We start from the raw sequence: 47349 nt of genomic DNA, 5'->3' as shown, positions 1-47349 counted from the left end.
AACCAATCACCCATGTCGGTCAAAGCCGCTGCTCATCATCGCGCGAAACAGCTGCTCACGATCGCCTGAAATCGCCGCTCACCATCGCCGAAATACGCAGGAGGCAGCCGTGATCCGGGCCATCAGTTCGTCAACGGCCGGAAATCTTACAGCGACATCAGGCGTCAACTGAACGAGGCGGGAATTGCCAATCACAACGGCCGGGCCTGGACCGACGGCATGATACCGACCATCCTCGCGAACGAGAATTACATCGGCAAGACCGTCTACAATCGCACGTCGCGGCGCTTGGGACAGAAGTTGGTCAAAAACCCGGATCACACCTGGTCCGGGGCGCTGCGGCGATCGAGCCTATCGTGGACCCCGGCATCTTCGTGCACGCCCAGAAGCTGCTTGCCGTGCGCCGCGTAGAAATTCCGGAAGATGAGATGCTGGTGCGCCTACGTCTCGCGCTCCGTCGGCGCGGTAAGCTCAATTCGCGCATCATCAACGAAACGCTGGGCCTCAATCATGTCTCCTCGTACGTGAAGCACTTCGGGTCGTTGCGAAAGGCCTACGCGCTGATCGGATACACGTCGCCGCGTAACCGCGACTGGATCGAGACCCGGGATTTTTGGGCTGCCGAACAGGCGAGGCATGCTGCCGAGCTCGCGGAGTTGCTGAGAACCGAGCTGGGCCTGCAGGCTGATTTTTTTCCTGATGGCATAGCTCTCCAAATCGGCGGCGAGCGCCTGGTCTCATTTCTCGTGGCGCGACGACTGGCGCATCGCGGAGAGGACCACGCCGCGCAGTGCAAGGCTTACCGAAGGCAGATCTCATCTGGCCTGCTTGCCGTGATGCGGCTGGATGCGGCGAATCGGGCGATCGAGGACTATGTGCTGTTGCCTGCCCCGCTGAGGGCGGGCCGGTACGTCTGGCTTTCCTCCGAGTCCCTTCGTCGACATCGGGGCGCGGTCTACAAGGAAAAGGGGGCATTGTTCGGCGCGGTCAAGGCAATGCTGGCAAAAACCACCCATGCCGCCCCAACCAGCTCAGCACTGCCGAAAAAGCGATCGAGATCAGGCCAGCCCAAAGCCAAGGGCTTCGGCGGGCGGCGCTCACGGTGCGGAGGTACAAAATCGCACCGATGAGAGTGCCGTAATTCCTTCGGAAGTCACCGTTCAGTTTCGCGATCTTGGACAATTCCGAGGAGGTGTCCACGTCATTCGCCATCGGGCTGGCTCCTTCGTGTCGCTAGGACCAGCGCCTTATGAACCACTGTTTTGCCCGACGGAGCAAGACAAATTTCGTCTTATCGGAATTTTCCGGAGCCGTTTCCAAGTCACCCATTGGCTCGAACCGCTAGGCGGCTTCGCCGATGTATCTCTCCTCACTCCGCTTCTGGTTGATGAGATTCAACAACTGGGCGGAGGCCCGCGCGTCGCATAGGGCGCGGTGGTGATTGTCGAGCGATATGCCGTAGATCTCGCAGAGCTTCCCTAGTCCGTAGGATTTGTGTCCCGGAAAGCGCCGCCGCATTCCGACACATGTGCAGAGCTTCGGAAATCTGAAGCGTCGCCCGATCCGCTCGAATTCGTAGGTGATGAAACCGTAGTCGAAGCTGACGTTATGGGCGACGAAGATGCCGTCGGCCATGAACTGCATGAAGGAATCCGCGACTTCGGCGAACAAAGGCGCGTCCCGAACCATTTCGTTCGTGATGCCGGTCAGCTGGACGATCTTTGCCGGAATGGAACGCTGCGGGTTGAGGAGAGAGTGCCACTCGTCGACGACCCGGTGGTTGCGGATCTTCACAGCGCCGATCTCGGTGATGCGGTCGCCGTTCGACCATGAGCCGGTGGTCTCGATGTCGAGCACGACGTAATCCTGCTCGGGGTCGAAGCGGTAGTCGACCCGACCGATCTCGGCCACAATGCCAACGTCGCCGAGCTGACGGAGGCGGGTCAGTTGGTTGCGGCGGATCACATCGCCTTCCGCCTTGACCTCCATGAAGGACGCCTTGCCGTCCTGGACCAACATGAGGTCGGGGAAGCCGTCTCGCATCCCGCGGAAATCGTCGCACATGCCGCGGACGATGCTGGCTATGCCGGCCGTATCGGATCCTTCGAGCAGGGCGCGCAGCGCCTCCACTTGCACGTGATCCCAGCTGAAGATCCCGTTCGGGCGCCCCCATCTCGCTGCGACGGTGCGGAGGATCAACGGTAGGGCGTATCCGGACGCGATGGCCGCCAGCTTCTCGTCGATTATCGCGGCGAAGAGCCGGCGGAAGCTGCGGTCCTTCAGGCAATGAGGCAGCCAATCGAACCCGCTGGGCATGCGGGTGCTCTCGAACAGCTCGTCCCAGAAGAGCAGGCCGAACAGGGTGTGCCACAGCACGTTCTCAGTGAAGAAGACCTTCGTACCATCGCGCCGCAGCACGCCGGCGACGCCCGCCTCGGGATTGCCGCGATGGGTGTCATCGACGGTGATCGTGCGGCCGGACCGCAAAAGTTCGGTGTGGAGACCTGCGCGCCGTCCGCCGAACTTGCGGGCGTAGAAGTCGGTGGCGAAGAGGTGTTCCTCATCGCTGGCGGGATCATCGATCATCCGCTGAAGCAGTGCTTCGGCCTCTGTCTTGTCGCCGGCATTGTAGAGCAGTCGGACTAGACGCTCGTTGCAGTCCGGCGAAGACCCCGCGCGGTAGAGCTGACGGGCTAGATCGCTCTCGCCCGCTTTTTCGAAGAAAAGTCCCGTCCGATGCGCGGCGCGGCTGCGGAGATCGCCGGCGTACTGGGACGTGTAGGCTGGGCCGGTGAGCACGTCGACGGCGGCCCGTCTATGGACAGGCTCCGATCCGGCCTCCAGGCTGTCGAGGATCTGGCTGTAGTGGAACGAGGCGAGCGCCTCCTCGGCATCGGTGAAGCGCGCGCTGAACGAGGTCTCTCGGTTGGTGCGTAGGATCCCCAAATCGCGCAGCGCGAAGTTTTTTAGGTTCACCTCGGTCTTGCCGAAGTAGAGGTAGAGCAGGAACTCGATCGGCTGCGTCCCCTCGAGCGCGATGAAATTACGGGCGCCACAGTGCTGCGCTGCGACCGAAAAGGGGATGCTCTGTAGATAATAGTCGACGAACTTCGGCTTCGACCAGGATTTGCGGACGTCTCCTCGCCCGGCCGCCTGCGCTCCGGTGACGAGGACGTCCTTCGGCAAGGACAAGACGAAGGCCGCATAGTCCGCCTCGCCGAGCGCGCGGGCCTGACCGGCCGCGGTCAGATCGGCGGCCGCCCGCTCGACGTCATCGATCTCGGGGTAGTTGAACAGGGATCGGTTGAAGATGGCACCGCGCCTGTTGATCATGCGGACCAGGAGGCATCGCGCATCTCTCGATAGGCGCCCGAACCGAGCCATGAAGGCACGATGCTCCGGACCAAGCACGGGGGCATACGTCCGCTCCACGAACCCCAACATTTCGGCGAAGTGGTCGAGATAATAGTAGACGGGCAGTTGCGGCAATTTGGCCAAGCGGACCTTCGGGGCAAGAATCGTTTGTTCTATTTTTGTTCGAGTGCCGTCCTCAAAGTCAAGCCGCTCGACGAGCTACGGGTGACCAGAGCCGCGGACTTCGGCAGCCGCCGGCGCGGCGTCTTCCTTCACGCCCCGTGCCACGATCCGGAGCGTACCGTCCGGAAGGGGGCGCTGCAGCTTCAAGGCCTCTTCGGTAGGCGCGGTCATCCAGGTCTCGACCTCGTCGGCCGTCGTGAGGATCACCGGCATCGCCTTCGGATGAATCGCTCCGACCTCGGCGTTCGGCTCGGTTGTGAGAAATGCGTAGAGGTCGTTGGTGGTCTCGCCTTCCTTGACCTTCCGGACCGATGTCCAGTTGGTCCAGATGCCGGCGAAGCAGAGCAGCGGGCGGGTCTCGTCGAGTGCAAACCAGATGTCGCCGCCCTCGGCCTTGTTGAACTCGCTGAACGAGTTGAACGGCACCACGCATCTATTCTCGACGCCGAGCCAGCGCGTCCAGTGCTTCGACTTCACGTTCCGGATGTTTGTGGTGCCGCTGTCCGGCTCCATCCGCAGCAGCTCCTTGAAGTCAACCGTCTTGCCCTTGGCCTGCAGTTTCTCGGCCCGCTTCTTCGTAGCGTCCATGAGCGCCTTCGACGACGACGGCATACCCCATCGGGCGGTGGCGAGCTCCCGACCAGCAGCGCCATTGCGGACGATCGGCGCCGTGTAGTCGGGAAAGACGCCTGGCATCGGCGCGAGATTGCCGACGTAGCGGTTGACGACGCGGAACAGCGCGCTGATGGCGGCCTGGTTGGTGGTGATGCTGTAGAGGTTGCACAAGTTTTCAGGTCTCCGGATCCGGATGCCGAGCCCTCTGGGCCAGCTGCAGCAGGGCGGCAGGCGGGCGCTTACCGGCCTTCGCGCACTTCCGGCACCGCAGGCGGCTGGCGAGATCATGCACGTAGGTGGTCGAAGGGTGCGTCAGCGCCGCCAGATCGACGTCGCGCGCGGCCTTGCACCGCGAGCATTCGATCTGCAACCAGCTATAGCCTCCGTTGATGGCCTGGTCGATTGTCGGCGACGGGTCGATCGGGCCGCCATCAGCCCACATGCGCTCGTTCCAGGACTCGGACAGGAGCCGGTCGGCTTGCTCGATAAGCGCTTCACCCTTGGTCCGCGCCTCAGCCGACTGGGCGGCGAGAATCGTCATCATCGCGCGGGCCTTGCCGAGTTCCTTGACGAGCGCCTTGCGGTCGCCCCCGGAGAGCGGGGTCCCGTGGTGTTTTGGCGCCATGGACAGCAGCCGTCAGTCGTACGACGGCCAGCAGCCGTCTTCCTCATGGCGCCCGGTCCGCTGGCTGCAGGTGTTATCGAGCAAGCGCTGGCCAACGTCCCGCCAAACCGCCTCCGGACCGTAGAGCCGGATCGCATCGGCCTTCTGGATCTCGACGGTCCTCCCGCAGCGCCGGCAGCCGACCCGCAGAAGGTGCTTGGAAATCCGGTCCAGCCGGAGCTGGCGTCCGGACACAGCGGGCGCCGGGCCCCCGCCGGCGCCGGCGTCCGCCAGGAGCGACTGCCAGTATTCTGGCGGTAGGTCGTCGTCCGGAGCCAGCCCGCGCACCGGGGGGGCGTTCCTGCCGACGGCACGGGCCATGGCTTCCATCTGCTTCCGGGTGGGCATGCGCCAGCTGGCGGGGCGGTCGGTCATGCCGAATTAGAACATATCAAGAACACAAGAGTCGAGTACGAGAAGATGTTTTTCAGAGGACTTCGTTGACGGGAACAGCGCTCTCGCCCATCTATGGTGCTGTAGAGCCAAGCGAAATTCAAAAAACACACAGGCCGAAGACCGGCGATTCCCGGATAAGTTGAGGTAAATGCTGGGTAATCGTCGATGGGGAGCTGTTTCGGGAATGCTTTTACTTCACGTATCGGACATTCATTTTCGTCATCCGATCTGCAACACGAACCGCGACCCAGACCGGCCTTTCCGCACGCGCTTAATCCAAGATGCGAGAGACCGGGTGAAGTCGCTCGGATCGGTCGATGCGATCCTCGTCGGCGGCGACATCGCTTTCGCCGGAAAACCGCAGGAATACGTAGCGGCCCTAAAATGGCTCTATGAATTGGCCGACGCTTGCGGGTGCGCCCGGAACCGCATCTTTGTCATCCCCGGGAACCACGACGTGGATCGTGACGTGATCCGCGCCGATCTGTCGGTTCAGAACGCACAGCGTGCCATCGTCAACGCCGCGAGCGCCGACGACAAGGAATGGCAGATTGAACGACAGCTGCAGCACGCCGAGACGGGACCGGCACTTCTGAGGCCCATTGCCGCCTACAACGACTTCGCCTTCAATTTTTCCGGCAATATCTTCGCCCCCGAACGGTTGTCTTGGAAGGCAGATCTTCCCTTTCGGGACGGGATCACGCTGCGGATTCACGGTCTCAACTCGACCATCCTGTCGGGTTGGCGCACTCCCGAAGGCCAGAATGACGTCGAACGGGATCTCTACGTCGAGCCGCAGCAGACCGCCCTCGATCCTGTCGACGATGTCGTCAACCTGGTTATGTGCCACCACCCCCCGGACTGGCTTACCGATGGTGATCGGGTCGCCGACGACGTGACCAGCAGATGCACGGTCCATCTCTTCGGCCACAAGCATCGCCAGCGCATCGTGCGCGACCCGAGGTACGTCACGTTCTATGCCGGCGCGGTGAATCCGGAACGGCAGGCGAAGGATTGGAGACCGGGATACAACATGATCGATCTCTCGCTGGGCCGGAATAAGACCGGGCAGCCGCAGCTCGAGGTCGCGGCCCATCTGCTCGAATGGCAGACCAGTCCCGAGGGATTCAAGGCGATTAAGGACGACGATTGCGAAATCCATCATGCCGAGGTCAGATTGAGAAACGTAAATCCGAGGCCATCGGCCGCGGTCGTCGGGCCGGCGTCGCCCGTCGCCGAGCCGCCGTCGGATGGCGTGGAGGCAGTCATGTCAGACGATCGCGCCCGTAGCATTGTGCTGCGTTTCTGGCAGTTGGACATGAGCGACCGCCGCGAGATTTCCCGCACGTTGAAGCTGAACGATCCGGCGGAGGCCGGGCTCCCGCCGTCCGAGCGGTTCGGCAGGGTGTTGATCCGGGCGGGACAGAAGAATCTGCTCGAAGAACTGGATCGCGAAATCGCGAAGAGGGAGAGGCGCTGATGGCAGAGGAAAGCGTTCCGCCGATGAGGGGGGAATTTCCGCGCTGGTATCGCACGGTGGACGTCAGCGAAAATCGGGCCAGGCTGGACAACAGGTGGAAGGGGGTCGCGTCGCTCGCAAAGGCGGCGGACTCCGCTGGCATCGAAACGATGCTGGCTCTACTGCTCAAATCGAAATCGCGCCCCGGCGACGCCGCGATGGCGGTCCTGCGCGAACATTTTAGGGCGGCGGACGACCTGTTCGACATGGCCGACAACGACCGGGAACTCGAGATCCTGTGCGGCGCAGCGCTCGCAACGATCCTCGACGGAGACGGCGACATCGCTGTCGAAGCGTCGTTGAAGACGTCGGGTGCGTTCTTCGTGGGCTCCCGGAAGGCGACCTTCCCGTTCGATCTAGCCGCCGCCGCGGAAGTCGCGATCGCGAGGATCGCCGACGGGCGGCGCACGCGTCCGACCATTGGTCGGGTTGCCGACGTAGGACGGACCGGCCTCGACCAGGCCACGCGCGACAAGATGACGAAGGAAGGATTTTCGATCGAGGTCGTGATGGCCGGTATCGACAATCTGACGAAGTACACGAACAGCGTGATGGCCGACGTCGTCAGAAAGACGAATGCGGCCCTCGCCGGCATCGATGATTTCGTCGCTGTTCAGGACGAGGAGCTTCAGATGCTGTGGTGGCTCTTCGGCGCACGCAGCAAGACCCTCGATCGCCCCTTCGTCGACGTCCCCGCCGATGCGCAGCCGATCATCTTCGCCGCCGAGCTCGCCGACGCGACGCGCAAGGCGCCCGGGCCGTCGTCGGTCAAGCCGATTCTTTCGAGAGCCGGCCTCAAGGAATGCAAGAAGACTGCGATCTCGACGGCGATCAACGCGTGCGACGTCAGCTTTCTGCGCACGCTCGTGGTCGATGGCGCGAAGCCGTCCGCGGTGACGCAGCCTATTCACTTCGCCATCCAGCGGAAGCTGGAAGTCGGAGACGACACGTCGTGGCCGGCCGCGTGGTCAGCCATCACCGGCATCGATTCGGACTTGGCCGTCGCGGGCATCGACCTTGGGAATCTGTTCTATCGCGAACGTCTCGGCATCTGGTTGGAGAGCTAGGTTGGCCGAGAGCGCCGAAATCCTGTGTTCGAACTCCGCCTGCAAGGTGCGCCAGGACGGCCGATGCGTCGAGGGATTGCCTCTCGACAAGTGCACGCATTACGGCAAGCCTCTCGTCGTCGAGCAGTCCGTCAAGGCTGCGGCGAACGGAAAGAGCGGGATAGTCCTACCGTCGGGAGACTTCTTGGACCCTGAAGAGGCATCCTCGATCCTGCGTCGGGGAAGCTCGCGCGTCATCGCCGTGGTGGCACCCAAGGAGGCGGGCAAGACCACCCTGATCTCTTCGGTCTTCGAACTTTTCCTCCGCGGGCCCGTCGGTCCCCTGCGATTCTGCGGCTCCCAATCGATGTACGCGTTCGAGCGTGCCTGCCATCCTTCGCGCGGCGTGTCAAAGAACGCCGTTCCGCAAACGGAGCGCACAATCCTGACGGAGGTGAGGTTTTACCACACTGCGATGCGACGGCCGGATTTGCCTAGAATCGATCTTTTGGTCGCCGATCGAGGCGGCGAGGATTACCGGGCGGCGGCTGACGACGCGAGCACGGTACAAGGTTTCGTCGAGGTGACACGCGCAGATACTATTACGTTTCTCGTCGACGGACGGCAGTTGGCCGATCCTGTGACGCGGATTTCCGTCGGATCGGAAATTCTGGCGATCGCGCAGGCGCTGGCGGATGGAGGTGCCATTCAGGGACGTCCGCGCGTGGCCCTCGTCCTCACGAAGTTGGACGACGTCTTCCGGTCGCAGGACCGCGAGCGCGTGGAGCGCGACTTCGAAAGATTCGACGAAAAGTTCCGGCAAATGCATGGCGGCAGCTTCGGAGAAATCAGATCGTTCAGGGTTGCGGCCTGTCCCTCGGACGATACGCTGCCGCTCGGACACGGGGTGGACGCGTTGCTTGCCTATTGGGAGGAGGCCGCCCCGATCGAGCTCGTCGAGCCGGCACCTTTCGTGCCGTCGCCGACGAGATACATGCATCGACTGCAGGGATCGAGCGAATGACGGATGCATCCGAAAGCTCTGTCGTGATCTGCGGACTGCCCGCATCCGGCAAGACGACGTTTCTTGCAGCGCTTTGGTACGTCGTGTTCGAGAAGCGCGACCCGGACGCGCTCCTCAAGTTCGACTCCTTGAGCGGTGTCGATTTCTCGCACCTCAACGCCATCATGCGTCGATGGCAGCATGCGAAGGAACAGATCCACACGGAGATCACCTCGGGAAAGACCGTCTCGATGAATCTGAAAGACGGCGCCGAACGTAGAATCCAGATGGCGTTTCCGGACCTCTCGGGCGAATCCTTCCAGCAGATGTGGGAGGATCGGGAATGCGATCCGAAACTCGCCGATCTTCTCCGCAATGGTGCCGGCATTCTTCTCTTCGTTCACGCCGACAAGATCAAACACCCGATGGGAGCGGCCGAAACGACCCGTCAGGCCGGCGGGCTCGACGCCTCCGGCGCCGGCGCCGGCACCGCTGTAGGCTGGCATCCGAAGGATGCTCCCACCGCGGTTCAACTCGTCGAGATGCTGCAGCTGATGCGCTGCCCGGCGCTGCAGGTGCCGGCACGCCGCTTGGCCGTGGTCTTGTCCGCCTGGGATAAAGTCATGGAGGAGGAGCCAGACATCAGGCCGGAGGCGTATCTCGCTCGCGAGCTGCCGTTGCTCGACCAATACCTCCGCTATGGAGACGGCGGTTGGACGGTCCGGACTTACGGACTCAGCGCGCAAGGCGGGGATTTCGAGCGGGAGGGAAAGCTCGACGACGAAGCCCGCAACGAAAGGGTCGCCGCCATCCGCAAGTTGGAGGATGCGTCGAGCCGCATAACCCTGATATCGTCCGAACCGTCGCACGATCTCACGGAGCCGATCGCATGGCTCACGAAGTAGGCGGGCGCGTACCGCTGCAGCAGACGCTGCACGGTTACTCGGAAGGCCATCGCCTGCTGGCGTCGTCCATCGACTTGCCGTCGCGGGATGCGAAGACGCTGCTTATGATGAGCGATGCCTCGGGACCTGCGGCGACCATGGGTGCGGATGGGTATCTCACCGGCTTTCCGCTGGTCGAGAGCGGACACTACGCGCTGGCCCGCACGTGGCCCGCGCCCGAGTTGCCGCGACCAGGCTGTGTGTGGACGCACACGATTCTCATCGATTTCAGCGACATCCCCTCGTTATCGAGCGCGGGAGGCCTGTTGGGCCTGTTCCGACGACCCAGGGGCGACGAGAATTCCTATCGAAGCCCGATCGATCATGCGTCGTCCGATTCGTCGGATCGTTTCGGCGTGCCCGACGATCTCGCGCGCCGAATACTCTCCGCTCTTTACGAAGAGCCGGCCAAGCCGATCGTTTCGATGGCCGCCGAAGTCGCGGTCCGCGACGGCCTCGTTCTGGCCATCTGGGGACAGCAATGGCCGCGCCTGAGGCGCTCCTTCCGGTTCTGTACGTTGTCTTTCGCCGACAGGTCGTCCGCGAACGCGACGTTCGATCTGCAATTCCTGCCGGCCGCCGGACGTGTGAGACCGACGCAATTCAAGGGAGCCGTCGATGCGGACCGTCGCGATTTCGTCTCGACGGCCTGGTTGGAGGACGCGGTGGCCGACCTTGGGCAGGGGTTCCAGGGGAGCTTGCGCAATTTCCTGCGCGCTGCGGGCAGCGATGTCGGCGGCCGCGAATCGTTTGAGCCTTTGGCTGCATTGCACGCGCTTTCGCTGCAGTTCGAATCCGACCCGGCCGCGGTCGAGCGCGCGATTGCGCTGCTGGAGCAAACGATGGCAACCGATCAGGGGCACGCGGCCCGTTCGTCGATCGTCCGCGCTGCGGCGGCTGCGGCCGACCGGATCGGGACCGAAGGACAGCAGTTCGTCCTGCGGAACTTCGCCCTGATCGACGCGAACGAGGCGCAGGCAGCCGCCGAACGCGTCGGCAGCGCGATCTGGCACCGCGATCCGAAAGCGTTGTTCAACGTCCGGTCTGACCCGGAGAAGGCCGCGATCGCCGACCGCGCGATCGCGGCCTTACCGCCGACGGCGCTGATCGAGGGCGTGTCTTCGATGCCGGATCATCTGTTCGAATTGCTGGAAGCGAGACCCGACCTTGCGACCGAACCGGCGTTCTGGTCGCTGCAGGGCGCCTCCGGATCAGACGTGCTCCGGCTCGTTGGAAGTTCTCCGGGCCGGGCCGACGATACGATCGAAGCGATGATCGCCTCGGGCGGGTCGCTGGCTCGCGCGGCTCAGACGGCTTTCGGAAGCGACCGGGTCCTGCGTAGGCTGCTTGCGCGCTCCGGCGACCTGGCAATTGACGGCGGGACCCGAGCGGAGTGGCTTTCGGCGATCGCTTCGGATTCGGACGCCGTCGCGCGCGTTCTTGTCGAGGAGTGGCTCGACGACGCGCAGACGCTCGAAGCGATCGCGCGCTCGGTGTCGCCGGACTCGATCCCGAACGCGTTCGGGGACGATCCGTGGCTCGTCGCCATCAGACGTCTGTCGGCGCCGCTGCAGAACGCATATCTGGCGTCCTTTCTGCTGATCCGGGGCCTCGGCAGGCGAACCTTGCAGAGCGTCGACCTGGTGCAAGCGACGTTCGACGTCGTCTACGATGCGGCCGAGAAGCGGATATTGCCGGACGACGCCTGGAGAATCCTCGATCGCAGACTGGATCGATCGTATTGGTGGGAGGATTGGGACAGGTGTGTCAGGATTCGGCATACCGTCGTCAGCATGTATCTCGATCGCGGGATCGACGCGCTGGCGTTCGTGAGGATCACGGAACGAGACGACTTCTTCGTCGCCCTGATCAGCGCGTTATCAGAAAAGTACGGAAGCCAGAGATACCTAAAGTGGATGCGCAACCGCATGGGAGATGCGGGCATCGACGGCGAACGCCTTCGGGTCGTCAAGCACGCGATCTGGTTCTGATACCGCCAACTACATCCAAGGAAGCGAGATGCGCGCCTCCGATTGCAGTTGTCGGTAGATATCGGGTGGCCGCCGAAAAGCGTCCGGCCCGCTTCTCGCTTGCAAGCCTGCCGACGCCCGGACAGCGGAGATCGAGTGGCGGGCCTCGTCCGATGTGTGATGGTCAGGCGCTGGCTCGGTCATCGGAAAGAATCCGTTACCTTAGGAATATCGGCTGTGTCGATTTCCCAAGGATTCATTCAGGAAGAGTCTAATCGTGTCCGTCGGGATAGCCGTGGGCGCTTCGGCTTAAAGTTCCGGGAGGAAAAGCGAGGCAGAACCGCCCTAACAAGGGTGGCGCTCAATGCCGGCACTGGCGGATGGAAAACTTGCGACTTTGGTAAGGCAGGTGATGCCGCCGAGAGCGCAGGAGTGGACTGTGCAAGTGGTCACGGATCACAAAGACGCTTGCGTGATGTTCAACCGAAACGTTTTGCGCGTTCACTGGACTTGGCCGACCGCCGTCCATGCCGCCGGCATGCACTCGATCTTGGATCACCATCCGTTGAGCCTAAAGAAGATACCGTCGCAAATTCTTAGAGGCTTGTCGTCCCGAACAGTCGTCGATGTCTGGCAGGCTTGCACGGTCAAGAAGGGCTACAAGGGACGCCTGTCCGAAAGGCGAGGATTTTTTGCCTGCACCGCAAGCGGACAGTTCGCATTCGCCAGCAACGCGGCGGCGGCGGAATTGGATGCGCTTCGCGCGGCCAGGCGGTCGATCTACGAACGATCTCGCCAGGTACGGGCTCGATCCAAGCGGGATGAAGATTATCAGGGCCTTCTGACCAAGCGTCTGTCGGGCCGAAAATATGATGGTGCGTACCGCGTCCCGCTTTCGAATTACGAACGGTGGCTGCCGAAGGACATGACGGAAGCGTTCAAACTCTATGGAGAAGAAGGCGTCCCGCTTTTAGCGATCGAGGGCGAAGCGTTCGATCTGGTCCCTTCACTGAACGACCACGATTTGGCGGACTTGGTCTATCAGTTGGACTGCGACGTGCAGCGTGCGCAGACCGAGACCGACGACCGGTTGATCGACCAGGCGCTGACGCGTCTGGCCGATCTTTAGCGTGACGGAAGCCATCCGGTTGCTTCGTCAGTATCTGGCTTCGGACGGATGCCGGATGCGCGATAGTCGATGATGATCGGCTTAATACGTTCCCAGACAACTTCGATGAGATCGAAGAAGAATTGGCGATAGTCTGCAGCTTGCTGTCGATTATCTGCGTGCAGGTTGCCGTCCACTTTGGCCAGATTGGAGACACGCTCCGGATAGGGTGGATGATGGGATCTCGGTGGGGGCTCGTCTCGGCCTGTTTCTAGCACCGCTCTTACGCGCCTGATAAGATCCAGCGCGCCGAGGATGACGACGGCACCAGCCCCCGACACTGCGTAGAAGTTTTCTTCGTCCTCCTTCGAACAGATGACGATGCAGCAATTGCGCCCGAACAGATCGGCGTCGAATTCGTCTTGAAACGGGTCGGTCGCAGATTCATCGGACGTCGTTACCCGACCATGTTTCATCGAGTGATGGCCATATTCATGCCCGAGCGCGAATACCTCGATCGCTCGAAGCAAAAGCGTCCGTATCACATTTTGCGGATCGTTCAGAGGCACCGTGGGGCTTTGCGCTTGCACGCCGGTGACCGCAAAAGACGTCAGCGCTTCGCTCCAGTCGTGAGCGAGGTCGATGTCGCGCTCCAGCATTTTACGGGCAAGATTTATGTCCCGCACTATCAGGACATGGTCTTCGCCCACTCGATCATGGGGGACGGTACGTCCGAGCAGCCTCGATATTTGGTTGATGAACGATAGGAAGTGGACGCTTACGTCGATGATGCTGGCTTCGGTTTCGAGGACGGGGAGTTGACCGATTCCGAGATCCAGCGCCGCGTCATTTCCATAGGCAACACCGGCGTGGGTCGAAACTCCGTGTTCTAGGCACGCGTCTTCGATTTCTCCCATCAAGCGGTCTAGCGTAGCGCGGAGATTGACGTCATCGAATTCCGAGCCTGCCGAAGCGCTCTTGATCGCCTGCCTGTAGGCTTCCAGGTGATCCTCGTCATCGGGTTTTGGAGGTTCCGCTCCTCTCATGAGTTTGAGAAGCGTTTCCTTGTTTTCGTCGATCCACTCGAGTTGCTCCGCCGGCGTCCGGGCCTTGTAGCCGGTGATCCTTGCCGACGCCGCCTGGCGTTGCCGGCGATAGTCGTCCGCAACTTCCTTGTCATCCATGCTCAATGACCGGCCTCCAATCGAATGCAACTTTCAGGCTGCGGTTTCAACCGTTGAGACAAGGTAGTCATCTTGGTGCTGGCTGCCAGTTCTGATGGCCCCGAATTCGTTGCCGTATGCGGTTTTCACCTCACGGCCGAATCTTTTTGGCGTTAATGTTGGGGTTCCCGGATTCTCGAAAGCCCAACAGCCACTTACAAAATCGAGTCGTTCTTACGGTCCGGAATTGAGTCGCTCTTATTGTCCAATCGAGTCGCTCTTAAAGTGGACGCACATTGATTGATCACGCTGGTGGGCCCGGCAGGACTCGAACCTGCAACCAGACCGTTATGAGCGGCCGGCTCTAACCGTTGAGCTACAGGCCCGTTCCCAATCGTCATGCTGACGCGGCAGGGAAGGGAGGCGATCGTCTAGTGAAACTAGCTCGCTTTGCGTTCGGGCGGATCACCGGCTTCTAGCAAGGGCGGCGCCAAACTGGGAATTTCAGGCATTGACTTGCCGGCTATCGCTTGGAGGTCGCCGACCATCCCGACGGTCGAATCTATCACAGATACAATCTGCGTTTCGCGTTTCGCCCATTGGCGACCCATAAACTTGCGTTCCTTGTCCAGGTCGTCTCTCATGTCATTGAATTTCTCGATGACCGCTTCGACACGTTGCCGGAATCTGGTGCCGGTCAGATAGTCATAGACCTGCTCCATCTTTGTCTGCTGGCCTTGTTGCACGAGCCGTGCGCCGCATACGTCGAGCAGCGCTTGACGCAGCGCTACCGCAACGGGGAGGGCGCACCGAGGATGAGCGACCCACACGCCATCCATCAGATCGAATTGTTCGATGTGTTTGGGTAGCGCGTGCGAGATGATGAGCGATACGTCGGCGCCCGACCGCCGTTGGTCATCCCTGAGCTTCGCCAGCCAACCGTCGCTCCACGATTTGGTACGTTTCGTCTCCCATAGGATTATGCCTGCCGGCTGCCCGACGGCGCCGTTGACCTGCTGGATGACGTCGGCGCCAAGCTCGCCTTTGCCGACCGGTTCTATGATATCCGTTGGGAAACGGCTGCGCAAAAGCTCCTCGAGTTCCAGTTCGAGGACTTCGCCTTGGGCCTGTTGCGAACCTTGCTCCGCCTTGCGCTTCAGTTCCTCGATCGTACGTGCCATCGACTCGATCGTTTGATCCTTTTCGGCAACGCGAAGCCTGGCAGCGTCGTCGGCTTCCTGCCTGGCCTTGGTCTGAACCGTTGCAACGGAGGCCTGAACGCGCTTTTCGATGGTCAAGTCCAACTCACGCTTCTCATCGTCCAGCGCGCGCTGCTTGCGAATAAGTTCAGCCTGAGCCTGCTGGGCTTCGGCAAGCTTGCCGTTATTCGCCTCCAGAAGCTGACGGAGCTCGGCAGCCTCATTAATTTTCGCTGATAGTTCCGCGGCAGAGGCTTCGCGCGCCTTCTTGGCTTCAGAAGCGACAATCCGCTCGCGTTCGGCCGTCAATCGTTTCGCGACCTGGTCTTCGACCGCCTCGCGGTCCTTGGTGAGCTGTTCGCGTTCCAGACGGAGCGCCTCAGTCTTGCGGGCGACTTCAGCATCTTTTCCCGCGAGCTGTTCCTGGAAGCGGCGGCGGGTTTGCTCGAGCAGCGGCGCGGCAAGCGATTCCGTCAGTCGAATTTCGTGATTGCAGTTCGGACAATGTAAGGTAGGCTCGTATGCGCCATTCGTGGCTGCCGCTTTGAAGCTCATCGCGTTGATCTCATTCGTCGCTGAGTCGCGATTGAACCGTATTGGTGTGTCGGCGCCAGAGCGGAATGTGCGTGTCCACATGGGATTTCCACCTGTGGGCTTCAAAATCTGAAATCCGAACGTGCGGATCCGTCGAAATATTCCATAATCTATGTTATGCGAATGGAAAAGGCCATTGAAATCAACTAGTTATACCTAGCGGCGACTTTTGCCCCTCTCAATATTCCTTGTTCCCGCGTCATCTTCGTTGCAGGCGACGAGAGCATGTGCCACCGGATCCGGTGTTGGAATTAGGTCGGTTTCTAGCGGACTTCGCCTAGGGCTTGGCGGCCGCTAACGTGAGCCCCGGCGCGACCGGCCGCGCCTACTGCGTGACAACGCGCACTGGTAACGAGCTGAGCGCACGCAATCCACTGCTGTCCCGGTAGAGCGGCTCGCCTGCTATCTCAATCGATGCGACACGCCCAGCCAAAGCTGCCAGTACGGCTTCGCCTTCGAGCCGTGCGACCATCTGACCGACGCAGCCGTGGATGCCGGTGCCGAACCCGATATGCCCGGCGACGCGCCGGGTGATGTCGAACTGATCGGCTCGCTCCCACCGCACGTCGTCGCGATTCGCCGATGCAGTCAGCAGCAACACCTTCTCGTGCTTGCCGATCGGCACGCCAGCGACTTCCGTTTCGTGCGGCGTGGTCCGGAATACATACGGCGCCGCCGAATCGTAGCGCAGGGTCTCGTCGAACGCCGCGCGCGCCAGCGACGGATTGGCGGCCAGGATGGCCCACTGCTGGGGATGACGGGCAAGGCTGTAGAGCGCCATGCCGATGGCACTGATGGTGGTATCCAGTCCGGCCGAGAGAAAGGATCGGACCAGCAGCGGTGCCTCTTCCTCTGTGATTTCGCCGGTATCCGCCGCCTCATAGACCTGCGCCCCGAAACTGCCGGGAGCCAACGCCTGCCGCAGGCATTTCGCAGCGACCCAGGGCAGCACCTTGGGCGCATGGGCCATCAGGCTTCGGAAGTAGTCGTTCTCCGGCCCCATGCCGGCAAACACCATCGCGCCATAGGTCAGGAAGTTTTCGCGGCCCTCATTGTCGATGCCGAGTGCGTCCGGGAACACGGTCAGCGGGAACACTTCTGCAAGATCGCGGATCGCATCGAACGCCCCCTTCTCGACGAGGTCATCGACCAGCGCGACGGCCTTGGCCTTGAACGCATCTTCCAACTTCCGCATAGCGCCAGGCGACATGATCCGCGCCAGCACTTTACGGGTGCGCGTATGCAGCGGCGGATCCGCCTCAAGGACGATGCTCGGCGGGCGCCAGGGCTTTTCCTTGAAGTAGTTGGCTAGTCCGGCACCGCCGGCATTACTGAAGTTCACATGATCGGCGAAGATTGCCTTGACCTCGGCGAACCTGGGTACGGCGAAGATGCCGTACTTCTCAAGACGGATGATCGGCCCCGCGGCGCGAAGCTCGACATAGGCCTGGTATGGATCGGCGCGGGTATCCGCGCCGAACGGATCGAAGTCACTGCAGGCATGATCGAGCGCCAACATCCCCACTGCTTCCTCCTACTCTCTGCGTTTCTAGTTAATTGACCATAGTCATTTATCTTAAGCGTGGCAAGCCGTGAATGAACGATCTTTCTTTGCTTGTGATTCCAGTGACGTAGCGGCAAGGAGAGACCGGCGGAGATTCGGAAAATGTCGATCAAGCGGTCAGGAAATCCCGAGAGCGCGCGGCGGTTTCAGCGCCGCGCGCGCCAGGAAGCCGACAAGCAGGCGTTACAGGTACGCATCCTTGAAACTGCGCGCAGGGAATTCGCGACGGGCACCCTCGAAACTGTGTCAATCCAGAAGATTGCTGACGCGCTTGGCTACTCGAAGGGCACGGTCCTCAAGTACTTCCCGACCAAGATACTTCTGTTGCTGGCGGTCAAAGAACGGAATCTTGAGGAAATGGCGGATCGGCTCGAGCGCGTCCGCGCGCGACATTCCAACAGCGAGGCCCGGCTGCGGCGTGTCATGGAGACCTATATCGACTACTGGGTCGACAACCCCGATCACTTCCGCTCGCTCTATTCGATGGCTGGGACGGTCGAGGACAGACGCTTTCCTGATGGCGTCTATTTCGGGCAGACCGACATTGCGCGGCGGGGATTTGGGATTTTTGTGACCTCGATCGGCGAGTATCTCTCCGAGCTGGGTGTGGAGACAACGCCGATGCTAACGCAACGACTGGCAACGGCCCTGCTCTGCGCGGCGCATGGAGTGATTTCACTGCCGCTCGGAACGCCAACTATGAAATGGCCGGATATCCGTGGCAACGGCCGATTGGTACTCGGCAATCTCATTGACGCTTGGTCGGCGAAGATCGAAGCCGCGCGGCGGACGGACGCCTGGCCGAAAATTTCAATCATCAATTTCCTTTAGATCGGCCGCACGGAGCCAACAACTCGGTTTGTGAGACTCAACTTTGGCCATGTCTGTTCTATGCCAACCGCGGTCGCCGGCTTGGCCCCTACTGTGTGCCCTACGGCGCTCACCATCGTCCTTCTTTATGTCCGCGTGACCTGCCTCGTCAGACGTCGACATCTCTCACGACCGTCTCCCTGAATCGGGCCGACCTGCAAAAGGTCAGCGCAGCGCACCGCTGGGCGCCGCCTCACAGCTTGGTCGCCATCGTCACCCGGACCGCCCCTGACGGAGCGATCACCGGCTCGCCTTCAGCGCCTGGGCAATCGACGAAATCATCGCCCTATCCGCTCCACGCCCGGCTCGGATCGTGATTCCGTCGACCTCAATCTCGATGATCCCGCTATCTGCCCGCGCGCCGCTTTGCGCTCCCGGTAAGCACTTGGGTCGGTACCCTGCGACCAGCACGGCCGGCACAACCTTTACTTGGGCAGCTTCGGAATGACCGGCTGCTGCTTCTCGCGACTGACGTCGCGAGCCAAACAACTGCTGCGGCGACAATCCGGCGTCTCCTGTGAAGACTTCAAGCCGCCGCACCGGCTCCGTGATGGCAGTATGGCACTGTGTCCATTCTAAGCCTAACGGTCGAAACCGAACCGCAGACTGGCAGATCACACCGTCATCCGGTAGGTGGCCGCTGAACTGCCCTTACGTTTGCACTGTCGGGCAGCGCTGCGCCGATCCCGGCACGCTGATGCAAACCGAATGCAGTGGCACCGAGATTGTCGCCCGATAAGGCTCCGCAGCGATGTCGCAAGGTTCTATGACGCCGACAGAATGAGCGACTTGGAGTTCTGCCATGAACGAGCTTTCTCGGCCGCAAATCGTTGCGGGCGTCCGATCAAGTAGCCTTGCATCTCGTCGCAGCCCTCCTAAATGAGCAATGACATCTGGTCCTTTGTTTCGATCCCTTCCGCCAGGACCGGCACACCCAGCCCATGGGCGAGCCCGATGATCGCGCGAACGATGGCCAATGATCGCTCGCTCTGTCCCAACGAGGCGACGAAGGACCGGTCGACCTTGATCCTGTCGAGAGGAAATGCCTCAACATAGGACAGCGAGGAATACCCGGTCCCGAAGTCGTCGAGCGCGATCAGGATGCCCAGGCTCTTGAGCGATTGCATCGTCCTCTTGGCGCGCGAGACGTCCTCGATCAGGACGCCTTCGGTGATCTCGACCTCCAGGCGCGCAGGCGCGAGCCCGCTTTCACGCAGCGCCTTGCGGACCTGTGCATCGAGGTTTTCCCTGCGGAACTGCGCGGCCGAGACGTTGACCGCGATCCTGAAGGGCTGGTCCCACGATGCGGCCTCACGGCAGGCCTCCATCAGCACCCAGTCGTCGATCTGGGCAATCGAGCCACTCCGCTCGGCCACTGGGATGAATTCTCCGGGAGGGATGATTCCGCGATCGGGATGCCGCCAGCGAACGAGGGCCTCGTAGCCGGTAGTGTGCCCATCGCGGTGCTGCTGAGGCTGATAATCCAAATAGAGCTCCCCGCGTTCGACGGCGAACCGCAGGTCATGCTCGAGCGCGCGGCGCTCCCGGAGCTGCTGGTCCATCGCGCTCGTGAACAGCCGGATCGCGCCCCTGCCCTCGTGCTTGGCGCGATAGAGCGCTGCATCCGCGTTCGCGAGCAGAGAAACGATGTTATCCGCATCTCTGGGAAACAGCGCCGCGCCGACGCAGAGGTCCAGCTTCAGACCATGACCATCGACTACGATCGGATCCTCGAATGCAGCCCGCATCTTGGTCGCGAGGAGTTCCGCGCTTGCCGACATCGGCTCTTGTTCTGTAATGCCGATGAACTCGTCGCCGCCCACCCGCGCTACGTAGCAGCCTTGTGCGGCTTCCTGAAGGCGCCGTGAGGCTTCGCGCAGCACGGCATCTCCGACCGCATGCCCGAATAGATCGTTGATCTCCTTGAAGTGATCGAGGTCGATACACAGCACGGCGAAGCCGGATCCGGTGACCTCGGCCCGCTCGAACGCAGCCGAGAGGTGCTGATTTAAGGCTGTCCGATTGGGCAGCTCGGTGAGAACATCATGGGAGGCGAGATAGCTGATCCTCTCCTGGGCGCGGTTGCGCTCGGTAATGTCGAACGCCACGCAAACATGGGCTAAACGTCCCTCGTACTGGAGCGGACGAGACTCGATCGCGACCTGTATGAGATCCCCGCCAGCGGTTCTGTGCAGTTCAAAGTCCACAAGGTCATCGGATGGTCCGCACTCCAGCTGCTGCTCGGACATCAGAAGTAGATCCTCGCGCCGATAGCCGTAGTGCCGGCACATCGCTGCGTTCACCGCGAGTAATTGCCGCGTTGTTGTATCGACAACCCACATGGGCAGTGGATTCTCCTCGAAAAGGAGCCGGAACGAGGCCTCCCGACGCTTCAGGTCGGTGATATCGATCCGGACCCCGATGCTGCCTCCATCAGCCGTGCGTCGTTCCTCCACTCGGATCCAGCGATCGTCGGGCAGATGCTGCTCGTGCGAGTATCTTGGCAGAGCATGGCGTGCCAAGCGTTCGGTGAGCCATTCATCCTCCCGCCCAATTGCCTCGGGATATTGCCCCCGCGCCAGCCCAGCCCGCAGGATGCTTTCGAACGGTGTTCCCGTCGCCAGCGCTTCCTCGCTGGCCGCATAGAAATCCGCGTATTGGCTATTCCAAAGGACCAGTCGATCATCCTTGTCAAAGACGGCGAGGCCTTCAGGAACGACCTCAAGCGCCTCGGTGAGATGGGAGTGAGCGGCGCGGGCGGCAGCTTCGGCCTGTTCGGCCGCAGCCGTCGCTTCGGCAAGAGCCATTTCGGTTCGATGCCGCTCCGTGATATCCTCGTGCGTGGCAACCCAGCCTCTGCCCTCCATGGGGCGGTGCCGGATGCGCACAATCCGTCCATTCGTCAGCTCGACGGTCGTATCTGAGTTTTGGGCGATCACCGGGTCACTATTGCGCCAGACCAGATACTGCTCCTTCGAGATCTTCGGTGCGCTGCCGGCCGAGTACCTGAGGTCGACGATGTCATTCAGCTTCATCCCCGGCGGCACGGCTTCTGGATCCAGATCGTAAATCTCCAGATACCTCCGATTGCAGACGATCAGACGCTGATCATCGTCGAAGAAGCATAGGCCCTGGGACATGTTGTTAAGGGCCCGATCGAACCGTTCAGCCACGGCGGTCGCCGTCTGCTCCGCGGCTCTTGCGCGCTCCCCTTCCTGGATCAGGCTGCTATGAGCTTGGATCAGTTGGACAAACGAGCGAAAGTTGGTGTTGATCATCCGGCCGAGCAGCACGAGCAACAACAGCAAATTGATCCCGAGCGAGATCATGATCCCGTCACCCGAAACGAGCAGCACGGTCGCGATTGGGGTGCCGGCAATCAGCATGGTCAGCAGGGACGCCGCTGGAAAGCTGCCGAGGCAGTAGGCCGTGCCGATGCACCCCATGAAGACCAGCAACGCGATGGGCGCGCGCAGACCGGGATCTACGGTCGCGAACAGGGCCAGAATCCAGACAACAAAGCCCGCATTGAGTAGCCCCGCGACAACGCGAGTTCGCCTGAGCTCACCGTGCGCCTGCTCCGGCGTGACATCGACCGTTTTCAAGCGGAGCCACTGAACCAGCCGGAGCAGGCACAGTGCGAGGAGAGCGGTTGGCAGGCCGAATCTGAGCCAGGCCGATACAGTTAGGGGGAGGACCAGGGCTACACTGATACTATCGACCAGCAGCACAGCGTACAGAACTGGAACCTGCTTTCGCAAAATCCGGAATTGCTCGATGACCAGCGAACGACCGAGCGGATCCGTTGTATCGCCCACGGCGAACGCGGCACGTAGTCGCGCGAATAAATCCATCGAGATTGTCCTGCCCCCTTCAGAACTTAGGCGGGAGAGACGAACGACGGGTAAAGCCGTTTGGTATCCCGGGACTTAATGGCTTGCTGCAACTGCAAGCTCTTCAGCAGCAGCGAGGCTCAACTTAGCGCAGTTTCCCGTCGTCTCAAAAATCCAAGGTGATCCTAAGGCCGGAAGCCGAGCAGTTCCTCAGGCCCTTACAGCGAGCGGGCCCCGGAAGCGTGGCACGGCCGCGGACGATGTATTGGAAATTGGGCTGAACGGTCCAGGCGTCCTTAATTTTAATTTAATAGAGCGCGGCCAGAAGTCGTTCGAAGCTTCGTACCCGGCCAATTTGGACCAACCCGGGCTCCCGATAGGCCAAATCGAGCGCCTGCGCCCGCTTTGAGACGAGAGCGTACCGGCTGCGATGCAACTTGTCGTCAGGACGGTTAGCGCGCAAACCGGCGAGCTCGAGGCCCGGCGTAGAGATCGATAGCATTGCGGTCGGCGCGCCGCCCCCGGCAACCCTGGCGATCCCGCGGTCATGGTTTGCGGGGCGGATCGTTGACGTGAAAATCACCTCCGTAGCGTTCCGCTCCTGCGGATCGCCCGGACCGACGCCGCCTTGGGGCACCTCGAGATCGACATGCACTGACGAAGCGGCAACTCAACTCATCCTTGTACGCATCCTTCGGAACGCCGCGACGAACCATGTGCGCACCGCGAGGATTGCAGTCCAAAGCTTGGCAAACCACGGGATGGTGAGCAGTTTTGGCTTGACGATGACGAAGAGCCGTTCGACCACGAACAGACTGAGAAGATAGCACGTTGCGATCATCGCCGTCCCGGCGATCCAGTGACCTTCCCCGGCAACGGCGACCGCGACCAATTTCAACGGCTCTACGGTCGCCGTCGGCACCGCCAACAGAAATAGCGATTGGTAGGGTCCAAGATTTTCGACCCGTCGTTTAAGGCTCATGAGCAGCTCCTGATTCTTCAACTGCGCAGCGAGCGGCGACGTTCCATGCTCGGAACATTTGCCGGTCTTTCCCCTTCGGGGGCACAATGGCGATCGAGGAGTTCGGGCATGGAGAAAGATGTCGCGATGCGTGCTGGCGGGAACGATAGCAACGGGCGCATGCGCGGCGACCACGGTGCTGACGGTCGCGCCGACGGAAAGTTGGACGGTGACGTTGGGCCTCGGAGATGCCGATGAAGGAGTTCATGAAAGGTCGCTGGGTTCGCCCTGGACGGCAGCCGCTGGGACGGCATCTATGTCGGCCGGCAGAAGGGCGACGAGTTCATCTATGCCGGCGCGGTCGACCACGGCTTCGAATGCGATCACCGGCGTCAAGGAAGCCGCCGATCACGTCCTCGAGGTGGCAAAGACCGAGATGAAACAGCGCGCGGATGATCTTGGCGAAGGTACCTGACACCCAAGCAGCGGGCGAAGCTGATCGTGAACGGAAGGCGGCTTACAAAGCGATCCATTCGGAGACAAAGAGGGGTGGCGACCGCCGATCTAAATCCCAAGTTCGTGTTTGAAATCGAAAGCCTTTCGACGATACGCCGCAAAAAGCAAACAATCTCGGACAGCCCTCGCTCGCGGCGCGACCCGCGCCAAGGCACTCGGGCCTGACCTTGACCGCGTCGCCGGGACGTCGCCGGACAAGGGAGCCGAGCTCGACGCCCTCGCCGCCATGCAACCCGAGGGCCAGGCGCCAATATGCGCGTGGGCTGCCCCGCAGCCTTCTCGGCGAGGACACTGAAGGAGCGGCCCGGCGTTCGCCTCGCGCGCCGCTCCCGGGTCAGCCGCCGCCACGTCCTTTTCGAGGTGGGTCGCTTCGCGAATCTCCGAATAGTTGACGCAGATGGCGAACGGAGGCGGCGCCGAGGTTCTGGAAGCTCAGCAGATCGGCATCGGCCATGTTCCGGACCTCGCCGACAGTCTTGACGCCCTCGATCTCGAGCGCATTGCGAAGACGGGACGGCAAGTCAATTTGATCAAGAGGGGCTTCGTCTGAAAAGTGAATGGGCACAACGGCGTTTGGTGAAGAAGACGGCTAGTATGTGATTAGGCGCAAAACCTGACGGCAGCCTTACCGCTGCGCCTCGGTCGCCATCCAGCATAGCCGCCTTCGGGCGCGCAGGTAATCCTAGTAGCGGATGGTTGGGTCCACGTTCCGGGCGGCCTTGAACGCGGCCTTGAAGTCGAATAGTTCGCCGCACGGCTTCCATCTTCTCGATGGCGGCGTGAAAGGCCGCCACCGCGGCGCGAGCGCCCTCTGGAGAGCCTGGCCATTATCTCCTCGAGCTTACGCGCGATGACAAGAGGCTTGCCTGGACGGAGTGCTTCCAATCGTACAGGTGATAGCTGAGGCGGAAGTGATCGCCGCGGATGCAGCAATAGACGATGCGGCCGGCTGGTCGTCGACGGTCGCATCGTCCGCCGCGCCGATGTGCCCGGCCTCCGTCGATCCAGATCGCCGCGACGCCGCCGGCGCGGAGGTAATTGTCAGCCAGGTCGTCGTCGTGGCGAGCCTTGCCAACGTCGCCCAACACGATCCGTGGTTTGCGTCGATCGCGTCAACCTGTCTCCGTTTTTACCGCCTGACGCGGCGATCATGCATGGCCGCTGCCAGAATACCGACTGCCACGCCCATGATGATGATCCAGACAACAAGTCCCGCGTACCAAGGAAGCACGTTGGTCATCGTCACTCCTCCTGGTCTACGCCGACCGGCGCTCTCGTGGCGTCCGCCCCCTCCTCCCGGGACGCCCCTTGCGATCATTGACGCGACGTTGCGGCGTATTGGAAAGCGGCGGGGGACCCCTCGACGGCGCGTCATCGATCAAGTCATCAAGTGTCGGCTCGTGCTCGGCTGGTGGACGCTCCAGCGCGGCGAGAAAGGCCCTGCCCGCGTCGGTTATGCGCCACTCGCCAGGCTCGCGCACAATCAGCTTCTTGCCGAAGATGTCCACGCTGCCGCCGGCACGGGTCTCCATGCGCTTCATCCGCGCCGTCCATTCCGGCCCGCTGGTCATGAGCACGGCAAGATAGCGCTTCAGCTCTTCGAGCGTCGCCCGGCCGCTGGGATGGCCGTCCAGAACCTTGAGGATAGTGAGCTGAAAACTCAACGCCACACTCCGCAACGAAATCATTAAAATATGATGATGAGCCTACATCGGACCATGCGGCTGTCCAGAACGAATTGGGAAGAGAACCCGCATTCTGGGCTTTCCTCCCGCTCAGCACCGACCTTGCAAATGCCAAGACCGAAGCATTAGGCCTGCCCCGCCAAGCTCGCCGGCCGCGGGCTCGGCCCAAAGGGCCGCTCGGCGTCCTCCGCTTACCGGGCGGCCCGGGGGCCGAAAGGGTCTTGGCGACCGTTCCCGCAGGCCTTATCGGGCAACCGCATGCGGCTCACAGCTTCATTCGGCTGTCCAACACCGAGACCTATCTGAGGCTGAAGAAATGAACGCGTCGGGCACGCCGCCGCCTGCCGCCGCTCGCCGCGATCTTCACCTCGATGAGCAGGCGATCGACGGTCGCGGCGTTGATGGCCAGAACACGATCACGGTCCGCCTGGCCAAGCTGCAATCGGCCATATTGCTCGCGGGCAGCAAGGTCGGGATCATCGCCTTGAGCCGCTTGCCGCACGCCCAATCCCACGCCTCCCACAGCGCCGTCATCGCGTCCTTGATCGTCGCACCATATCTACGCTTGCGCTCTCGACGTGCTGCAGCTGCGCAGGCCCAGCCATTGCGCGTCGCCGGAGTGCGCGCACCGCGCTGCTGCAGTGATCGGCGAGAAGTTGTCCAGTCGTCGCGCGAGGAGAACACCATCGGCGGCAACGCGCCCTTCCCGGGGTTCATCGAGCCGCCCGTCTCAACAAGGGGCAGCGTGCCTGTCTCATTGCCCCAGCGGCCTCCAGCCCGTGTCTGCTGCTAATCTGCAAGACTGGCTGAGCCCAGTACAAGAGCAGCTATGGCCATGCCCACGATAGCAAGCCGGAGCTTGCTAAGAGCCGGCCAAATGGCGTTGCCGCCCTAGCTGTGGTCCCGCGCTGGCCAGCGCTCCGCCACCTGAACCTTTACGCTGACCGTTCAGACGAATGAATGTCCGGGATTTTGCTAATCCCTCTCGGGGCTGGAACGCCGCCGCCTGCGCTTCATTTCAAGCGGGCGGCGTTTTCTTATGGCGTTCGTGGAGCTTGCGGTGCCCTCCGCCCGCCCAGCGGGCAACAAAACGGCCCCAGCGGGGGGCTGCAGGCTGGGGCCGCCATTCCATCCCGGACAATAATCGGCGGTAAGGCGTCCGGGGTAGGACAAGTTCCAGAGGAACCAGAGGTTCCATCAATGGCCTTAAAGTACGGGCCCGGTGTACCCTGGAGGACGGGCCGATCGCTCAGCAGCCGGAAAGGAGTTGTTCGGCTACAAGGCCGCACCGTACAGGATCGGCAGGCTGACCTTGATGCCGATCAAGCACCTGAACGTTAAGCGGCTTCTTGAGGCCATTCGCGCAGTGACATGGCAGACCTACGTTTTGCCTGCCCGCGACAAAACTCCGGCTGCAACCTCTATGATCGTGCCGCCCACGATTGACTCTGGGCGCGTGTCAAAGGACGATCTCCGCCGCCGGCACTGGGGCGAGGCTCCTCAATGATGGATCGGACGAACCTGCGCTATCTTCTGCGTCTGCTTGAACATGGCCCATTTGAACGTCGCCCGCGCGGTGGCTGGCGCTTCGGCACAAGGTGATCAGCGACGCGGTTGTCGAACGGCTGCTCGCCAGCGGTCGAGTCGAGATAGTCGGCTTGACGCTGCAACTCGCAGCAATGCCACCCTCAGGGCCGAGCCGATCCCGGAACGAACGAGCGTCAGCAGGATTGCCTTTCTCGCAGTAGGAGTTGCGTCATGCGTTATGCGCCGCCCATCGTGCCGCTGGATCGGCTCGACCGGGACATCTACCTCGTCCTGGAGGATTTCGGTGCCCGGGCCGGCTGCTCATGGCGCGAGACCGACGAGCAGGACACCGACTTCGAGACGATCATCCGCGACCTCATCACGGGCCAGTACGCCTATCCGGTCCGGATCGTGGCTTTCAACGCCGTTGATGGCTGGTCGCGCGACGCCACCAGCGAGGTCGCAGATGAGCTTGGTGAGCGCGCCGCGGGCAACGCCGAGATCACGCCAGCCCTGCGCGCCTTCATCGAAGCGAATGCTACCCGGCCGTTTGCTGTCCAACTAGCACTTCCACTGCGCGGAGCTGTGTGAGCATGGCGCCCCTGACCGCCGCCTCGAGCAGAGCTATGACGACGCCATGAACGCGCTGGCCAACTACCTGACACGCGAGGACGACGCGCAGACCACGGTCGATTGGCTGCTCCGCATCCTGGATCGCGACGGCCTCCGCGACGCTATCACCGAGGTCTTGGTTGACGCGAGGGTGCATCCGCGGCCGAGAGCTGACGTGCCGGAATAGACGGTCTGGCCAGGGCAACCGTCAGAAGCCGTGCATTAGCAGGTCAGCTCGTGACGCGATCGCTGCCCGATGTCCGAGAACGGGGAACAGGCGACCTCCCGTATGAAGTTGAGCTACTCGGCCGTTGGCTGCGAAGCCCAATCGACCGACTGCCGCCCTGGCCGCTGCGGCAGGATAGGGACGAGCAGACAATTGCAGCGAGAATGACCACAGAAGCTAAAGGGCAACTCAGGGAGAGCCCGCCATTGACTGGCTTGCGCGCGCGACATTCCAACAGCGAGGCCCAGCTGCGGCGTGTCATGGAGACCTATATCGAACTGGGTCGACAACCCCGATCACTTCCGCTCGCTCTATTCGATGCGAGGGCCGCTGAGAGTTCGATAGCCCTTAACTGATTGCCTGCTAAGAACTGCACTCTGCTTTGCAGTTGGAGCGCAAGGCCGCCAAAATGAGCAGGTCAACCGAGGTGTTTCGATCGGAGATCGTTGCGGTATCGACGATCGGCGTCGCCGCGATGGTTTTTTTTGAGATCTCTGGCTATGAGGCCTGCTCCGCCTTGACGGCGGCAACGGCCAGCATCGCGTCGCCGATCATGTTGCCCTGTGCCTTCAGGGCATTGCCGGCGCCGACGATATCCCGGACCTCTTTGTTCTGGCTGAGCTTCGACTTGCCGACCAGGCGTGTGATCTCGATCTCGATGCCGACGATCATCTTGAGCATCGTGTCGATGTAGTCCTTGGGGCTGTCGGTCATCTTCCAAGGATTGGCCTGTTTCGCCTCATGAATGCGCGTCAGGCGCGCGACCATGCCGCGGACGTAACGCTCATCATCGCGGATCGTGACACGTCCGTACACATGCGCAACCATGTAGTTCCACGACGGGACCTGCTTCTTGAACTCGACCTTGCTCGGATACCAGTTCGGCGCGATGTAGGCATCCGCGGCGCGGAAGACGATCAGAACCTCATCACCGGTGGCGAGATCCTGCCAAACAGGGTTCGCACGAGCTACATGCGAATGAAGCACGCCCTGCTGACCTTCGTGCGCATGCAGTTCGAACGGAATATGATTCGCGTCGAGTCCACTCTTCCCGTTCGTAAAGAGGATGCCGAGCGGATTATTTTCAATGAGATCGTGAAGCACCTCGGCGCGAGCCTCAACGAAGTGCGGAGGGACGTACATGACAACTCCTTGGCTATTGCAGGACGCTGTGCACCCTTGGGTCGCGCAGCATCAACAGGTTTGGTTCAGACCTCGGTCATCTCGAATTCACTCTTGCCAGCACCACAGTCGGGGCAGATCCAATCTGCGGGCACGTCCTCCCAGCGGGTGCCGGGCGGAATGCCCTCGTCAGGCCATCCGTCTCGCTCGTTGTAAATGAGCCCGCACAGCGCACACATCCAGGTCTTGTAGACAGGCGCATCGCCCGCGATTTCCGTGTTCACGTGAGCAGTTTCGTTGCTCATGACAACTTCCCCTATTCCTGTGGCAGGATTCACGAGTTCGATTTAGGGCAAGGCTGGCCTATCCAACAGTGCCAGATGACTGCAGTTTTACCGGACCAGTTTCTTGCCTGCGATACTACTCTTCCTTTTGTTTCGCCGATCGTGATCATCACCTGCACCTTGGGTTTGCTGGCGTGCCGATGCTGCGCCATCGCGCGGGTAGCGCGTTCGTCGAGATACGCCTCATCTTGGGGCTCTTGTTGCCTGGAGTGCCTGTCGTCTTTATTGGCCCGCGAAGCGACCTGCTCTTGAACGAATGAAGCTCACTCGGCAGGCCGGGCGGTCGAGACGGCGTTCCCCTCCGCATTGTCGTGCGCCGCAAGAGCCTTCGGCTTGCGCAAACGCACATAGACCTGCGCCGCCAGAAGCGTCACGCAAAGAAAAAGAAAGAACGCGCTGATCGGCCGCTCGACGAAAATCATGGCGTCGCCGCGCGAGACCAGCAGCGAGCGGCGAAAGTTCTCCTCCAAGCGTGGCCCCAGGACAAAGCCGAGCAGGATCGAGGCCGGGTGGAAATCGAGCAGCAGGAGTAGATAGCCGATCAATCCAACGACGACGGTCTCGCCGACCTGGAACATGTCGTTGTTGGTCGAGTAGACGCCGATCGCGACGAAGAACAGCGCGCTTGGATAGAGATATTTATACGGAATCATGAGGAGCTTCACCCAGAGCCCGATCAGCGGGACGTTGAGCAAGACCAGCATGACGTTGCCGATCCAGAAGCTCGCGATCAGGCCCCAAAAGATGTCGGGGTGCTCTTTGATCAGTTGGGGACCGGGTACGATGCCCTGAATCATCAGCGCACCCAGGATCAGCGCCATGACTGCGTCCCCGGGAACACCAAGGCTCATTGTCGGAATGAAGTCGCCCTGTACCGACGAATGCGTCGACGCCTCTGGACAGGCGACGCCTTCGATCATGCCGGTGCCGAACTTCTCCGGCGTCTTCGAAATCTTTTTCTCGGCTGCGTAGGAGATAAAGGAAGCGATCGTTGGTCCTGTTCCCGGAATGAGCGAGCAAAGGCTCCCGATGACGGTGCCCCGCAACATCGCAGGGATGGAACGGCGCAGTTCGTCGCGTGATGGGCGCAGATCGCGCAAACCGACTTTCGAATAGCGCGTGTTCACCTCGGAGTATTGGTTCACGCTCTTCATGAACTCGGCGATACCAAATAGGCCGAGAGCGAGTCCGACGAGTTCGATGCCGTCAAGTAGATTCGGGATGCCGAAGGTGAAGCGCTCCGAGCCGGTCTCGACATCCGTTCCCACGATTCCTAGAAACAGGCCGAGCAACGTCATGGCGATGCCTTTGAGAGGCGAGCCTTTCGCCAGCGTCGAACCGGCGAGCAGGCCCAGAAGCATCAGCGAGCATATTTCAGTTGGACCGAACTCCAGCGCGACCTTCACCAGCACCGGAGCCAGAAAGATCATTTTCCAGGATGCCCCAGGAAGCGCCGACGAACGACGATAGGACCGTGATGCCGAGCGCCGCACCGCCGCGGCCCTGCTTCGTCAGCGGAAACCCATCGAGGCACGTCACCGCGTGCGGCGGATGGCACGGTAAGTTGAGCAGGATCGAACAAATCGCGCCGCCGTATTGGGCCCCATAGAAAACTCCTGACAGCATCAGGATGGCGCCGACCGGCTTGATGCCGAACGTCAGCGGCAGCAGCACCGAGATGGTGGCGAGTGGCCCCATTCCCGGCAGGACGCCCACCATGTTACCTACGAGGACGCCGACAAAACACCACATGAAATTCTGCGGCTCGAAAGCGACACCAAAGCCGTACCAGAGATCGGAAAGCGCGCTCGCGAACATCTAAAACCCCCAACGGTACAGCGGGAAAGGAACCTTGAGCACGTAGGAAAAGAGGAGGCAGCCGACGACCGCGACGACCGCGGCCAGGACGGCTGATCCTTTCAGCGTGGCGGTCCTGTCGCCGAGCGCGGAGACGAAGACGCACATGAAGGTGGCCGCGGCCATTCCGAAATAGAGGCCGAAGAGGACGAACATCAGAGGACCCGCGAGGATGCAGGCCCAGCCACGCCATTCCATCGCCGCGGGCAAGACGCGCTCTCCCTCTTCGAGAGGCGTCGCCAATCCGGTGACGAAGATCAGGGCTCCGACGAGAACCATCATGAGGCCGAGCATCAACGGAAACATGCCCGGTCCCACGTGCGCGAAGGTCCCGAGCGAATATGTTGCTGAGTTGACGCCGATCCCGGCGCCCAGCAGCACCATGAGCAGCCCGGCGTAGAAGTCCTTCTTCCGCAGCATCATCGGCATATCGGCACCTCTAGTTGGTTTTGGTCGCTATCACGACGAGCGCCGAGGCTGGTTCGGAAGACACCTGCGTCAGTTTGTGCGGAATCGTGGAGTCGAACTGGACGCAATCGCCCGGCTTCAATGTCTCCTTGCGCTTTCCGATGACGAGCTCGATCCGGCCGGAGAGAATGAACAGGATTTCCTCACCTTCGTGGTGACTCATGATGCGACCGCGTTTCGCCGTCTTGGTCGGTCGCACGATAAAGGCGCGCATGGTGCGGTCGGGAGCCAGACCGGCGACTAGCGACAGGTGCGTGTGGACGTCGCCGGCCTTCCCGTTCTTCGCGCGGACAATCGTGATCGGGTCGTGGTCGTCCGGCTGGCCGTAGAAGCGGTCTAAGGTCGTTCCGAGAGCCGCGGCGATCTTGAGGGCGGAGCCTATCGACGGAGAGGAGAGCCCGCGTTCCAGCTTGGAAAGATAGCTGCGGGTCAAACCGGAATCGGCGGCAAGCTGCTCCAGCGTCATGCCGCTCTGCACGCGAAGGAATTTGAGGTTGAGTGTCATTGCGCTCGGCTCTTTCCCAAGTTATTGCCCGCATCGATCTCGCACCAAATCACCGATAGTTCCAACCTTAGAACGGGTGCCGACTGATCACAGATCCAGCACTAGCCGTTGTCCGGCGCAATCGCCCACGCAGACGATGAGCTCATTCTGCCGCTCAGCAGGCGAAAGCACGCGATCGCGATGGATGGGCGGCCCCTCGGTCCAGCGCGTGCGGCAGGCGCCACAGATGCCGCCGCCGCAGGACACGGGGACGTCGACGCCGAGGGCATCGAGCGTTCCGAGAAGACCAACATCTGGCGTGACAGTTGCAAGCTTCTGGCTCGCCGACAGATACAGCTCGTAGGGAGGCACGTCGCTTCGGGCGATGGCCTTGGGCGGGGTGAACATTTCGATGTGTTTGCGCTCTTCCGGCCAGGCCGAGACGGCATTTTCGAAAGCCTTCAGCATCGCTGCGGGTCCGCAGCAGGCCGCTAGGCCAGATCTGGCAAATTCCCCGACAATTTCGGCGATGACGGGCTTGGCCTGCGCGGTCGTATCGTAGAGGCGGACACGGCCTGCTCCGATTGCCGGCGCGATCATGTCTGTCAGGACCGGTCGTCCGCGGCTCGTCCAGTGCAGCACGTAGTTCGAGCGCCCTCGTCGTTCGAGATGTCGAATTGCGGAGATGAACGGGGTTACACCGATGCCTCCCGCGAGGAATACGTTCTTTCCCTCCTGGTCCAGTGCGATCCCGCCGCGCGGCAGCGAGACCGAAATCGGCTGTCCCGCCTCCACGCGATCGTGCAGGAAGTTCGAGCCGCCGCGTCCTTCGCGTTCGCGCTTCACCGCGATCACGTAGCGCCGATCATCGTCCGGTTCATTGCAGAGCGAATAAGTCCGGACGAGACCCTGGTCCAGGTGAACGTCGATATGGGCCCCGGCCCGAAAGGGTGGCAGCTCCCAATCATCCTGGTCGACCAGCGTGAAGCGCTTGGTGTCGTTGCCGAGATCCTCGACCTTCGAGACGACGGTGGAGACCGTCTTGATCGCCTTCGCCATCTAGATCGGCCTCACGGCGTCGCCTACGTGTAGCGTGCCCCCTGCGATGATCTTGCAGTTCAGCCCCGACCGGTTGATCAACGGATCGAAGACGGACTTGCCGAGTATCTCCTCGATGTGCCGGCACGGCGTTGAAAGGCGGGTCGCCTCGACAATCGCTTCTCCGAGCCGGAAGCGACGGCCGACGAGATGATTCAGCGGGACGCCTTCGACGGTCACGTTCCGGCGATGTTCCTCGGGCAGCAACTCAATCTTGTGGTCGCGTTGCAGGGCCTCGAGCGTCTCCATCTCGAACAGGGTGACCTGCCGCCCCTCCTCCGGCTTGTGGGAGTAGAATCCTGTTTCGTGGCCGGCGAAATATCGATCGCCCTCGATACCGCGTCCAGCGACGAGCTCGAGCGAGGGAAACGAGCGCATCGGCAAAAAGGCACGCGGGGTCTTGTGCAAAAAGCGGACGACGCCCTGCCAGGACATGGTGACCTCGGGCTCATCGATTGCGGTCGCGTCCATCATCTTCTCTCCATGGGCCTTAATCCGAACTGGTCTCAACGTGATGCGGCGAGCGATTTGTCAAGGGTCTGGCGCACGTCTGATCGCACCTCGATGACGACCGGTCCCTTGGTCGTCATCGCCTCTGCGACCGTCGACGGAGCACTCTCCGCGTCCTCGATGATGAATCCCTTCGCGCCGAAGGCACGCGCCAAGGCAGCGAAGTCGGGATTTGAGAGGTCAGTGCCGTAGGGACGATCTGGAAAGGCTCGCTCCTGGTGCGACCGGATGGTCCCGTAGGACTGGTTATTGGATACGACGATCGTGAGGTTCGCGCCTCTGGCGACGGCCGTCGCAAGCTCATTGCCCGTCATCAGGAAGCCGCCGTCTCCGCAGAAGGCAACCACCTGCCGCTCCGGAAAGCGAAGGCTGGCAGCGAGCCCGGACGGGACCCCACTGCCCATCGCCCCGCAAGCCGAGCCGAGCAGCCGCGCGGTCGGCTCGAGGCTGAAGATGCGATGGACCCATCCGGCGAAATTGCCTGAATCCGTCGTGACGATGCCATCGGGCCTGAAGTGCGCGGCGATCGCCGCCACCGCGTGACCGAAGACGTCCGCCGATGGTACGCCGCACTGAGGCCAACCATGCGTGGCCGTCCGCGCCGCGGCAGCCGCGGAGGACCACTCGGCGCAGGCCCGCGCCGTCGCGGGAGCTGCGAGCATGGCCGACACGAATGCATGCGATCCAGAGACGACCGCGACGTCGGTTCGGACGCGCTTTCCGATCGCATCGGGATCTGGATAGACATGGACCAATGGCTGGCGAGGCTCGGCCTGTCTCGGAAACGCAAAGCCGAGCGAGGACAGATCGCCCAGACGTGTTCCGACAGCAACGACGAGGTCGGCGCGTTCGAGCAGTTTCACATGAGGCTGAGACGTGAAGAACCCGAACTGACCCGCCCACAGCGGGTGAGAGTTCGGGAACTGGTCCTGCATTTTGTTCATAGTGACGACCGGCACGTTCCATTTCTCGGAAAACGCGATCAGATCTTGGCGGAACGATGCCGTCCGGCATTCGCCGCCGACGAGCAGGATCGGCCTCTCCGACGCCGTCAACGCCGCCCTCGCCTGTTCAATGGCCGCAGCACCGGGCTCCGGACGCACAGCTCCGTTGGCTGTGGCCACAATTCCCTCGGCCGGGTCTTCAAGGAGATCTTCCGGCAGTTCGACGGCGACGGGACCTGGCGTTCCCGCATGGGCCACGGCGAACGCACGGGCCATCATCTCCGGAACGAGATCGGCCGAGTTCAGACGCACCGACCACTTCAGCACGCCATCGAAAGATCGGCCACAGTCGATCTCCTGTACCGCGTCCCTTGCGAGGTTCGGACGGTCGACTTGACCGACCAGCATCACCAGCGGAATCGCCTCCTGCGCCGCGACGTGAAGTCCGAGCGCGGCGTTGAAGGCGCCCGGACCACGGCTCGCCATCACGACGCCTGCGCGCCCTGTGAGTTTGGCGTCCGCGACGGCCGCGAGGCTCGCGCTTCCTTCGTGCCGGCAGGTCACCAGATCGAAGTCGTTACGGTCACGCAGCGCGTCCAGCAGCGCCAGAAAGCTTTCTCCCGGTACGCCGAAGGCCCTGTCCACCCCGTGCGCGATGAGACAGTCCGCGACGAGTTCCGCGACGCGATAGGTCATGCGACGCTCCCGTCCTGCCTGATGGTCAGGGGATCACCCAGCACGCGCAGTGGCGCCTCCGTCCGATCTCGCAGCGCCTCGATCGCGAGGCCGTCGAGTAGGGCCCGAACGGTCAGGCCGTCCTCGGCTACGTCGATGATGCAGAGGTTGGTGAAGATGCGGGTCACCACTCCGCGCGCCGTGAGCGGATATCCACATCGCTCCACGATGCGGGAGCGGCCATCCTTGGTGGTGTGGTCCATCATTACCCAGATCGACTTGGCGCCGACCGCCAGATCGATGGCTCCGCCGATGCCGGGCGGAGACCCGTTGTCACCCGTCGTCCAGTTGGCGAGATCACCACTCTTGGACACCTGAAAGGCGCCGAGCACGGCCACGTCGAGATGACCGCCTCGCATCATCGCGAACGAGAGGCTGGAGTCGAAGTAGGAACCGCCGGTCCGGATCGAGATGGGCATCTTCCCTGCATTGATGAGATCCCAGTCCTCTTCGCCCGCCGCCGGCTTCGGACCTACGTTGAGGACGCCGTTCTCGCTGTGAAGGATCACGCCAGACCTCTCCGGCAGGTAGTCGGCGACGTGCGTCGGGGCGCCGATACCGAGATTGACGAATCCTTCCTGCGGCAGATGAAGTGCGACCATGCGCGCCAGCGCATCGCGTGCAAGCGGTGTCATCGGGAGCTCCTTGCGAAAACGCGATCGACGAAGATGCATGGAGTGACTATGGCTTCCGGATCCAAATCGCCGACGTTGACCACGCGGTCGACTTCCACGGCGACCGTCCGGCCGGCGGTCGCCATCACCGCGCAGTGGTTGCGCGCCGTCTTGTTGTAGGTGACGTTGCCGAGCGTGTCGGCGAGATGACCTTTGACGAAAGCGAAATCTGCATGAAGCGGTAGCTCAAGAATAAATTCGCGCCCGTCGACGACGATCTTCTCCTTGCCGTCAGCGAATACCGTCCCGACGCCGACGGGAGAAAGGAAGCCGCCGAGACCGGCGCCGCCCGCCCGGATGCGCTCCACCAACGTGCCCTGCGGAACGAGTTCGAGCTCGACCGTGCCGGCACGATATTGTTCGGCGAACTGCTTGGCGCTGCGCGGATAGGAGCAGACGATCTTGCGAACGATCCTGGCTTCGAACCACAGCGACAGATCGTCCTCCGTGGAGCCGGCGTTGTTCGATATCAGCGTCAGGTCGCGGACGCCCCGGTCGAGCACCGCCTTGACCACTCCGAGCGGAAGCCCCGCTCCGCCGAACCCGCCCATCATGACGGCGTCGCCGTCCTTGATGCCTTCCACGGCCGCCCCCGCGTCTTCGACCACTACGTTGCGCATCGTAAATCCGCCGTCTCTGCTACGGGATTGATTTGAGGTACGTCGTTGACAGGCCACGGCCGACCCGGTCGAGCAGCATCTCGTTGGTGCCGTCGGCGTAGGCCGCCATCCGGACCTCGGCGAAATGCATGTTCAGGCGGTGGGCTGCGCCGGCGCCCGTCGCGCCGACGATCCGGACGCACTGATCGATGCCCCAAAGCGCGGTGTCGACAGCGAACTTCTTGGCTTGCGCAGCGAGGGCGACCGGATTTCCCCCGGTCTGTATCTGCTCGGCGGCGCGGAAGACGAGCGCGTTCGCGGCCTCAAGCCGGACCGACACCTCCGCCAGCTCCCAGCGCAGGCCCTGATGTTCGGTCAGCGGCTTTCCAAAGGCCTGCCGGCCTTCGCAGTAGTCCACCGCCTCGCACAGCGCCGCATACAGAGTCGCGACGCACATGGCGGCCACGTGAACGCGGGCCGCGTTGACCGACGCCATCGATGCCTTGAGCGCGGCGCCCGGCGCTGCGATCAGACACCAATCGGGAATGAAGTGAGCGTCGAAGGCCACTTCGGCCAGACGGAAGGAACGCGCTCCGGGAACGACGATCTCGGTGCGCTTCACCGTCTCGGCTTGGCCGAAGGGCACGTAAAAGCTGGCGATCTCACCCGCCCCCGCAGCGTCTCGGACGCGGGCCAGGACGATCAGACCACCGACCAGCAGGCCGTCGGTCATCCACGCCTTGGTGCCGCTCAGAGCCCAGCCGCCGTTGACTGGAACCGCGGTGGTGGTCAGGGCGGAGACATCGCTGCCACCAGCTGGCTCCGTCATGGCGGTTGTCAGAAGAAGCTCGCCGCGCAACGCGGGCTGCAGCAGACGCTCGATCTGGATCGACGTACCGGTTTGTGATAGGCGCGTCGCTCCGCCTTGATGGTGGTTCAGGCAGAACGCTGCCGCAAACCCGTGGTGCGACATTTCCTGCGCGACGCGGACTTTGCACAGATAAGACGCTTCCAAGCCACCGTGAGCGCGCTTGGCCTGGAGGCCCAGCATGCCGAGAGCGGCCCACTCGGCGATCCACTTCTGCGGGAACGCGTCACCTGACATGTGCGCGGCGAAGACGCTGTCGGAGAAGGCACCGGCGCAGAACGCCCGCGCCTTCGCCACGTGATCACGCTCTTCGGCGGAGAGATGAACGTCGTACTGGTGATAGAATTCCACAGGAGATCCTTCGGCGAGCTACTTCTGAAGAGGCGCCCCAATGTCCTTAGCCCACTTATTCCAGTAGGCCTCTTCCTGTCCGACGTCGGCCGTGAAGGTCTCCACCGTCGAACCAGCGATCGGAGTTGCGCCGATCGTCTCCAACTGCTTCAGGAACTCCGGATCGCCCGAAGCCTTGTCGAGGGCGGCGCCAATCTTGGCGACGACGTCGGCCGGAAGGCCCGGCGGACCCGCGATCCCGAACCATGGGGAGATATCGATAGGCTTGCCGCCCGCCTCTTCGATTGTCGGCAGATCCGGGAAGGCCGGTGACCGCTCGGCCGACGTCACCGCTAGCGCCTTGAGGGTGCCGGCCTTGACCTGCTGGCCGATCGTGGCTTCGGTGAAGAAGCCCACCTGCAGGATGCCCGACATGCAATCGACGATCGGTTGATTGCCGCCCGAATAATTGATGAACGTCATCTTCGTATCATAGGCCATGTCGAACAGCGTGCCGCCGACATGGGACGTCGCCCCGAACGTACCGCCGAAGTTTACTTCTCCAGGGTGCGCCTTCAGATAGGCGACCAGTTCCGGAACGCTGGCCACAGGAAATTTCGGGCTCACGACGAGCAGATTCCGCTGCTTCGCGACCTTGCGAATGTAGGTGAAGCCATTCTGCTGATCGTAGCGCACGGACGCATAGAGTGCCTTGGCGCGAGTATTCGAGGACTCCACCGCGACGAGAAGCGTGTACCCGTCGGGCTTCGCGCGGGAGACGTTTGACGCGGCGATCATTCCGCCGGCACCACCATTGTTCTCGACGATGACGGTCTGGTTCAACTCCTTCGAGAGGAGACGGCCGATGACGCGGCCAATGATGTCAGTCGGGCCTCCAGCCGGGAATCCGACGACCAGCTTGATCGTGGTCGAGGGATAGGCATCGGCCGCATCGGCCGGCTCAGCAATAAAGCCGAGACAAAGAATGGCGGCGCCGGCGGCCATCAACGCTCTTTTTCGCAAAGATCGAAACATGCAGCACCTCCCTCGAAGGACGACCCACCTTCAAGCCAAGGACACTTTGTGTCAAGTGTGAAACCATCGTGACCCGACCCAGAGGCGCACATTGAGCGGGCAAACGCTGCGGAAAAAGCGTGCATCATGCATGCTGCACCACACCTAGGCCAAATGTCGCGCCCGGCAGCCCGACCTTCCAGGGTTGCCAAACCCCATCGTTGTGTTCTAGACGATCGGTCTATAGAGAACACAAAATGGCGAAATCTACAGACAACCACCGCAATGGGCCGGGCCGAAATCAAGTCGGCTATGCGCCGACCCGCGACGTTCTGATCCGTTGCGGAATGGAGGTGATGACCCAACAAGGTTTTGCAGCTACGGGCCTGGACGCGCTGCTGCGCCGCGCCACCGTGCCAAAGGGTTCGTTCTACCACTACTTCGAAAGCAAGGCCGACTACGGCCGCGAAATCATGAAGGCCTACGACTCCTTCTTCCGACACAAGCTGGACCGCGCCCTGGACGACGGAAGGCTTGCGCCGTTGGCGCGCATGCGAGCTTTCGTCGAAGGCGCCAAAGCGGGCATGGCGAAATACAGCTATACGCGCGGCTGCCTCGTCGGAAACCTCAGCCAAGAGGTCGAAGCGCTGCCCGACGATTACAGGTCCGCCTTGGACGAGATCGTCAAAGGATGGCAGCGGAAGGTGGCGCGTTGCCTGGAACGCGCATACGAGGCTGGCGAGATCGGCAGCGCGGACTGCGATGCCCTGGCTGAGTTTTTCTGGATCGGCTGGGAGGGAGCGGTGATGCGGGCGCGCCTCGTCAAGAACGGCCTCCCGCTCGATACCTTCATCGCCGGTTTCGTCGCCGGCCTGCCGCGTCCGGACGAGCCGAAGGCCAGGTCCAGAAGAAAATCGTGAAGAGGAGTTCGAGTTGTTCAAAGCCGTGTTGATCGAGAAGGACGAGCGGGGATATCGCGCCGACGTCGCTGAATTACCGGACAGCCGCCTCCCCGACGGTGAGGTGACGGTCGAAGTCGAGTTCAGCACGCTGAACTACAAGGATGGCCTCGCGATTACCGGCAAGGGCCCGACCGTGAGATCCTTCCCGCTGGTGCCCGGGATCGACTTCGCTGGCGTGGTGTCGTCGAGCTCCGACCCGACCTACACGCCGGGGGACCGCGTAGTTCTCAACGGCTGGGGTGTCGGCGAACAACATTGGGGCGGCCTGGCGCAGCGAGCAAAGGTCAAGGCCGATTGGTTGATCAAGCTGCCGCCCTCGATGCCTTCCCGCCGCGCGATGATCATCGGTACCGCGGGCTATACCGCGATGCTGTCGGTCGTAGCCCTCGAGAAGTATGGCATCCGTCCAGGCGCGGGCGACGTGCTGGTGACCGGGGCCGGCGGAGGCGTCGGCAGCATCGCAATCATGCTTCTCCACAAGCTCGGTTTCCGCGTCGTGGCTTCGACCGGCCGACCGGACGAGGAGCCCTATCTCAAGAGCCTGGGTGCTGCCGAGATCATCGACCGGTCACAATTGTCACAGCCCGGCAAGCCGCTGCAGAAGGAACGATGGATCGCCGCGATCGACTCGGTAGGCAGCCATACGCTCGCCAATGTTTGCGCCGGAATCAAACCGGACGGAGCGGTCGCCGCGTGCGGCATGGCGCAAGGATTGGAATTTCCCGCAAGCGTCGCCCCCTTCATCCTGCGAGGAGTGGCGCTGTTCGGCATCAACAGCGTGACGCGCTCGAAGGCAGAACGCGTCGAAGCCTGGGATCGTCTCGCTTCCTTGCTAACCGAAGCCGATCTGGAGAAGACGGCGGTCGAGATCGGTCTGAATGAGGTCGTCGCCGCGGCTCGCGGCCTGATGAGTGGCCAAGTGCGCGGGCGCACCGTCGTCAACGTCAATAGATGACATCGTCCGAAAAGTAGAGCGATGCGGCCGTGGCGGTCCGCCTCGGGGCAAATCTGAAAGCAATGACCGCTCGTCCAAAAATGGGAGATCCCCAAATATGGCTGCTTCGGAACGAATTGGAACGGATGAACCTGCGTTCGGGTTCTCGACGCGAGCGATCCACCATGGGTATGACCCTGCCCATCACTCTCGCGCGGTATCCCATCCCATTCATATGACGTCGACCTTCGCCTTCGACAGCGTCGCCGAATTAGATGCGGTGGCCGCATTGGGGGGCAAACTGTATGGGCGGGAGTTCAACCCGACGACCGCATTGCTGGAATCCCGCTTGGCGAACTTGGAGGGTGCCGAAGACGCCGTCGTCCTGGCCTCGGGAATGGCCGCGTTCGGTGCCCTGGTACTTTCGCTCCTATCCCAAGATGACGAACTCATCGTCCATCGGACCTTATATTCGAATACGACGACCATGACGGAACAGGGCTTGCCGCGCTTCGGCATAAAGACCATCCCTGTCGATCTCAATGACCCCGCCAATCTGGATACTGTTCTCACATCTCGCAGTAGAGCCATCTACTTTGAGACGCCGGTCAATCCCACAGGAGACGTGCTCGACATCGAAGCCATTGCGCAACGTGCTCGGCGGGCCGGCCTCTTGGTCATCGTCGACGGCACATTTGCATCTCCCGCACTGCAGAGGCCTCTCCAATGGGCGGACATCGTGCTCCACTCCCTTACCAAGTATATCAGCGGGCATGGAGACGTTCTCGGAGGGGCTCTGCTGGGACGGACCGAGTTGATCGACAAAATACGTGATCGCGGCTTGCGCTACATCACCGGTGCCGTCATGTCGCCGATGGTTTCTTCTCTGATTTTGCGCGGGATCAAGACGCTTCCTCTCCGAATGGACCGCCACGGGTCCAACGCACTTGCGATTGCGCGCATGCTCGATGCCCACTCGGCGGTAGAGTGGGTGAATTATCCATTTCTGCCGTCCCATCCGCGGCATGCAATCGCAAAGAGACAAATGTCAGCGGGCTCTGGAATGCTGTCCTTTGGTCTACGCGGGGGTTTTGATGCCGCCCGATGTTTTCTCGACCACCTCAAGCTCATTACGCTTGCCGTCAGTCTTGGAGATGCTGAAACGCTTATCATGCATCCCGCGAGCCTGGTTCATGCCCGGCGCGCCGTTCGTCCTGAAGCGCGCCTGCAAAGGGGAGTCGGAGATGACCTGATTCGCCTCTCGGTTGGTCTGGAAGACGAGGCAGATTTGCTCGGCGACCTTGAGCAGTCCCTGAATCGTCTCTAGGTCGCCGCAACGAACGTAAGTCAAGGAGAGGCCAAAGATGATTGCGTCGCCGCCAGGACTCGAGCCCGCCATGGACTTTGCTCGGATTACTCTAAGCCCTCAGAAAGAGATCGTCCGGAAGTTCTACAAGGAAATGTGGGACAATGGGGATGTTGCTCTGATCCCCGAAATATTTCAGCCTGGCTTCACCTTCCGTGGCTCGCTCGGCCCCGTCCTGGTCGGCTTCGATCAGTTCGCGGACTACGTCCGATGGGTGACAGACTCTCTCGAGAACTATACGTCTGACATCCTTGATCTCTTCGAGGACGGCAACGTGGTCTCGGGCAAGCTGCGCTTCCACGGCATCCATCGAAAGCCGATGTTCGGCCATGCGCCCACCGGACGCCACGTGTGGTGGTACGGTGCGCCGATCTTCACGTTTCGAGGCGACAAGGTGAGCGATCTGTGGGTCTTGGGCGACATCCATGGACTGATCGGTCGTCTCGCGCCGGACGCGACTAGCGAACCGGAATTCACAACAAACAAGTAGCCCATGCTCCATGACCCTTCGCGCCGAGCGGACCACCTCTGGAAACGCAGACAAGCGATGTATACGCCTCCAACCTTCAAGAACGAAGACGTCGAGAGTATCCGCTCAGGGCGGGCGCCTCGTTGTGCGGTAAGACGCGGCGGCCTCACCATTCCCTGCTTTTCCGTAGGGTTTGGCGGAGCCAGCATAGAGGACTTGTAGCAGCGCCTTTTACGGCTACTCTGTGTCCAGCACCCCTCTCGCTTCGCAGCAAAATGTCGATGTCTCCTGTCGCGCGTTTTACGCACGCGATGTACCTCAAAGCTCGGTTAAGATTTCAGCCGCGGCCAAGCCGAAGGTTTGATCAGCGTCTACCGCGCCCTCGGTCCACTGCTTGGGTTTGTCGTTTGGCACCGCCAAGCTCTGGCTCGTCGGGAGAACAGCAAAATCGTTCCGTTCTCGGAACTAAATGCCCGTTAAGTTGAGTTCGGTTCCGCCGAAATGGTGGTTGCAAACGAGACAAAGCTAGGGCAGATTTTTGTCACCGGGGCTGGCTACATATTTCACTTGGTCCTTTTAACCCGGCTTCATTCGACCGTGCGCAGGCCGCAGCGGTTTAAACCTCCCGCTGCGGCCTTCGTATTTGCCATTCGCCCTCCAGCATGAGCCGGCGACCACCACAGATTCCTAAGGTCAATAGCTATGCGCGGCCGCAAAGGCCCCATAGCCGACGATGAGGACGGCTCCGTCGCCAAGGGCCAGCAGCAATAGAAGGGCTGTGACCTTCGAACCGCTTCCTGCCTAGAAGAAGGGGCTGTACGCCAGGGACGTTCTCGCCAACAAGATGCAGATACGTCGCCATTCACCCCCTCGGCCACGGCGTTGCTCGACTAGCCCGCGAAGTAAGAGGGCTCGACTTTGAAGTTTAGCAACTGCTGTTGGTGACGGCCGTATTCCTGACCGTCTGTTTCGGAGTGTCAGCCTGGCGCATCTCGGACGAGAGGGACGTCGAAACCGCCGGTCAAATCCCGCACCAGTCCTTTGGTTTGAAGCCGGCCGCTCAATAGGAACATATCGACATCCAGAGAGGCGGATGCCCATAAACCTCAGACCAATGGATAATGCGGTTGCCTATGCGATCTCGGTATTCATCGTCGCCCTCGGCGTCGGGATCCTTATTGCCGGTATCGGCTCCAGCTCGCCAGCCTTATGGACGTGCCTTGCGGTCGTTCTCATTTCGATTGGTCTCGTGAGTGCCTTTGGGGACTGTTAACGAGCGTCCGGCGCGCGCTGGCCTTGGAACAAAGCTCATTTGGCTCCATTGCAATTCCATGAAATGGCTGATCGGCGTCGTGTTGGCCGTCCTGGTCTGTGTAGGAATCTATGGCGGATCGGCTTTCGTTTCGCTGGTGGGTTTGGTTTCCGCCGTCCGGGGTGACGATATTGCGAAAATCGTGGCTCGGACGGATATGCCCCGCGTCCGCCATTCCATCGTTGACCAGGTGATGACGGCCTACCTGGACCGGCTCGGACAAAAACGCCTGCTGCGACCGATCGAGCGAATAGCCATCAACGCGTTGGTGCAACGATCGCTGATGATCTGGCAGCCAAGCTCATGACGACCGAAAACCTGTCGGTACTTCTGAAAAGCGGAACTGTTCGCAACGCCGCGGAGAACATCACTTTCGGAACGATGTGGTCAGTGGCCGAGTTCGACATCTCGAACATCTTTGCCTTGGCCGGACGGATCACCTTTGTGAAGCCCGTTGAGTTTGCATTGCGGCTTGGGGGAGGCCAGGAGGCAGGCAGCATCAGCATGCATCTTGAAGGGACAACTTGGAAGCTTTCTGGCATCGGGCTGCCACCGAAGGTTCTCACCAACATCGTGGACCGACTCCCGGCGCGATGAGGCTTGCGACGAAGCGCTTTCGGAACCTCGTTCGGGTGGCCGGTCTGCTCGGTGGACCAGTCCTTCAAGGTCTCCGTGGCACCCCGCTTCCATCCGGTCACCCGCTCCGACGGCGTCTGCAGACCCGCCTTAACGGCCGGGATGTCCGTCTCGGCCCATGCGATGCACCGCCGAAAGCCTTTTCTGGCATTCAGGTCGATGCCACCGTGCCGACCTATCTTTAGATCTCATTCCGTTGCGATAAGGAGCGGTCAGCAGCAACTGGAATATGGCTCGAGAAGCCATGTAACGCGCTGCGGACCGGCTTCTCTCCCTTCCGACCAACAGAAGGTTTCCGGATGGACTCGAAACAGACCACCGCCAGCCGCGGCCGCGCCGATCAATCCAAAGATCAAAGAGAGCAAAATCGCCAACTCTCATGGCGCGAGCACCCCGAAATAAGCACCTGGAAATAGACAAGACACATTACAAATCCGACAGCCCAACTTTCGGCTAATATCGGGTTTCCAAGGCGTGACACCATTTGTAAAAAGTAGAAGGTTGAAGCGTTCGTCTACTCGACGATCTTCGGTAGTGATCTATATAGAATGCGACCGCCCGTCCGCATCGCGTATCCGAGATGCATCCAGGCTTGCTCCGAGCTGCTCCACTGAAGGCGTGAATCGAATGTCACCTTCCTCTACGGACAAGATCGCGCTCTTCATCGATGGAGCCAATCTCTACGCGACGGCGAAAACTCTCGGCTTTGACATCGATTACAAGCGCCTGCTGAAGGAGTTTCAGAGCCGCGGGACGCTCACGCGAGCGTTCTATTACACCGCCATCATCGAGGATCAGGAGTACTCCTCGATCCGACCGCTGATCGATTGGCTCGACTACAACGGCTACACCGTGGTCACCAAGGCGACCAAGGAGTTCATCGACGCCTCCGGCCGCCGCAAGGTCAAGGGCAACATGGACATCGAGCTCGCCGTGGATGCCATGGAACTCGCCGAGCACATCGACCAGATGGTGCTGTTCTCGGGTGACGGCGACTTCCGCTCCCTGGTCGAGGCCGTTCAGCGTCGCGGCGTGCGGGTGACCGTGATTTCCACGATCGCCAACCAGCCGCCGATGATCGCCGACGAGCTGCGCCGCCAGGCCGACGTCTTCACCGACCTGGTCGAGCTGCAGTCCAAGCTCGGCCGCGATCCGTCCGAACGCCCCGCTCCACGTGACCGCGAAGCGCGCGGACACCTCCCAAAATTCTTGCAAGAGCCGAAAGGAAACGACCCAAACGATTAGACTGCTAAGGCCGCGCACGCTTCGATCAATTTGGGCAGGTTAATCACGATCGATTTCAGAAGAAAAAACGCCGCCTGCTCAAATAATCGCAGGCGGCGGCTTCCCAGCCCCGGGGGAATGAGCAATCCCGGTGCTAAATCCAGAGCATAAGTCATGCCAACAATTGGCATCGGTCTGACTTTGTAACTCGACCCCCAGGCACCCCTCTTGCTCAGTCGCCCACTAATAAGCAGACCCGCGAAGGCGTTTGTTTTATATTGGAGCGATCACATGCACCCACATTCCCATTTCGATGCAACCGCGTCCCTCCACCTCCACGCTCTCATTTCCGACTTGCATCGACGGGTCCGGATGCTGGGGAGCGATATCCAAGAGGAGGAGCGAAAGGCGGGAAATCCCGACCCGGCCAGCCTCTCCTACCCCACGCTCGCGCTGAACCTTCGAGCTCGGCGCGCCAATCTTCAGGATACGATCGCGACGCTCGAACGCACATCTAAGCGTCACCCGGGTTTCGAGGTGGCGCGGGCGGCCTAAGCCGCACCGGCCGATCTGGTCGCGGAGCCGATCTCAGGATGGTGGACGGGGTTCTATCTGGAACCCGCTCGGTCCCGCCGCCTCCTATCTATAGAGCAGAATTTTGCGACTGGTATCGCAGCAGAGGAAATCGAATCGAAGCCGACCATCCATAAGCGGACCATAAGAATGGCTCGGGGGGCCCCAGCCGGTTCGCGACGGCTCGATCCTGCTTGCATGAAAGGATCGGCATCCGGCATTATGCTTTTGCTGGGCGAAGCGAACCTGCCGTGGCTCTCAAGAACCCCGATGCTATTGCGATAATCGTGACCGCCCTCCGGCTTACTCACGGCGATGAAGCTGCACGAGCCATGCTGGTCGGCGGCATGAGCCTGACCGCCCTGATAGAGGCGATGTTCTCCGCACCGGTGGGGCGACGCGATGCCGTTCACAACATCACAAGCGCCTTGGACGACTTCGCCATTTCGCCGGAACTCGGCCCGGTCTGGCACCTTTGCTACGTCTACGAAAATCATGGCTCGTTTCGCGTCGTCGATATGGAGATCGCGACGCCAACCGGCACGCTATCCAGTAAAGACGTTTGGCTTCGTCTGCCCGACTAGCTATCTCGCCACAATCATTCAATCCAAGTCCATATGACGCTGGCCGCACAATGCGAGTTCGGATCTGTGAAGGGAGGCGTCGTCTGGCGGCGGCGCGGGGCGAAGTATCCTATGCCTTAAGGGGTCGAGTGAAAGCCGATCATCTGGCGCAATAGATCGGCAGTCGAGACACTCTCTCGCCTTGACGACCGATGAAGCAAAACAGTTGCTCCGGTTGTCCCAGTGTTCTGAGATGCCAATCCTGATTGATTGGGCTCCGTCCCGCTCTGAATGATCTCGCACGGATTGCCTGATCCAGAAGCTACTGCCCGCCGGGCACAACGTTGGCGAGACATCAAACTATGCCTCTCACTTTAGGAGTCAGTAGCCTACAGCGCAGTATCGAGCGCCGGGTCGCCTTTGGGCTATGAGCCGATGTTGTAAGTGGGAGAGTGAAGTCATAGTTTGTCTTACTGAAGAAGGCAGCTTGGTCCGAGCGAGCAACGAGCGCCAAAAGCGATTACGAGCGACGCGCCTCCGTGAGGTCCTCATGCGCATGTATCAGGTCGACGCCTTCACAGACCGTCTTTTCACGGGAAACCCCGCGGCTGTCCTAGCATTACAGTTGCTTTTGTTGCGGGCTTCTGAATCCATGGGCAACCATGATTCGAATGTCGTGGGCGCGGGCCGCGTCGGTTGAGGCGACGCTTG

At 61.5% G+C, this 47349-nt stretch carries 45 protein-coding genes, 1 tRNA gene and 1 pseudogene; 23 read left to right on the top strand and 24 right to left on the bottom strand.

Features of this window, described 5'->3' with window-relative positions:
* The first annotated feature begins 356 nt into the window (after positions 1–356).
* On the top strand, positions 357–1130 hold the full coding sequence (locus IVB50_RS26275) for a hypothetical protein (protein WP_247297817.1): 774 nt from the start codon (positions 357–359) through the stop codon (positions 1128–1130).
* Positions 1131–1341: 211 nt separating this feature from the next.
* On the opposite strand, the gene IVB50_RS26270 is transcribed toward IVB50_RS26275, so the two are convergent.
* The 4 genes from IVB50_RS26270 to IVB50_RS26255 form a co-directional block, all read right to left on the bottom strand.
* Positions 1342–3498 (bottom strand): 3'-5' exonuclease, encoded by a 2157-nt coding sequence (locus IVB50_RS26270; protein WP_247297815.1) that lies wholly within the window; start codon positions 3496–3498, stop codon positions 1342–1344.
* Between the two features lie 75 nt (positions 3499–3573).
* Entirely contained in the window at positions 3574–4323 is a 750-nt protein-coding gene (locus IVB50_RS26265; protein WP_247297813.1) for an SOS response-associated peptidase, read from the bottom strand.
* Positions 4324–4327: 4 nt separating this feature from the next.
* Positions 4328–4777 (bottom strand): hypothetical protein, encoded by a 450-nt coding sequence (locus tag IVB50_RS26260; RefSeq protein WP_247297811.1) that lies wholly within the window; start codon positions 4775–4777, stop codon positions 4328–4330.
* 12 nt (positions 4778–4789) lie between these two features.
* Positions 4790–5191, bottom strand: coding sequence for a hypothetical protein (locus IVB50_RS26255; protein WP_247297809.1), 402 nt, complete (start codon positions 5189–5191; stop codon positions 4790–4792).
* Positions 5192–5360: 169 nt separating this feature from the next.
* Here IVB50_RS26255 and IVB50_RS26250 point away from each other — a divergent pair, with 169 nt between their 5' ends.
* From IVB50_RS26250 to IVB50_RS26225, 6 genes are all read left to right on the top strand, one after another.
* Complete coding sequence (locus tag IVB50_RS26250) at positions 5361–6692, top strand: metallophosphoesterase (protein ID WP_345946457.1); 1332 nt, start codon at positions 5361–5363, stop codon at positions 6690–6692.
* Entirely contained in the window at positions 6692–7798 is a 1107-nt protein-coding gene (locus tag IVB50_RS26245; RefSeq protein ID WP_247297804.1) for a GTPase-associated system all-helical protein GASH, read from the top strand. The genes IVB50_RS26250 and IVB50_RS26245 overlap by 1 nt, the downstream gene beginning before the upstream one ends.
* Before the next feature lies 1 nt (position 7799).
* The gene (locus IVB50_RS26240) at positions 7800–8801 is read left to right on the top strand and encodes a hypothetical protein (RefSeq protein WP_247297803.1); all 1002 of its coding nucleotides are present in this window, start codon (positions 7800–7802) and stop codon (positions 8799–8801) included.
* Positions 8798–9685, top strand: a complete 888-nt coding sequence (locus tag IVB50_RS26235; protein WP_247297801.1) for a hypothetical protein — start codon at positions 8798–8800, stop codon at positions 9683–9685. The genes IVB50_RS26240 and IVB50_RS26235 overlap by 4 nt, the downstream gene beginning before the upstream one ends.
* The gene (locus tag IVB50_RS26230; RefSeq protein ID WP_247297799.1) at positions 9670–11715 is read left to right on the top strand and encodes a hypothetical protein; all 2046 of its coding nucleotides are present in this window, start codon (positions 9670–9672) and stop codon (positions 11713–11715) included. Before IVB50_RS26235 ends, IVB50_RS26230 begins: the two co-directional genes overlap by 16 nt.
* A gap of 343 nt (positions 11716–12058) precedes the next feature.
* On the top strand, positions 12059–12823 hold the full coding sequence (locus IVB50_RS26225) for a hypothetical protein (protein ID WP_247297797.1): 765 nt from the start codon (positions 12059–12061) through the stop codon (positions 12821–12823).
* Here IVB50_RS26225 and IVB50_RS26220 read toward each other — a convergent pair.
* The 4 genes from IVB50_RS26220 to IVB50_RS26205 all read right to left on the bottom strand — a co-directional run bounded on the left by IVB50_RS26220 (position 12820) and on the right by IVB50_RS26205 (position 17277).
* On the bottom strand, positions 12820–13986 hold the full coding sequence (locus tag IVB50_RS26220; RefSeq protein ID WP_247297794.1) for a hypothetical protein: 1167 nt from the start codon (positions 13984–13986) through the stop codon (positions 12820–12822). The two genes, IVB50_RS26225 and IVB50_RS26220, sit on opposite strands and share 4 nt — an antisense overlap.
* A 289-nt stretch (positions 13987–14275) precedes the next feature.
* Positions 14276–14351 (bottom strand) — tRNA-Ile (locus IVB50_RS26215).
* Between the two features lie 54 nt (positions 14352–14405).
* A complete protein-coding gene (locus IVB50_RS26210) occupies positions 14406–15719 on the bottom strand; it encodes a DUF2130 domain-containing protein (protein ID WP_247297819.1) in 1314 nt (437 codons plus the stop codon).
* A 364-nt stretch (positions 15720–16083) separates the two neighbouring features.
* Positions 16084–17277 carry a cytochrome P450 gene (locus tag IVB50_RS26205; protein WP_247297792.1) on the bottom strand — a complete coding sequence of 398 codons (1194 nt, stop codon included), beginning with the start codon at positions 17275–17277 and terminating at the stop codon, positions 16084–16086.
* A gap of 147 nt (positions 17278–17424) precedes the next feature.
* Here IVB50_RS26205 and IVB50_RS26200 point away from each other — a divergent pair, with 147 nt between their 5' ends.
* Positions 17425–18153 (top strand): TetR/AcrR family transcriptional regulator, encoded by a 729-nt coding sequence (locus tag IVB50_RS26200; protein WP_018456547.1) that lies wholly within the window; start codon positions 17425–17427, stop codon positions 18151–18153.
* Positions 18154–19067: 914 nt separating this feature from the next.
* Here IVB50_RS26200 and IVB50_RS26195 read toward each other — a convergent pair.
* The gene (locus IVB50_RS26195; RefSeq protein ID WP_247297790.1) at positions 19068–22046 is read right to left on the bottom strand and encodes an EAL domain-containing protein; all 2979 of its coding nucleotides are present in this window, start codon (positions 22044–22046) and stop codon (positions 19068–19070) included.
* A gap of 649 nt (positions 22047–22695) precedes the next feature.
* Complete coding sequence (locus IVB50_RS26190) at positions 22696–23007, bottom strand: hypothetical protein (protein WP_247297788.1); 312 nt, start codon at positions 23005–23007, stop codon at positions 22696–22698.
* A 252-nt stretch (positions 23008–23259) separates the two neighbouring features.
* Here IVB50_RS26190 and IVB50_RS26185 point away from each other — a divergent pair.
* From IVB50_RS26185 to IVB50_RS26180, 3 genes and pseudogenes are all read left to right on the top strand, one after another.
* Positions 23260–23364: pseudogene (locus IVB50_RS26185) on the top strand (DNA ligase); the annotation flags it as partial.
* Positions 23336–23461 carry a hypothetical protein gene (locus IVB50_RS42470; RefSeq protein WP_256464742.1) on the top strand — a complete coding sequence of 42 codons (126 nt, stop codon included), beginning with the start codon at positions 23336–23338 and terminating at the stop codon, positions 23459–23461. The pseudogene IVB50_RS26185 and the gene IVB50_RS42470, both read left to right, overlap by 29 nt.
* 438 nt (positions 23462–23899) lie before the next feature.
* On the top strand, positions 23900–24052 hold the full coding sequence (locus tag IVB50_RS26180) for a hypothetical protein (protein WP_018456542.1): 153 nt from the start codon (positions 23900–23902) through the stop codon (positions 24050–24052).
* A 706-nt stretch (positions 24053–24758) separates the two neighbouring features.
* Here IVB50_RS26180 and IVB50_RS26175 read toward each other — a convergent pair.
* Positions 24759–25172 carry a hypothetical protein gene (locus IVB50_RS26175; protein WP_245288443.1) on the bottom strand — a complete coding sequence of 138 codons (414 nt, stop codon included), beginning with the start codon at positions 25170–25172 and terminating at the stop codon, positions 24759–24761.
* 331 nt (positions 25173–25503) lie between these two features.
* On the opposite strand from IVB50_RS26175, the gene IVB50_RS26170 reads away from it, so the two are divergent.
* From IVB50_RS26170 to IVB50_RS26155, 4 genes are all read left to right on the top strand, one after another.
* Complete coding sequence (locus tag IVB50_RS26170; protein ID WP_157642970.1) at positions 25504–25980, top strand: hypothetical protein; 477 nt, start codon at positions 25504–25506, stop codon at positions 25978–25980.
* A gap of 474 nt (positions 25981–26454) precedes the next feature.
* Entirely contained in the window at positions 26455–26694 is a 240-nt protein-coding gene (locus tag IVB50_RS26165; RefSeq protein WP_247297786.1) for a hypothetical protein, read from the top strand.
* 251 nt (positions 26695–26945) lie between these two features.
* Positions 26946–27305, top strand: coding sequence for a hypothetical protein (locus tag IVB50_RS26160; RefSeq protein ID WP_247297783.1), 360 nt, complete (start codon positions 26946–26948; stop codon positions 27303–27305).
* 46 nt (positions 27306–27351) lie between these two features.
* Positions 27352–27513 carry a hypothetical protein gene (locus tag IVB50_RS26155; RefSeq protein WP_018456538.1) on the top strand — a complete coding sequence of 54 codons (162 nt, stop codon included), beginning with the start codon at positions 27352–27354 and terminating at the stop codon, positions 27511–27513.
* Positions 27514–28050: 537 nt separating this feature from the next.
* Here IVB50_RS26155 and IVB50_RS26150 read toward each other — a convergent pair.
* The 13 genes from IVB50_RS26150 to IVB50_RS26095 form a co-directional block, all read right to left on the bottom strand.
* Positions 28051–28695 (bottom strand): FMN-binding negative transcriptional regulator, encoded by a 645-nt coding sequence (locus IVB50_RS26150; RefSeq protein WP_018456537.1) that lies wholly within the window; start codon positions 28693–28695, stop codon positions 28051–28053.
* A gap of 65 nt (positions 28696–28760) precedes the next feature.
* The gene (locus IVB50_RS26145) at positions 28761–28913 is read right to left on the bottom strand and encodes a rubredoxin (RefSeq protein ID WP_039799797.1); all 153 of its coding nucleotides are present in this window, start codon (positions 28911–28913) and stop codon (positions 28761–28763) included.
* 368 nt (positions 28914–29281) lie between these two features.
* Positions 29282–30448 (bottom strand): tripartite tricarboxylate transporter permease, encoded by a 1167-nt coding sequence (locus IVB50_RS26140; RefSeq protein WP_253076220.1) that lies wholly within the window; start codon positions 30446–30448, stop codon positions 29282–29284.
* A complete protein-coding gene (locus IVB50_RS42305) occupies positions 30393–30836 on the bottom strand; it encodes a tripartite tricarboxylate transporter permease (RefSeq protein WP_253076219.1) in 444 nt (147 codons plus the stop codon). Before IVB50_RS42305 ends, IVB50_RS26140 begins: the two co-directional genes overlap by 56 nt.
* Positions 30837–31304: a tripartite tricarboxylate transporter TctB family protein gene (locus IVB50_RS26135; protein WP_018456533.1), complete on the bottom strand. Its 468-nt coding sequence runs from the start codon at positions 31302–31304 to the stop codon at positions 30837–30839. It lies immediately after the preceding gene.
* A 10-nt stretch (positions 31305–31314) separates the two neighbouring features.
* Positions 31315–31848 (bottom strand): helix-turn-helix domain-containing protein, encoded by a 534-nt coding sequence (locus IVB50_RS26130; RefSeq protein ID WP_256465353.1) that lies wholly within the window; start codon positions 31846–31848, stop codon positions 31315–31317.
* An 87-nt stretch (positions 31849–31935) separates the two neighbouring features.
* Complete coding sequence (locus tag IVB50_RS26125; RefSeq protein ID WP_247297772.1) at positions 31936–32886, bottom strand: PDR/VanB family oxidoreductase; 951 nt, start codon at positions 32884–32886, stop codon at positions 31936–31938.
* Complete coding sequence (locus tag IVB50_RS26120; protein WP_247297770.1) at positions 32887–33399, bottom strand: MOSC domain-containing protein; 513 nt, start codon at positions 33397–33399, stop codon at positions 32887–32889.
* Positions 33400–33431: 32 nt separating this feature from the next.
* Positions 33432–35075, bottom strand: a complete 1644-nt coding sequence (locus tag IVB50_RS26115) for a thiamine pyrophosphate-dependent enzyme (RefSeq protein WP_247297769.1) — start codon at positions 35073–35075, stop codon at positions 33432–33434.
* Positions 35072–35749 (bottom strand): 3-oxoacid CoA-transferase subunit B, encoded by a 678-nt coding sequence (locus IVB50_RS26110; RefSeq protein WP_247297766.1) that lies wholly within the window; start codon positions 35747–35749, stop codon positions 35072–35074. Before IVB50_RS26110 ends, IVB50_RS26115 begins: the two co-directional genes overlap by 4 nt.
* Complete coding sequence (locus IVB50_RS26105) at positions 35746–36408, bottom strand: 3-oxoacid CoA-transferase subunit A (protein WP_247297764.1); 663 nt, start codon at positions 36406–36408, stop codon at positions 35746–35748. The genes IVB50_RS26110 and IVB50_RS26105 overlap by 4 nt, the downstream gene beginning before the upstream one ends.
* A 19-nt stretch (positions 36409–36427) precedes the next feature.
* Positions 36428–37606, bottom strand: coding sequence for an acyl-CoA dehydrogenase family protein (locus IVB50_RS42800; protein ID WP_247297762.1), 1179 nt, complete (start codon positions 37604–37606; stop codon positions 36428–36430).
* A gap of 18 nt (positions 37607–37624) precedes the next feature.
* A complete protein-coding gene (locus IVB50_RS26095; RefSeq protein ID WP_247297760.1) occupies positions 37625–38590 on the bottom strand; it encodes a tripartite tricarboxylate transporter substrate binding protein in 966 nt (321 codons plus the stop codon).
* Between the two features lie 266 nt (positions 38591–38856).
* Here IVB50_RS26095 and IVB50_RS26090 point away from each other — a divergent pair, with 266 nt between their 5' ends.
* From IVB50_RS26090 to IVB50_RS26050, 8 genes are all read left to right on the top strand, one after another.
* A complete protein-coding gene (locus IVB50_RS26090) occupies positions 38857–39519 on the top strand; it encodes a TetR/AcrR family transcriptional regulator (protein WP_247297758.1) in 663 nt (220 codons plus the stop codon).
* Between the two features lie 13 nt (positions 39520–39532).
* Positions 39533–40516 carry an MDR family oxidoreductase gene (locus IVB50_RS26085; RefSeq protein WP_247297756.1) on the top strand — a complete coding sequence of 328 codons (984 nt, stop codon included), beginning with the start codon at positions 39533–39535 and terminating at the stop codon, positions 40514–40516.
* 97 nt (positions 40517–40613) lie between these two features.
* Positions 40614–41822 (top strand): aminotransferase class I/II-fold pyridoxal phosphate-dependent enzyme, encoded by a 1209-nt coding sequence (locus IVB50_RS26080; RefSeq protein ID WP_247297754.1) that lies wholly within the window; start codon positions 40614–40616, stop codon positions 41820–41822.
* 37 nt (positions 41823–41859) lie between these two features.
* On the top strand, positions 41860–42351 hold the full coding sequence (locus IVB50_RS26075) for an ester cyclase (protein WP_247297752.1): 492 nt from the start codon (positions 41860–41862) through the stop codon (positions 42349–42351).
* A gap of 1310 nt (positions 42352–43661) precedes the next feature.
* Entirely contained in the window at positions 43662–43949 is a 288-nt protein-coding gene (locus tag IVB50_RS26070; protein WP_247297749.1) for a DUF2939 domain-containing protein, read from the top strand.
* The gene (locus IVB50_RS26065; protein WP_247297748.1) at positions 43946–44239 is read left to right on the top strand and encodes a hypothetical protein; all 294 of its coding nucleotides are present in this window, start codon (positions 43946–43948) and stop codon (positions 44237–44239) included. The genes IVB50_RS26070 and IVB50_RS26065 overlap by 4 nt, the downstream gene beginning before the upstream one ends.
* Before the next feature lie 666 nt (positions 44240–44905).
* On the top strand, positions 44906–45523 hold the full coding sequence (locus IVB50_RS26060) for an NYN domain-containing protein (RefSeq protein ID WP_247297746.1): 618 nt from the start codon (positions 44906–44908) through the stop codon (positions 45521–45523).
* A gap of 803 nt (positions 45524–46326) precedes the next feature.
* A complete protein-coding gene (locus IVB50_RS26050) occupies positions 46327–46659 on the top strand; it encodes a hypothetical protein (RefSeq protein WP_247297742.1) in 333 nt (110 codons plus the stop codon).
* Positions 46660–47349: the final 690 nt, after the last annotated feature.

Source organism: Bradyrhizobium sp. 87, from assembly GCF_023073015.1.
Taxonomy (GTDB): domain Bacteria; phylum Pseudomonadota; class Alphaproteobacteria; order Rhizobiales; family Xanthobacteraceae; genus Bradyrhizobium; species Bradyrhizobium canariense_D.
The sequence above is the reverse complement of the archived record's forward strand: the minus strand, read 5'-3'. Positions and strand labels throughout refer to the sequence as shown.

What these genes read in the sequence shown, in the direction of transcription:
- IVB50_RS26260 (WP_247297811.1), bottom strand. Translation starts at nt 4,777, where the DNA reads ATGGCGCCAAAACACCACGGGACCCCGCTCTCCGGGGGCGACCGCAAG.
- IVB50_RS26255 (WP_247297809.1), bottom strand. Translation starts at nt 5,191, where the DNA reads ATGACCGACCGCCCCGCCAGCTGGCGCATGCCCACCCGGAAGCAGATG.
- IVB50_RS26250 (WP_345946457.1), top strand. Translation starts at nt 5,361, where the DNA reads ATGCTGGGTAATCGTCGATGGGGAGCTGTTTCGGGAATGCTTTTACTT.
- IVB50_RS26245 (WP_247297804.1), top strand. Translation starts at nt 6,692, where the DNA reads ATGGCAGAGGAAAGCGTTCCGCCGATGAGGGGGGAATTTCCGCGCTGG.
- IVB50_RS26235 (WP_247297801.1), top strand. Translation starts at nt 8,798, where the DNA reads ATGACGGATGCATCCGAAAGCTCTGTCGTGATCTGCGGACTGCCCGCA.
- IVB50_RS26230 (WP_247297799.1), top strand. Translation starts at nt 9,670, where the DNA reads ATGGCTCACGAAGTAGGCGGGCGCGTACCGCTGCAGCAGACGCTGCAC.
- IVB50_RS26225 (WP_247297797.1), top strand. Translation starts at nt 12,059, where the DNA reads ATGCCGGCACTGGCGGATGGAAAACTTGCGACTTTGGTAAGGCAGGTG.
- IVB50_RS26220 (WP_247297794.1), bottom strand. Translation starts at nt 13,986, where the DNA reads ATGGATGACAAGGAAGTTGCGGACGACTATCGCCGGCAACGCCAGGCG.
- IVB50_RS26210 (WP_247297819.1), bottom strand. Translation starts at nt 15,719, where the DNA reads ATGAGCTTCAAAGCGGCAGCCACGAATGGCGCATACGAGCCTACCTTA.
- IVB50_RS26205 (WP_247297792.1), bottom strand. Translation starts at nt 17,277, where the DNA reads ATGTTGGCGCTCGATCATGCCTGCAGTGACTTCGATCCGTTCGGCGCG.
- IVB50_RS26200 (WP_018456547.1), top strand. Translation starts at nt 17,425, where the DNA reads ATGTCGATCAAGCGGTCAGGAAATCCCGAGAGCGCGCGGCGGTTTCAG.
- IVB50_RS26195 (WP_247297790.1), bottom strand. Translation starts at nt 22,046, where the DNA reads ATGGATTTATTCGCGCGACTACGTGCCGCGTTCGCCGTGGGCGATACA.
- IVB50_RS26190 (WP_247297788.1), bottom strand. Translation starts at nt 23,007, where the DNA reads ATGAGCCTTAAACGACGGGTCGAAAATCTTGGACCCTACCAATCGCTA.
- IVB50_RS42470 (WP_256464742.1), top strand. Translation starts at nt 23,336, where the DNA reads ATGCCGGCGCGGTCGACCACGGCTTCGAATGCGATCACCGGCGTCAAG.
- IVB50_RS26180 (WP_018456542.1), top strand. Translation starts at nt 23,900, where the DNA reads ATGGCGAACGGAGGCGGCGCCGAGGTTCTGGAAGCTCAGCAGATCGGC.
- IVB50_RS26170 (WP_157642970.1), top strand. Translation starts at nt 25,504, where the DNA reads ATGAACGCGTCGGGCACGCCGCCGCCTGCCGCCGCTCGCCGCGATCTT.
- IVB50_RS26160 (WP_247297783.1), top strand. Translation starts at nt 26,946, where the DNA reads ATGCGTTATGCGCCGCCCATCGTGCCGCTGGATCGGCTCGACCGGGAC.
- IVB50_RS26155 (WP_018456538.1), top strand. Translation starts at nt 27,352, where the DNA reads ATGAACGCGCTGGCCAACTACCTGACACGCGAGGACGACGCGCAGACC.
- IVB50_RS26150 (WP_018456537.1), bottom strand. Translation starts at nt 28,695, where the DNA reads ATGTACGTCCCTCCGCACTTCGTTGAGGCTCGCGCCGAGGTGCTTCAC.
- IVB50_RS26145 (WP_039799797.1), bottom strand. Translation starts at nt 28,913, where the DNA reads ATGTGTGCGCTGTGCGGGCTCATTTACAACGAGCGAGACGGATGGCCT.
- IVB50_RS26140 (WP_253076220.1), bottom strand. Translation starts at nt 30,448, where the DNA reads ATGATCTTTCTGGCTCCGGTGCTGGTGAAGGTCGCGCTGGAGTTCGGT.
- IVB50_RS42305 (WP_253076219.1), bottom strand. Translation starts at nt 30,836, where the DNA reads ATGTTCGCGAGCGCGCTTTCCGATCTCTGGTACGGCTTTGGTGTCGCT.
- IVB50_RS26135 (WP_018456533.1), bottom strand. Translation starts at nt 31,304, where the DNA reads ATGCCGATGATGCTGCGGAAGAAGGACTTCTACGCCGGGCTGCTCATG.
- IVB50_RS26130 (WP_256465353.1), bottom strand. Translation starts at nt 31,848, where the DNA reads ATGACACTCAACCTCAAATTCCTTCGCGTGCAGAGCGGCATGACGCTG.
- IVB50_RS26125 (WP_247297772.1), bottom strand. Translation starts at nt 32,886, where the DNA reads ATGGCGAAGGCGATCAAGACGGTCTCCACCGTCGTCTCGAAGGTCGAG.
- IVB50_RS26120 (WP_247297770.1), bottom strand. Translation starts at nt 33,399, where the DNA reads ATGATGGACGCGACCGCAATCGATGAGCCCGAGGTCACCATGTCCTGG.
- IVB50_RS26115 (WP_247297769.1), bottom strand. Translation starts at nt 35,075, where the DNA reads ATGACCTATCGCGTCGCGGAACTCGTCGCGGACTGTCTCATCGCGCAC.
- IVB50_RS26110 (WP_247297766.1), bottom strand. Translation starts at nt 35,749, where the DNA reads ATGACACCGCTTGCACGCGATGCGCTGGCGCGCATGGTCGCACTTCAT.
- IVB50_RS26105 (WP_247297764.1), bottom strand. Translation starts at nt 36,408, where the DNA reads ATGCGCAACGTAGTGGTCGAAGACGCGGGGGCGGCCGTGGAAGGCATC.
- IVB50_RS26095 (WP_247297760.1), bottom strand. Translation starts at nt 38,590, where the DNA reads ATGGCCGCCGGCGCCGCCATTCTTTGTCTCGGCTTTATTGCTGAGCCG.
- IVB50_RS26090 (WP_247297758.1), top strand. Translation starts at nt 38,857, where the DNA reads ATGGCGAAATCTACAGACAACCACCGCAATGGGCCGGGCCGAAATCAA.
- IVB50_RS26080 (WP_247297754.1), top strand. Translation starts at nt 40,614, where the DNA reads ATGGCTGCTTCGGAACGAATTGGAACGGATGAACCTGCGTTCGGGTTC.
- IVB50_RS26075 (WP_247297752.1), top strand. Translation starts at nt 41,860, where the DNA reads ATGATTGCGTCGCCGCCAGGACTCGAGCCCGCCATGGACTTTGCTCGG.
- IVB50_RS26070 (WP_247297749.1), top strand. Translation starts at nt 43,662, where the DNA reads ATGAAATGGCTGATCGGCGTCGTGTTGGCCGTCCTGGTCTGTGTAGGA.
- IVB50_RS26065 (WP_247297748.1), top strand. Translation starts at nt 43,946, where the DNA reads ATGACGACCGAAAACCTGTCGGTACTTCTGAAAAGCGGAACTGTTCGC.
- IVB50_RS26060 (WP_247297746.1), top strand. Translation starts at nt 44,906, where the DNA reads ATGTCACCTTCCTCTACGGACAAGATCGCGCTCTTCATCGATGGAGCC.